Raw genomic sequence first — 57671 nt, forward strand, 5'->3', positions numbered from 1 at the left:
CTCCGACCATTCGTATTGACCAGGAAATTATCAGAGGATTTGACCTTCAAGCACTTGAGAAGCTTCTTAACATCGGGTAACAGAAACACTCAAAATAAGCTTTCCTCGGCTATTTTGAGTGTTACTTACTATATATAAACTTTTGCACTTTCCATTTCCCTTGTTTTTTTACTAACGTGATCATTTCGTAATGATCTTGGTATTTTACCCGTTCATTATGCACAGCCGGAAAAAATTGATAGACATAAGCTTTGTTTTGGTCGGAATGAAGAGCTACCTTCGTTTGTTCATCAAAAGAAAAGAAAGGGATGTAGTGTGTTAAATATTCAGGTCCCTCTCCGACATACCCTTGAGCTTTTTGTAAGAGAGCCTCATTAAAAAACACAGATGCATACTCATCATCTAAAAACAATTTCAGCTCACGAACAGCGTCTTGATTAGTATGAGCAGACGCAGCTCTTAGCTGAGCCTGATAAGCGTCCTGCAAATTTATAAAGATTTCATGCCTAGTCTCTCCTGATACTTCTGCATGAACAGATTTTCCTGAGTACAAGACAATCAGCAAAAAGACAAGTAAGCATATTTTATTCAAATTAAATCAGCTCCTTAACTTCTTTTTTATTAGAATTCCGAAAATTCCCCTGCCTATGCATATCCCTACAACCGACTGTCGTTCTCCTCTAAAAAAACATAAAAAACCGGCAACCACTTTTGCTGGTTGCCGGTTTAACTTTAACTTATTTATTCTCTACAAAACGTCTCTTTCGTATAAAAAAGAATATGAAATATCAAGGAATATATAGTGCATATTATCAATCGGATACGAAAAAGTCCGGATATTCTCACCTGTTTCAATATCATTATACAAATCTGATAATATGCCTTTTTTTTCATAGCTCATTCGAATAATATTCTCAAGAAAATATGGGCGCCAGCTCCAATTTTTCTTTACATATTCAGGTTCAAGAATCCAATCCTCGTTTTTCTTTACATAGTTAGAAGACTTTTGAAATCCGTTTTCATCGCAGATGTAAAGGCGAAAACACACGTTGGATAGTTCTTCTGCAATAACAGGCAGCATATCGTCATACGTTTCTAGCTTTCTGCACTTTGTCATTACCTGCTGCATTTTATCTTGAAAGCGTTCTGTCAGCTGGTAAACAGCAAGCAGCTTTTTCTTTTCGTGAGCGATATACATTTCAAAACGTTCCTTTAGTTTATCCTTTAAGATGTTCGGATCGACAAGTTCAGCAGCCGGCTTATGTAAATAATAACCTTGAAAATACCTGCCTCCGTTTCTCCATGCATATTGCAGCTGATAGGAGGCTTCTATATCTTCGTATAGAAGCGTAGCACCCATTTTTCTTGCTAACAGAGATAAAGAATACAATACGTCTTGATACGACTGCGCCATGTCCGTTTGTCTCAGAATATGTAAATCTACTTTTAAGATATCTGGTGAAAGCAACCCAATCCTGTCTAGATTACTACTTTCTTTTCCTATATTATCAATTGCAATCTTAATACCATATGTTTGATAATACTTTAGTAAGTGTTGAAGTGATTCCAAATCTCCACTAAAATTGTGTTCTGTAATTTCGAGAACAATTCGATCAAGCGATAATCCTTTATTTTCGAAAAGTTGCAATAATTCTAGCAAGGATTCTCCATGATCGTTCATTAATAAATTAGGGTTCTGATTAATAAAAATTAAAAATTGTTCTTCCTGGGTCAACATATGCTCGAGCGCTTGTGTTAAAACAGCATAATCAACTTCTATGCGATATTCATCCGGAATCGCATCATCATGAAAGAATGGGCCGAGACTTTCAATTTCCCCTTCATTTTGAAACCTCGCCAACACTTCATAGCCAATTACTCTATGTCCATCTGCACTAAAAATTGCTTGATAATACGGAAGAGTTTTCTCTATGTTTGTTAATACATCTAACGGGTCCACTCAACTCTCCCCTCTCCTTGTTCACTTTACGTTAGTATAATACGAATAGCATAATTTTGCTAGCCCTTCTCGGTTTGCTTTGTACTTTTTAGTGCGTATCCAACCTTAAAAAGGATGCTGATTTAGCCACTGTCCCCCGTCCATTGTGATGCATTCCCCATTGATATAAGATGCTTCATCGGAGAATAAGAAACTGGCTAATCCTGCTATTTCCTCAGGAGTTCCAAGGCGTCCTAGTGGTACAGAATTCAATGTACGCGCTTTCATTTTTTCTGACTCAAATAATTTATCGGCTCCTCCTGTTCGCTCGATCGGCCCCGGTGCAATCGCATTTACCCGTATACCATATTTCTTTCCCCACTCTACCGCGAGCGTGCGCGTCATGGTTAAAACTCCTGACTTGGCACAAGCTGAATGAATAACACCTGCTCCTGCATTCCAGGCATATGTAGCCACAATGTTTGTAATGGCCCCTTTTGTGCCTTTATTGATCCAATATTTCCCTACTGCGGAACTGCAATAAAATGTACCATTTAATACGATATTAATTACGCTGTTCCATCCGTTAATGGATAAGTCTTCAGCTGCACATATAAAATTGCCTGCAGCATTATTAACTAAAAAATCAATTTGGCCAAATGCCTTGTCCGTTTCTTGAACCATTCGTTCCACATCTTCTGGATTGCGTACATCCATCACCACTGAAAGTACCTGTCCATCAAACGTTTTAATTTCATTTTCTGTCTCTTGTAATCGATCAGCTGATCTACCTGTGATTACCACATGAGCACCTTGTTCTGCAAATCGCTTTGCCATATGTTTTCCCATTCCACTTGAACCGCCAGTAACAATTACGACCTTGTTCTTCAATGTATCTTCCTCCCCAAAACATAAGTGTTTTACAACTATCATTTTACTATTTTTTCTGAATAAAGTGAAATTTTTATCCATTTAACTTAAAAGCAGGCTTCTCGTTGTGATGATAAAAAAAACAATGCTATAATGAAAACTTGAAAACTATAAGGAATAGGTTGATTTTGCATGAAAAAGACGTATACAAGACGATCTTTTTTGAAAGGACTAGCGTCTATTTCGTTAGGGTCTTTGCTCACCACGTCTTTTGGGTATACATATGCCAAATATATTGAGCCTAGACGTCTGCAAATTGTTCGTCATACAATTACTTCTAAAAATATTCCGAAAAGCTTTAACGGAATAAAAATTTTACAATTTAGTGATGTTCATCTTGGACTCTCTTATGATTTATTACAACTAGAACAGCTTATGGTGACCATAAATAATTTGAAGCCTACTATTATATTATTTACCGGAGATTTAATGGATGTACCTAATGAATACCCGCATCCAGAAAGAATTCCCCCGATTTTACAGAGGCTTCAGGCTCCTCTTGGAAAATATGCTATATATGGTAACCATGATCACGGAGGATATGGAACAAATATCTATAAACAAGCCATTGAAGACGCAGGATTTAGACTTTTAGTAAATGAAGTTGACACGGTATCCATGCCTGATAAAAGCTACATTCATATTTGTGGACTCGATGATATTATGCTTGGGAATCCACAATATGAAGGAACGCTAGGGCAATTACAGCCGGATATTTTTTCTATTGCTATGATTCATGAACCGGACGTTGCTGTCAAAGCAGCTCCTTTTCCAGTAGATCTTCAGCTCTCCGGCCATAGTCATGGAGGCCAAATTCAAATTCCTTTTTACGGTCCTTTGATTACACCGCCCTTTGGGACGGTTTACCCTGAAGGAATGTACGAAGTTGGAGATTCCAAAATGAAGCTTTATGTGAATAGAGGCTTAGGAACCACTCGCATTCCTTTTCGTTTTTTAGCTACGCCTGAAATTACGCTTTTCACCCTGCAATCAACATAAAAACGCCCTTACAGGGCGTTTTTATGTTGATTGTCTTTTTTTAGCTGATTATGACCGCCTAATTCTAGTCTTAAAGAAATAAACCAGGCTCAAAAACTTCCGTTCAGCCATACACTACAAAGACAACTGACAAGGAGGTTAAATTATGTACTATCAATATCCCTATACAGGATATCGTAATATTCCAAATGGTGACGAGCGCTTTTTTGGATTTCCTTTTGTTGCTGGCTTAGCTGGTGGGCTGCTTGGCGGACTAGCTGTTGGCGGTTTTGGAGGCAGACCTGGGTGCTGTCCACCACCTTATCCTTATCCAGTTCCGTTTTACGGCGGTGGATTTCCTGGAGGAGGCTTCCCTGGTGCCGGCTATGGAGGCGGTGCTCCTGTTTATAACACATACTACGGACCTGGATACGGTCCTGTTGGTCCCATTCCTAGATAATAACATGACTAAAAAGCCGAGCACTCGGCTTTTTTTATGTTATTCTTGATTGTCGCAAAGAGCATATTGACAAAAAATCTCTTGACTATTAATAGAGAGCTCATGGTCTTTTTTTATGACGTAATGATAATTCCCTTCTTGGTCTTGTTCTCGTGCTTTTACATTATCAGCAAGCATAACTTCAAGCCACTTCCACACTTTTTTTTTCAAATATGTATCCAGGATAGGAAATAAAATTTCTACTCGTTTCACCATATTTCTTGTCATCATATCTGCAGATGAAAAGAAAAACTTTTCCTGTTTATTATGATGAAAATAATAGATTCGGCTATGCTCTAAAAATCGTCCGACAATGCTTCTTACTCTTATATTCTCGCTAACGCCTTGAATTTGAGGGCGCAAGCAGCACGCTCCTCTAACAATGAGTTCGATTGTCACACCAGCTATAGAAGCTTCATATAGCTTCATAATTAAAATTTTATCCGTCAATGAGTTCATTTTCCCAATGATTCTTCCATTGCCATACCGTCTATGATAATGGATTTCCTGATCAATGAGATGCAAAAAATCATTTCTTATATCAAATGGTGCAACGGATAAATGATGATATACTGGTTTTTGCGTATAGCCACTTAAGTAATTAAAAAAATTGGCCGCATCTATCCCGATGTTTCGGTTGACAGTAAAAAGACTTATATCCGTATAGATCTTTGCTGTGGCATCGTTGTAATTCCCAGTACCAAGATGAACAAACCGTTTAATATGCTCTCCTTCTCTTCTCACCACGAGCGTAATTTTACCATGCGTTTTTAAATGCGTCATTCCATATATCACGTGACACCCTGCCCGCTCTAGCTCTTTAGCCCATTGCACATTATTCTCTTCATCAAACCTCGCTTTTAGTTCAACTAGTACCGTCACTTGTTTACCTTTTGCAGCCGCTCGTTTTAATGCTTTAATAACGGGAGAATCTCCGCTTACCCTGTATAACGTTTGCTTAATAGCAAGCACATTTTCATCGTCTGCTGCACCGTTAACAAAATCGAGTACCGGCTTAAACGATTCATAAGGATGGTGAAGCAAAATATCTCTTTGAATCATTTGATCGAAAATATTTTGATCCGGGTGTAACTCTATTGTAAGCTTAGGAATAAAGGCTTTTTCAGCCAACTCTTCATGCGTAGATTTAAGTAATCTATAAAACGAAAATAAACTGGTTAAATCCAGCTGTCCTTCGATCTCATACACATCTTCATCATCAATTTCAAGTACTGACTCTAAATACGCTAGTACACCCTGATCATATGGACTCTTAATCTCAAGACGAACAGCCGCTCCCCATTTTCGCTTCTGTAACTCTTCTTCAATTTCTTTTAGTAAATCTTGAGCGTCTTCTTCGTGAATAGTCATATCTGCGTTGCGGGTAATTCGAAATTGAGAAACGGAAGAAACGCGATATCCCTTAAACAACTTCTTAATAAAATAGGCAATCACATCCTCTAGCAATACAAATAGACGGGTAGAATCTGATGTGGCTATTTCAATGTAGCGCGTTAGCATCGAAGGTACTTGAACGATAGCTAGCCTTCCTTTTATTTCAGCAATTTGCTGCTCATCATTTAAATTTTCTGAAAGGACGACTGCTAAGTTCAAGCTTTTATTCATCAACATAGGAAACGGCCGGTAGGTATCAATAGCCATAGGAGTTAATACGGGAAAGATTTGCTCGTCAAAATACTGTTCAAGCGTATCTAGATTTGATTTTTCCAACTTTTCAACCGCAATGATTTCCACGCCGTATTTCTGTAATTCGGGAAGAAGTGTATGAATATACGTATCATACTGCTGCTCGACTAGATCGTGGTTTTGTTTAGAGATAGAAAATAGCTGCTGTTTAGGAGTTAAGCCTGCTTTGTTTTCAGGTTTGCTAAATCCAGCTTTCACTTGATCTTTTAATCCGGCTACCCGAATCATAAAAAACTCATCTAAATTTGAACTGAAAATTCCTAGAAATTTAAACCGCTCAAGCAAAGGGTTTTTCGTATCTACTGCTTCTTCCAGCACCCGCTTGTTAAAAGCCAGCCAGCTCAATTCACGATTATTGTAATAAGCTGAATCAGCCACTTGTATGGTTTGCCTATAAGTGCGATTACTTTCTAACATTAGCCTCACCTTCCAGGATAATGGATTTAATCTAGTTAGCTATACTGAATATTCTAACCGATTCAGCGTTATTCTAAAGCTTAGCAAATTCAAGAACAATATTTTTTTTCACTACTTTTTCTAGATGCTTTTTCTGTGTTTCAGCCTGATATTGTTCAGGACGAAAGTTTTTTGTACATAATAGTTTAATCGTAACTGTGTTTTCATCGCTTTTCATGTCAATATGTTGAATAACATTTCGCTTTGTTGCATGTAAACCGTCAGCTATTTTTAAAACCGCACCGAGCAGCTGGACTTTTTTTTGTTCTTCTTTTGTTAACCACTTTTTAAAAGGAGCAACATATTGCCTAAAAGAAGACTTCCCTTTATATGAAGAAACAAGTGCCAGCTTTAAACGTTCTCTATGTAAAATTCCATCGATTGTACGATTAGCAAGCACATAAAACGTATGCTGGCTGCTTGATTCGGCATCAATATACTCTCCTATATCATACACTTGCGCAGCTTTTATAAGAAGCGCTAAGTCATCCTCTTTTAAATCAACCGGTCCCTGCTCCTTAAAATGCTGAAACATCATAATAGCTGTGCGGGTAAGCTGTTTGACATAATCTTTATTTACTTCAAACTCTTCCATTATTTCTTGAAAACTTTGCTGTATGACATCGGGGTACATTGGCTGGATATTAGCATCAGATGCTTCCTTAAATAACACCCCTTCTCTTAAGCCTTTGCGGCTTAAGATGAAGCGAGTCGCGTTGACTGTTTCATATAATGATTGAAATACTTCAATCGCTGGCAAAATTGTATCCGCACGATCTTTTGACAAGCGGTCTAGCTTTTGAAGATTGTGATAAGACAATGAGCCTATAGCAGATTTCACATGCAATATATCAGCTAAGTTCATTTCATATTGATGCAGCCCGGCGAGAGGATAGTGGATAAAACCTTGATGCACTTGCACCATACTTCTTGCACTTCCTCCAATTGCTACAATCGGAACTTGGCGATTTAAAAGCCACGGGACAGTATGGAAATACCGGATCACGAAATCGCGGATTTTTACTTTTTCTTCTGCAGTGGGAATATTGCCTTTGACGAACTGCAGACGCAGAGATAAGGCACCGAACGGAAAGCTGTGGTACTGCACTAACTCCCGATTGCGAAAATACGTAACTTCCGTACTTCCCCCGCCAATGTCAATTGTAATGGCTTCTTCGATCGAAGTGGAATGAATAACGGCAACAAAGCCGTAATACGCTTCTTCATATTCAGACAATAGTTGAATAGAAAAGCCCGTTTCTTTTTTTACATGCTCTAGAACTTCTTTTGCATTAGCCGCTTGACGGATGGTAGCTGTGGCCACACAGGTAACGTTCGGTAGCTGCTGATGCTTGATAATAACTCCAAACGTTTTAAGCGTATCAAGCAACGTATATATTCCTTTAGCCGTTAACACTCCTTCTTTACTTAAATAATTTCGAAGCCGTGCAGCTACTTTCACGTTTTCAATTTGCTTAAATCCTCTGCCTTTTTTGTATTCATAAATAACAAGGCGTATCGTATTTGAACCTATATCAATCAGTCCATGTTTATAAGTCAATGTAATTTCAACACCTTTTTCAAAATAACTTTATGCTCACAAAAGTCACTTTTACTTTTTTCAACCGTATACTGTTACAACATAGTCATATATCAAAGGAGCGAAGTTAATGAGATATATAGTAAAGCGCGGTGAAACCTGGCAAAGCGTTTCAGGTGACTACCGGACTCCGGTTGAAGATCTGTGGATGGCTAATCCTTTTGTAAGCCATAGTACGCTGAAGCCTGGGCAAGTAATCATCATTCCAAACCTCCCTGATAAAGAGCTCATTCCTTACACGATCCACGTGTTTATTGCTGAAAAGCAGCTTGAATTACGAAGAAATAATATCATACAAAAAGTCTATCCCATTGCAGCAGGAAAAATGCTGAGTGCAACCCCTACTGGAGACTTTGTTATCGTTAACCGGGAGCCAAACCCCGGGGGGCCTTTTGGCACAATGTGGCTAAGCTTGTCTAAAAAGTCATATGGCATTCACGGAACAAATGATCCAAGTTCTATTGGAAAAGCCGTATCCAAAGGATGCATTCGCATGTATAATGCCCAAGTAAATGAGCTAGCTCAAATTGTGCCAAATGGGACTGGTGTTTATATTCGACCTTCTCGACGAATGGCTCAATAGTTCGGGATTTACTAATCAATGATGGTTTAACTGTGGGAGCAGCATTTTTTTAAAAATAAAAAGTATGGCGTGCTGTTCCACTTTACTTGTATAAGGAAGCGTAACAAAACAAACCCTATACATAGGAAATTTCATTAATTACCAAAATACTTCTTCGTGTAATTATTTTCAAATGGGACAAGACACGCTATAATGAACGTATCAGCTTTCACCTTATAGGTTGAACAGCTGATATGATAGAAAGGGAGTGAACGTATGTCTCAAGCAAATGGACAAGGCTCTTTGACCCCGTCTGTATCTGAGATTGCACAAGCTATTTTCACTGTAAATCGTCACGCAAAAGCTGCTCCTGATCCTAAGCAGTTATATACGTTAAAGAAAATTGCATTAGATCAACTAATTTTAGAAGGAAAAGCCAAAAAAGAAGGACTTCACTTTTCGCCAAACCCTGGTAAAAGTCAACAAAAATCAGATGTACTTGTATCAGTTGGAGACTACTTTTTCCATATGCCTCCAAAGAAAGAAGACTTCAAAGAGTTATCACACCTCGGCCATTTAAACCATCAGTATCGAAATCCCAAAACGACTATGTCATTATCTTATGCGAAGCGCTTATTATCTAAATATACGGGTCATCTCGTACAGCCGGCTAAAAGCCCTGTTTCGACTCCAAGAAAACGGCAAGCACCTGTGTTTAAACCGCTGGGTAAAAGTTATTTTTAAAAAAGTGCCTGAAGTGGAGCAATCTGCTTTCAGGCACTTTTTTGTGATCCTACAAAATATAGAGATCGATCAACTCAACAAGCTCTCCGATTTCCGGCTTACTTACTTGTCCTTCCGCTCCTACCATCTTTCCCTTGTGACGTAAATCTTCTGTGATAAGAGAAGAGAAGATAATGACTGGAAGTATAGAAAGCTGAGGATTTTCTTTCACTTTTTTAGTTAAATGATGCCCATCCATTTGCGGCATTTCTATATCTGTAATAAGCAGCTGGACTTGATCACTGATTTCCACACCTTCATCGATCACTGAGCTTAGATAGTTCCACGCTTCCTCACCGTTCTCAAAAAATTCCGTGTTCTCATAACCTGCTTGTGCAAGAGTATCTTCAATCATTCGGCGCAGCAGCGGAGAGTCTTCAGCCACGACAATCTTTTTATTAGAGCGTTCCCTAGCCCCTAGCTTTTTGATTTTCGACTGATTAATACCCGCATCAGGGTTCACGTCAGAAATCAGCTTTTCAAAGTCTAACAGCAGAATTATTTGACCGTTTAATTTTACCACTCCAGTAATCTGCGTTTCCAAACCTTGATACAAATCTGAAGGCTTCTCAATTTCTTTCCAAGAAATACGGTGAATTTGCGTCACTGCATGGGTATGAAAGACAATTTTTTGCTGATTGAACTCTGTAACAATTAACTTATCTTTTTCAGGCGTATTTGAAGGTTCCATTTTTAACGCTTTTGCTATGTCAACAACAGGAAGTACTTCCCCTCTTAGCTCTATAATACCTTCTATGTAAGAATGCGCATTGGGAACAGGTGTAATAGATACGGGATTAATAATCTCTCTAACTTTTACTACATTAATGCCAAACCAAACATTTCCTATCTCAAATTCGACAATTTCCAGTTCGTTTGTACCACTTTCCAACAGTATTCCTTTATCTGGATTCATATACTTACTCCTCTCATCTCACCTGCTTATCTAATAGTCCATATTTCCCATTATAGTGACCGCCTCTTATATCCGTAAAGAAAAATTTTCTTATTTTGTTATCCTTTTTCCCTAAAACATATACATAAAATATTGTTTTACGAATTAACAGAATATTATATACTATATAAAAACATGAGCGTCGATCCCTTTCGTCTCATCCTCTGCTCAGTTTTTTAATTGCTCTACTTTACTTCTCTATACTAGCTTATGAACTTGAGTCAAACGACTACTCCTATTCGAACGAGGTGTAATTTATGAACAGAGGATTACAAAAAGAAGAAACAAAAAAACGCATCCAAAAAGCCGCTATCTCTTTATTCCAACAGCAGGGATATCAAAAAACGACTGTGTCTCAAATTACCCATGAAGCGGGTGTAGCAAAGGGAACATTTTTTAATTACTTCAAAACAAAAGAAGAAGTTCTTCACTACCTTGGAATTAATTTTACAAACCGTATCTCCTACAAATTAGAACAGCTCCTTCAAACAGAAGAACCAACTGCTGCCATTGTTAAACAACTGTTTTTATTACTAGCACAATCAAACGAAGAAGCGAACCCTCACCTAATCCGTTCTTGGTTTCATATTGCTATTACCAACAGTTCCTTTCAACAATCCGAAATTCTTCAAATTGAAAAAATGCGTGCTCATTTTACAAAAGTTTTTCAAACAGGACAAGACCGAGGTGAACTTATAGTCGATATCCCTGCCGAAGAAATGGCTTCTATTGCTATACTTAATTTTTTTGGCACACTTCTTTACTGGTGTACCAACCAACCCGACTCTGCTACCCTTCAAGAAAGAATAGACAAGTCGGTTACTCTTCTATTTAGAGGGTTTCTTATTCATTCCTAAAAGCCTGTTCACAAATTTTTAATAAGAAATCGAAGATAGCTGTGGACTCTACAGCCAAAACGGTTTATACTACACAAAGTGAATGAATAATCTTAAAAGAAGGTGTTCGTAATATGAAAGGCTCCGTCATTCTTTTTAATGACGATAATGAAATGACCATTATTGAAAACGTAGAAGAAGCTGTATATCAAGATATTAAAGAACAAGAAGGCTCTGATCACTGCGTTGTAACATTGGACGATCATGAAGTTGATTTTGGCTACGTTTCCCCCGTTTATTGGCGTGAAGGCCAAATACACACTGACTAATATACAAGACCTGCATATATATGCAGGTCTTTTTATGCGCTTATTATTTTGAATCTAGAATTGAACGTGAAGCGAGGAATCTCTGATTTCCTAACACATACCTCAGCACATTCGCAGCTAAAAACAGGGTTAACAACTATATAGAAAGGGTACATTTCAAGTAATAGAAGCTGCGTTTTATTTTAAAAAAGGAGGTTTATGTTATGAGTTCTTATCGAAAAAATATGAATCACTATCCTCACTCATCTCAGTACACACCTTACCAACACTATTACGCGAAAGAAGCTGATCGTATTTTAACGACTATGAGTACAAACTTTAATAAACAGCATTTGAAATCTCTTATCGACGATGCGTTAGATAACAGAGACGAAGAACAATTTTATGAACTAACAACTGCTTATAATAAGCTATATAACGCCTAACTTAAAACCACTATTTGCAAAATGCGCAAATAGTGGTTTTTTACCTATTTTCATTGTGATAAAATGAGTTGAAAATACGCGGAAGGATTTGAAACCATGGAGCACTTAATCAATAAACGTGTCAAAGAAATTGAACTATCAGGAATACGTACATTTTATAATATGGTCTCACAATACCAAGATGTTTTATCCCTCACAATTGGACAACCTGACTTCTTAACACCACAGCATGTAAAAGAAGCGGCAAAATCTGCAATTGATGGTAACCAAACTTCTTATACCCACAATGCTGGAACAATAGAACTGCGCGAGGCAGCAGCTCAATTTGTCAAAGAAAAATATGACTTGCACTATAACCCAGCGGATGAAGTGATTGTGACCATTGGAGCTAGTCAAGCAATTGACATTGCTCTTCGCACCATTTTAGAAGAAGATTCTGAAGTTATTTTACCTGGACCTGTTTACCCAGGATACGAACCGCTTATCCGGTTAAACGGCGCTAAACCTGTACATATTGATACAACCGCAACAGGATTTCGACTAACAGCGGATTTAATCCAACAACATCTGACGTCTAAAACAAGATGCGTCATCTTACCTTATCCGTCTAACCCTACAGGCGTGACGTTGTCACAGCAAGAATTAGAAGAAATTGCCGCTCTTTTAAGCGATAAAAATATTTTTGTACTATCCGATGAAATATACAGCGAGCTCGTTTTTGATAAAAAACATCAGTCCATTGCCTCCATTTCCTCTATGAGAGAGAAAACAATTGTTATTAACGGAGTATCAAAGTCTCATTCTATGACAGGCTGGCGAATTGGCCTTTTATTTGCTCCTTCTTATTTAGCCAAACATATTTTAAAAGTTCATCAATACAACGTGAGCTGTGCTTCTTCTGTCTCTCAAGCAGCTGCACTCGAGGCACTGACAGCAGGTAAAAACGATGCGGTGGATATGAAAAAAGAATACGAACAAAGGCTGAATTATGTGTATGACCGATTAGTAAACATGGGATTTGACGTAGAAAAGCCGACGGGTGCTTTTTATATCTTCCCTTCTATTCAGAACTTCCACAGCAATTCATTTGATTTTGCCCTGGAGTTAGTAAAAGAAGCAGGTGTTGCACTAGTACCCGGCAGCGCTTTTTCTTCCCACGGTGAAGGATATGTACGCCTGTCGTATGCGTATTCCATGAACACGCTGCGTGAAGCCTGTGATCGAATTGAAGCTTATCTTACATCTCGTCAATCACGCTAAGCCGATGGTAAGAAGTGTATGCATTTTTTTGTGAGTGACAGCACATAAGAGCGGGTATACTAGAAGCATATAAATTGACTTCAATAGTGTATCATTATAAAATGTGCATCGATTCACTAAAGAAATACATACTTTTAACGGAGGTTTTTATTATGACAAAAGATTTTTTTGATGTGGTAAATGAACGTACATCGATTCGAGAATATGACTCTTCAGCTAAATTAAGCAAAGAAGAATTAACGGAACTTTTAGAAGCAACAGTGAAGTCACCATCAGCTTGGAACTTACAGCACTGGCATTTCGTTGTTATTACAGACCAAGATGCGAAAGAACGTCTACTTCCAATTGCTTACAACCAAAAACAAATTACAGAAGCAGGCGCTGTAGTAGCTGTCTTAGGTGATTTAGAAGCCAATAAAAATGTAGATGACGTGTACAACCCACTAGTCGAAGCAGGTCACATGACAGAAGACGTAAAAAATATTTTGTCAGGACAAATTAACGGCGCTTATAAAAACGGTGCTTTCGCCCGCGATGCAGCGTTTACGAATGCTTCTCTTGCATCTATGACATTCATGCTTGCAGCAAAAGCAAAAGGATTAGACACTTGCTCAATGGGCGGATTTAACGCTCAAAAATTTGTAGAAGAATTTAAAATTGAGGATCGATACATTCCGGTTATGCTTATCTCAGTTGGAAAAGCGGCTAAAGAAGCACACGCTAGCGACCGTTTACCATTGGATCAAGTTACAACTTGGATTTAACAAAAAACCCTGCGGCTGCAGGGTTTTTCTATGTAACTAAATGGATTTCACCATGCCTCCGTCGATTAGAAACGACTGGCCTGTCATATATGAATTCGCTCCCGAGACAAAGAAAGCAACGGCTTTTGCAAACTCTTCAGGCTGACCGTAGCGTTTAAGAGGAATTTGGTTTCTCATCTCTTCTTCAATTTCTGAAACGTCTACTCCCAGTTTTTCAGCACGAGTAGTATCTAGCTCTTTCACTCGGTCTGTTGCAATTCTTCCTGGCGCAACCGTGTTAATTAAGATACCGTCCTCTGCTAGTTCTGAAGCAAGTGTTTTGGTAAGCCCCACGATTCCTGTACGGAAGGTATTTGACAGAATAAGTCCAGCAATTGGCTCTTTAATGGAAGAAGAAGCAATATTGACAATACGTCCTCCGCTCTTTTTCATAACGGGCACTACCTCACGAATGATACGAATATAACTGAGGAGATTTAACTCAAATGCATGCTTCCAATCATCATCTGTTAACGAAAGGAAGTTCCCTGCTTTAGGACCTCCTGTATTATTAATTAAAATATCAATGGTTCCAAACGTATCTACTGTATATTGAATAACATCTTGAATATCTTGAGTTTTCGTGACATCTGCCGTTTTATGTAACACTTGTCCGCTTCCAAGGTATGAAATCTCTTCCGCTACTTGGATTAGTTTCTCTTCTGAACGACTTGCAATCATAACGTTTGCGCCTTCTTCTGCGAGCCTGGCAGCAATCGCTTTGCCAAGCCCTTGGCTCGCCGCAAATACAAGCGCTGTTTTTCCTTTTAATTCAACATCCATTTCTTTCACCTCGTCTAATAGTTCGAATCTTTTTAACTTTATCACGTTCTCGTCAAATTCTTCAATAAATATGAAATAATTTCTTTTTTCCATATGGTATACTTAATTATCTGAAAATTATTACTTAAAGGAGGCAAAAAAGCAGTGTATAAAAAGCAATGCTTTGTCTTTCATCAAAATAAGCCTGTAACATGTACGGTACGATCCTATACATCAAATGACTTCGATGAATTGATTCGGATTCAAGAAGAAAGCTTTCCCCCTCCTTTCCCTTCTGAATTATTATGGAGCAAAGATCAGTTAAATAACCATGTGTCCCTTTTTCCGGATGGAGCGCTATGCGTGGAGATAGACGGGACAATATGCGGATCTATCACAAGCGCGATTGTTTCAGTGGAAGGAAATGAGGCTCACACATGGGATGAAGTAACAGGAAGCGGATATATTCATACGCACGACCCTTCTGGTAATACGCTTTATGTAGTGGACGTATGCGTCACTCCTTCGCATCGATCGATGGGGCTTGGGAAGCTGCTTTTGCAGTCTTTATATGAAGTTGTGATTCATTACAAGTTAGAAAGGCTGCTTGGCGGGTGCCGCATCCCTGGATACGTATCAGTGTCTTCCTTGTACACGCCCGTTGAATACATGAACCTTGTATCAGCCGGAACTCTCTACGACCCGGTTATGACCTTTTTAATGCGCTGTGGCAGATCGCCTATTGGTCTCGCAGCAAACTATATTGAAGATGAAGATTCACACAACTACGCTGTACTAATGGAATGGAAAAATCCATTTTATACGGCTATTCAAAAAGAGGCTGGGACAAAAATATTTTAACCCAAGTGAAAAACGAACCATTAATCAACACGTTTGATTAGTGGTTCGTTTTTTTGTGATGGTGAATATAGTTTTATCTGTTTCGTTCCTTTTAGCAGTCCAGCTCATCTATCTTATGTGTTCGTCTTTAGGTTGAATTCATTTAGTTATGTCTCAACCTCTTTTTAGATTATTGAACTTCTTCAATGCTCCACTCTAGCTCTTTATGAGTGAGAACAAGATGCGCCTGCAATTTACTCATCTCTTTGTGCTCAAACCGATCATTATACATTTCATTCATGTCGTCAAAGTCACCGATTGTATACAAAGGAATTTTAATATCTCTACGCGATTGCACCATGTGTTCAAAATCAATAAACAAACCGTCATTCGTTAAAGTAAGAAGCGTATTTGCTAACACGAGCGGCAATATTGGATATTCTAACTTCTTCCTTCTAAATACAAATCTTTTTTGCTTAATTTCTGACATTTTCAACGGAATGATTCGGCTTAAAATATGCTTCATATCATATACGTCTCGAAAATAGATTTTGTTATAAAATCCATCATCATGAGCTAAATAAACAAATTGATTACCGAGTTTATTATTAAATGGCGAATTGAGCGGTTTTTTTAAATGACCTAAATACAGCAGCGCTGCAATATCTTGAGGTTCTAACAAATCTAACGAAGATACATCCTCAAAATCAATCCAACAAAAATCACCATAATTATAAACGTCATCTTCTGCTAAAAGATGAATTTGTTCTTCTTCTACGTAGTCCATATGGGTTTGGTAATGGTAATCACTGTCTTCAAAACCGTGCTTTAACAACAATATATTTGCAAGCGGCGTAGGAAGGGAATGATAAAACTCTTTAAATTCAATTCCATATGTAATAAAGCATTTTTTATTTACATGGCCATTAATATAAACGATATCTCTTATTTCATCTGCTTTACTCAACCGTTCTAACCACCTTATTGATTGATTCTGTGATCGATATGTAACCGTTCTACTGATTTATATATTATACTTCTAAAATAAACAATGTGTAAATATATATTGTTGGCAATTTCTTTTGTATTCACTGCCTCTTCTACTGATCATTTTATTTGATAGGAAAGAAAGGTATAGAGCTGATTGTGAATGTGGTAGAATGTGTGTATCTTATTAATTAGCATGTATGAACACGGAGGTATACAAAATGGATGTTCGCCATTTGCATTACTTAACAGAAGTGGCTAAACATAAAAATTTCACAAGAGCTTCTGAAGCGCTGCATATTTCGCAACCTTCTCTCAGTAAAATGGTTAAATCATTAGAAGAAGAGCTCGGCACACCTTTGTTTGATCGTGCTGGCAAACAAGTTCAGCTTACCGATGCAGGAATAATTGTGTACGAGCAAGCAGAAAGTATTTTATCTTCTCTCCGAGATTTATCGGATTCCCTCTATGATTTAATGCATTTAAAAAGAGGAACCATCAAAATAGGCATTCCCCCTATTGTTGGTACATTGTTTTTTCCTACTATTATTAAAGCATTTCGAGAGCAATACCCTGAGATTCATATTCAATTAGTGGAATATGGCGCTAAAAGAATGCAAAAATTTGTGGAACAAGGAGAAGTGGATGTGGGCGTAGTTTTACTTCCAGTTGATGAAAACATGTTTTTTACGACTCCTTTAGCCCGAGAAACACTACAGCTTGTTGTTCATAAATCTCATCCGTTGGCTCAGCATTCTACGATTTCATTAAAAGAGTTAAAAGACGAAACGCTTATTTCCTTTCATGAAGACTTCACCATGCATGAAATGGTCTATAACGAATGTTTAAAAAATGGATTTACACCTAATATTGCTTTTAAAAGCTCTCAGTGGGACTTCATTGGAGAGCTGGTAGCTGCTAATCTCGGCATTGCTCTTTTCCCTTATTCATTATGTGAAAAGCTTGATTTGGAGCATGTGAAAGTAATTAATCTCGAGAATGCTATTCCGTGGGAAATTGCTTTAATCGTAAAAAAAGATCGCTATATCTCTTATGCTACACAGGCTTTTATTGATTATATTAAAAGTACAGTTTAACAAAGCGGAGACCAAAAGTAGTTTAATTAAAAATCCGAACGAGTTTGATTCTTGATAGAAAATCCAACTCGTTCGGATTTTTTTCATGGCGGTGTAACATGTCATTCATACTAAATCATTTATCCCATTGGTTCGTCTTTAAATTGAATTGATTTAGGCATGTCTCCATCTCTTTTATTAAATAATTAGACCTTATATTTCACAAACTCTTTTTTGAAAAGGTTACCAACGCATTTGTAAAGAGATTTCTTTCAACTATAACTAAAAAGAATAGTTATCATAGTTATTATATATTTCATATTATAGTCGATTTTTTGTAAGATAAGTGTGTAGCATTCATTTACTGAAGTTGTATCCCCATTTGCAAAATCCAAATAGTTTCTCTTTTCCCATGATGGAGTCGTCTTTTCAGCATAGACGACTCCATTATTGTCTCAACAAACTAGGAATGAATGAATAAAAACATAAATAAAGGAGGCTAATCATGAAACTGATTATGGTGATTTTACAGATTTTATTACTAACGGCTCTGTTTTTAATAGGAGAAAGTATTTCACAATGGTTTGACCTCCCAGTGCCAGGTAGTATCATCGGATTTTTCTTACTGTTTTTCTTACTGTACTTTAAAGTAATTAAATTAAGCTGGGTTGAACAAGGTGGAACACTGTTAGTGGGAGAACTATTACTATTTTTCATACCAGCCGTCGTTGGACTCATCAATTATGGAGATGTATTGATGCATTTTGGAATCCAGATTGTGATTATTATCACAATCAGTACGATTATTGTGATGTCTATAACGGGAATCATTGCAGAACATATTTCAAGAAGAAAGGAAGGTTCGCTAAAATGACATTACTCACATGGATTGCTCTTCCGCTTACACTGCTCGTTTATGTCGGTACAAAAGTGCTCTATAAAAAATATAAGTCTATGCTAGTTTCCCCTATTTTACTAGCCCCCATTCTTTTAATTGGCATCTTATTAGTGACGAATGGCTCTTATGATCATTATAAGCAAGGTGCCAGTGCTATTAGCTTTATGCTTGGACCAGCAACCGTTGCTTTTGCTGTTCCTATGTTTAAGTATTTTGATTTACTCAAAAAACACCGTGTTGAAATCAGCTTAAGCGTAGGGCTCGGCACGTTTGCTGCCATGATATCTTCCATGCTGTTAGCATTAGTGTTTCATTTACAATCAACGCTGGTTCATAGCTTGATTCCAAGATCGGTTACGATTCCTATTGCTGTTAATGTATCTCAGACGCTAGGAGGAGATCCAAATATTACCATTATGTTTGTGATTATAACCGGTGTAGTAGGATGTATGGTCGCTCCAAAACTGATTAAGCTCCTCGCACTGCACTCTTCTCTAGCAAGAGGTCTTCTTTTAGGAGTAGCTTCTCATGGGACAGGTACAGCAAGAGCTTTTGAATTCGGAAAAATTGAAGGTACTTTTTCTAGCCTTGGCATGATCGTAGCAGCACTTCTTACAATGCTATTTGCGAATATGCTTCTGCCTACTATTTTCGCTTAAAAGATAAAAAAGGTGTGATCATATATGATCACACCTTTTTATTATCCAATATGAAAAGTTGATTTTACGAACTCAATAACTTCTTCCGTAGAAGACATTGATAGAATTGTATCTAAATGAGGTTCGATATCAGCTTTTGATAATTGACGGATTTGAGAACGAGCTTTCAGAATAGATGTTGCACTCATTGAGAATTCATCTAAGCCTAAACCTAAAAGAATTGGAATTGCAATCTCATCTCCTGCCATCTCTCCACACATGCCTACCCACTTACCTTCTTTGTGAGCCGCTTTGATTACCATATTCACCAAGCGAAGAATCGCTGGGTTATACGGTTGATATAAATAAGACACGCGCTCATTCATGCGGTCAGCAGCAAGCGTGTATTGAATTAAATCATTTGTTCCGATAGAGAAGAAATCTACTTCTTTAGCAAATAAATCTGCGATTACCGCTGAGGAAGGAATCTCTACCATCATCCCTACTTCGATGCCTTCCGAAACTTGTACGCCTTCTTGTTGAAGTTTAGCTTTTTCTTCTAAAAGAATAGCTTTTGCTTGACGGAACTCATCAACAGTAGCAATCATAGGAAACATAATTTTCAGATTACCGTATACGCTTGCACGTAGAAGCGCACGAAGCTGTGTACGGAACATGTCTTGCATCTCTAGACATAAGCGAATGGCACGGAATCCTAAGAATGGGTTCATTTCTTTTGGTAGATTTAAATAAGGAAGCTCCTTGTCTCCACCAATATCAAGAGTACGAACAACCACTGGTTTGCCTTCCATACGTTCAAGAACTGTTTTATAAGAAGTAAACTGCTCTTCTTCCGTCGGAAGATCTTCGCGGCCCATATATAAGAATTCTGTACGATAAAGGCCAACGCCTTCGCCGCCGTTTTCTAATACGCCTTTTACATCTTCTGGTGTACCAATGTTAGCTGCAAGTTCAACGTGATGATCATCAGCTGAAACCGTTTTTTCATTTACAAGCTTAGCCCACTCAGCTTTTTGTTCTGCATACTCAGCGGCTTTTTTCTCGTAAGCTTTTACCGTTTCTTCGCTTGGATCAACGATAACTTCGCCATCTAAACCATCAACAATTACTAATACGCCGTTTTGAATGTCTTCCATAACTGTTTTTGTACCTACAACAGCTGGGATCTCCATGGAACGCGCCATAATTGCTGAGTGAGAAGTACGTCCGCCAATATCTGTTGTAAATCCTTTTACGAACTTACGATTTAACTGTGCTGTATCAGACGGCGTTAAATCTTCTGCGATAATGACAACTTCTTCTGAGATTAAGCTTGGATTTGAAACGTTTACACCTAAAAGATGAGCTAATACACGTTTTGTTACATCACGGATATCAGCAGCACGTTCTTTCATATATTCGTTGTCCATTGACTCAAACATATTAATGAACATTGCCGCTACTTCATCAAGTGCATGTTCAGCGTTTACATTTTCATTTGTAATTTTATCTTTAATTGGATTAATAAGTTCAGGATCGCTTAGAACTAATAAGTGAGCTTCAAAGATTTCTGCTTTGTCATCTCCAAGTTCTTTACGAGCATGCTCTCTAATAATTTCAAGTTCTGATTTTGACTTTTCTAGCGCAGCTTCTAGACGTGCTACTTCTGCTTCAACTTCAGTTACTGATTTTTTTTCAACGGTTAATTCTGGATTTTCTAGACGAAATGCTTTAGCAATAGCAATGCCGCTAGAAGCGGCAATGCCTTGAATTTCCTTTGTCATTATTCGCCTAATCCTTCTTTGCTCATTGTATCTTCAAGAGCAGCAAGTGCATCTGCTTCGTCAGAACCTTCTGCAGAGATAGTGATTGTAGCGCCTTTTTGAATACCTAAAGACATAACGCCCATGATTGATTTTAAGTTTACAGTTTTACCGTTGAATTCTAAGTTGATATCAGAATCAAATTTGCTTGCTGCTTGTACTAAAGTTGTTGCTGGACGTGCGTGAATTCCTGAGTCTGCTGTTACTGTAAATGTTTTTTGTGCCATGTTAAATCAATCTCCTTTTTACTTTGAAATGTTAATAATATTTGCTTCTTGTTGAGAAACTTGGCCCTGCTTTAAGATATCAATTTTTTCATCAGCTTGTAAATTCGTGAAAATGATCGGCGTAATTGTCGATGGCGCATTTTCTTTTACAAAGTCTAAATCAATTTTCAATAGAGGCTGTCCTTTTTTCACTTCATCGCCTTGGGCAACTAAAGCTTCAAAACCTTCGCCTTTTAAATTAACTGTATCAATACCAACGTGAATTAAAATTTCACGTCCAGTCGTTGATTCAATACCTAAAGCATGTTTCGTCGGGAATAAGTTTACTATTTTTCCGTCCACTGGTGCAACTACTGTGCCTGTTTTCGGAATAATCGCAAAACCGTCACCCATTAATTTTTGTGAAAATACCTGATCTGGTACTTCCGATAAAGGTACCAATTCTCCCTCAATCGGTGAAACAATATCATTACCATTATCGCTTCCTACTTCAGATGTTGCAACAGGTTTTTCAATTGTTTTTGTCTCTTCTTTTGTGACAACCGGTGTTTTGCCATTCATAATGTCTTGAATTTGACCTTTTAACGTGTCAGATTTCGGACCGAAAATAGCTTGAATATTGTTACCAACTTCAAGAACACCAGCTGCTCCAAGTTTTTTCAAGCGGTTTTTATCAACATTACCCACATCATCTACTGATACACGCAAACGCGTAATACAAGCATCTAAATGTGTAATGTTTTCTTTACCGCCAAGTGCTGCTAAAACATTTGTTGGAAGCTCTGCTGCTTCTACTTTTACATCTTCTTCTCCTTCTTCTTTATCTTCACGACCCGGTGTTTTTAAGTTAAATTTACGGATTGCAAAGCGGAAACCGAAGTAGTAAATAACTGCTAGAACTAAACCTACTGGAATAACTAGCCACCATGCTGTACGGTTTTGCATGACTCCAAATAGAACGTAATCGATAACCCCACCTGAGAATGTCATACCGATTTTAACATTTAATAATTGCATAACCATAAATGATAAACCCGCAAATACTGCGTGAATTGCAAATAGTACTGGTGCTACAAATAAGAATGAGAACTCAAGCGGCTCTGTAATACCCGTTAAGAAAGATGTTAAAGCAGCTGAACCCATGATACCAGCTACATATTTTTTGTTTTCAGGACGAGCTTCATGATAAATCGCAAGAGCTGCTGCTGGCAATCCGAACATCATGAACGGGAATTTACCAACTTGGAATGTTCCTGCTGTTAAAGGCACGCCATCTGCTAATTGAGCAAAGAAAATCTTTTGGTCACCGTGAATATGTTGACCTGCTTTATTAACGTAATCACCAAACTCAAACCAGAACGGAGAGTAGAATATGTGATGAAGTCCAAATGGAATTAATGAACGTTCAATCAATCCAAATACAAAAGCTGATAAAGTTGGGTTTGCATCAATCATGTTAGTAGAGAAAGCATTTAATCCGCTTTGAATTGGCGGCCAAATGAAAATCATAATAACACCTAAAACAATTGAAAATACCCCAGTAATGATTGGTACAAATCGTTTTCCCGCAAAGAACCCTAAATAAGATGGTAATTCAATATTGAAATAACGATTATACATGGATGAAGCTAAAATACCTACTATGATACCCCCGAATACACCTGTAGCTAACGTAGGAATTCCTAAGATGCTAGTGTAAGCTGGATTGGCACCCATTTTGTCAGGATCTAGTTGTCCTGTAGCAACTAAGATTGTGCTCATCGTTTTGTTCATAATTAAGTAGCCTACGATTGCAGCAATACCTGCTACACCGTCACCACCAGCTAAACCAACGGCAACACCAACGGCAAACAATAGCGATAAGTTGTCAAATACAATTTGACCCGCTTGCGACAAAACATTTGAAACCAATTGAACCCAGTCTGCACCAAGTGCCGGTACTGCATCCAACAATGTAGGGTTTTGAAGCGCTGTCCCTACTCCAAGTAAAATCCCTGCTGCCGGTAAAATCGCAACCGGTAACATAAGCGCTTTTCCGACTTTTTGTAATACTCCAAAAAGTTTTTTAAACATGGCGCTTACCTCCTTTTATATATTTAGTGTGCAACAAGCTATTTATTTGATACGTGAATCATTAACGCGCTTTCATAAAACGCTTTCTTTAACTAGAAAACTCCTTACATCTCCTGGTGTCCTGAAGCCTAAACTTTAAATGATTGCGCTTTCTTATAACAAAAAAAGGCATGAGGAAAAAGAAACGATAAATGGATACACTCATCCAATTACACATCGCTTCATTTCTCACTCATGCCTGATCGTATCAGTAACACGTATTGAAATGATTTTATAAATCCGTTTTTGTTATAAGTCGCTGCAGATGCATCGTTAAGTAAACTGCTTCTGCTTCATACACAGGTAAATGTAACGCTTGCTGCATTACTTTTATCACTTTCCAAGACACATTGTAACACAGAGGATATTCTTCTTTCAATAGCAAAGCAATTTTTTTTGGCTCTTCTATTTTTTCTCCTGTTTTTACTCGATCAATCGCAAAATGCAAATGACGAATCAATCTCATATAGTGCACAGATTCTTTGTCTACCTGCAGATGAAGCGATTCTTCAATCACATTAATAATCGTTTGAATAAGCTGCGAGTCTTGATTCACTTCCAGCAGGTTTTTTTCAGTCAGCGCACTGTGGATATGAAGTGCAATAAAACCAATTTCTCCTACTGGAAGCTGCACGCCTATTTTGCGACTAATAATTTCTACCACTTCAGATGCGATCGTATATTCCTCTGGATATAAAGCTTTGGTTTCAAGTAAAAATGGATTTTTAAGCCCCATTCCCTGCTGAAAACGTTTTATCGCAAACGCGATATGGTCCGTCAATGAAATGTGTATATGCTCATTCAAAGGAATGTTAACACGCTTTTGAATGTGCGTTACAATATCATTCATCATTTCAATCACGTCTTCATCCACTTGCGCTAAAAGCTGCTTGTACTGTTCTTGTTCTTCTTCACTCTTTAACAAAAACATTTTCTCCACGGCTTTTGCATCGATTTCATCGCCTTTTTTCTTATTGAACCCTATTCCTTTCCCAATTAGCACAACTTCATCATAGGTAAGGTGTTTAGCAATTAATACATTATTATTAAGTACCTTTTCTACAAAAAAGGACTCTTTCACGAATCCTTCACTCCCCTGTTTCGGCTTTCTATTATTTGCTTTCCTATCTTACAAATAATACGCATAACCGTCAATTCATTTTTCTTTGTTTCAAATATTATTGAACTAAACTATTTGAGTTACGTATTATCTTAGTAGTTCTTTACTGGAAACGCAACGTCTTTTTTGCTCGTCCCATAACAATTTTTCATAATAAAGTTTTGAAGCATAACGCTCAGAATGAATACACCCGCTTGTAAAAGCGTAAAAAGAACAAGTGAAGTGGTAATAGATACCAGCAACACCCCATAGTGAATCAGCAAAATATCTACTATACGCAGCCCCGCTATAATCATTCCAGCTCCAACAAAAAATTCTTTGGCTACACTCCAAACGAGGAGAATTGTAACAATACAAACGTAAATCATCGTTGCATTTACGGAATCATGAGTAGCGGACCCAAACCATCCCGTATAAAACCAATTATTATGAAAATATGCTAACAGCATAAACATAATAGTAGAAGTAATGGCGAGCGTTCCGAGAAAAAATGTAGCGTAATGCACAAATGTCATATACCGTTCTGTTAGCCATACATACCAAATCTTTGAAATGCTAAAGCCTATAGTCATTAAAACGCCTGTATAAACTGTTTTCCACCAGTGATGTGTATAAATATCCCAGTGTAAAAATAATTCTTCAATCCCCATAAACATAGCTGAAATGAATAAAATATAGCGAAATTTTAATTGATAAGCAGCTACCACCATAGCCATGATGGGAAAAGCAAACGCTTGAGAAGTTAAGGACCCAAACAAATTATCAAAATATTCATTGGTCATAAAATCAGGATCGTAATCGTAACTTTCAAATAACACAAATACAATATATTCTAGTACATAAGCCATTCCAATGATAAAAAAAAGCAAAACGACTAGCTTTTTATCTTTTTTACGTATGAATACTGTAAGCAAAACGGCTGTGCTGATAATAATCAATGCAAAAAAAGCAGTATAATGAGGCATAGACGTCTCCCTTTTACGACCTAATTATTACTTAGAGTAAGACGTTTTAGCCAAATTATACATAGCTAGCTTCTATTCAAAAGAGCTTGAGACAAAACTACATCAATCCAATCTAAAGGCGAACAAACGGGATACATGAGACAGTATAGATCGCTTTCTACACTGCTGTTGATTTCCGTGCAAGACTTTGCTTTCCGCGGGCGGCCGCTGAGCCTCCTCGTTGCCTACGCTTCTGCGGGGGCACACTTCTTCCGCTTTCCCGCAGAAGTCTTCGCCTGACCTTTTAATCTACATCTAGAAGCCACTACATACCTGAAACCTGCGTTCACCCTACCAATGAAAAAATCCGAACGACTCATCGTTCGGATCTTCCTTCAACTAACATACTTTTGTTTCAGCCTCTTTTAACTCTTCAGCTTACAAAAAACGGAATGGTATCTATTATCCTTCAATCATTTTTGAAAGGTTAGCCATTTCGATAGCTGATGCTGCAGCTTCCCATCCTTTATTTCCTGCTTTTGTTCCTGCACGTTCAATTGCTTGCTCAATTGTTTCAGTTGTTAATACACCAAAGATAATTGGCACGCCTGTTTGCAAGCTTTGAGATGCAACGCCTTTTGCTACTTCATTACATACAAAATCAAAGTGTGGAGTAGCTCCTCGAATAACGGTTCCTAGCGTAATCACTGCATCATATTTTTTAGATTCAGCTAATTTTTTGGCGATTAATGGGATTTCATAAGCGCCCGGCACCCAAGCCACGTCTACGTCTTCATCAGCTACGCCGTGACGTTTGAGCGCATCTTCTGCTCCACTAAGTAAACGGCCTGTAATAAATTCATTAAAACGCCCTACCACGATTCCGATTTTTAATCCTGTGCCTACTAAATTTCCTTCATATAAATGATTCATCTTTTGTTCCTCCTGCTAGTATTAATATATAGTTATTTACATTTCTTTTCATGAATTAGCTTCATTTGTTATAACGAAAAAAAGTGTAAAATTATAAATGTAATAAATGACCTAATTTTTTAGCTTTTGTATCTAAGTATTTTTTATTGGCATCCACTGCCGGCATTTGAAGAGGCACTCGCTCGATCACTTCAAGGTCGTAGCCTTTTAGCCCAGTAATTTTACGAGGGTTATTCGTTAAAAGCTTCATTTGTTTGACTCCAAGGTCTTTTAAGATTTGAGCACCGATTCCATACTCTCGTAAATCTGCAGCAAACCCGAGTTTTTCATTCGCTTCTACGGTATCGTATCCTTCTTCCTGCAGCTTATATGCTCTTAGCTTATTTAGTAAGCCAATACCTCTGCCCTCTTGACGCATATACAGCAGAATGCCGCGTCCTTCTTCTTCAATTTGCATAAGAGCTGCGTGAAGCTGAGGACCGCAGTCGCAGCGTTCAGAACCAAACACATCTCCAGTCAAACACTCAGAGTGAACACGAACAAGAACGGGGCTATTATGATCAATATCACCTTTGATAAGAGCCACATGTTCTTTATTATCAAGTTTATTTGTATATCCTACAGCTTTAAACTCACCAAATGCCGTAGGTAAGCTCACTTCTACTTCACGGCTAATAAGCTGGTCATGTTTGCGGCGGTAGGCAATCAAATCTTTTATTGTAATCATTTTTAAATCAAATTGCTCTGCAATTTTTGTTAAATCCGGTACACGTGCCATTGTTCCATCTTCATTCATAATTTCACAAATAACACCCGCAGGCTTTCCTCCTGCTAATACTGCTAAATCAACAGCAGCCTCTGTATGACCTGCACGCTGCAGAACGCCCCCGTCTTTTGCAATCAATGGGAAAATATGTCCTGGGCGTTGAAAATCACTTGCTACCGTCGCTTCATTTACAAGAGCCATAACGGTAGCAGAACGTTCATATGCACTGATACCTGTTGTACTTGAAATATGATCAATACTTACTGTAAATGCTGTGCCATGTACATCCGTATTGTTCGCTACCATCGGGTGAAGATTCAATTTATGCGCAATTTCTTCATTAACAGGTGTACAAATTAATCCTCTTCCATGAGTAGCCATAAAGTTAATAACCTCAGGCGTCGTTTTTTCGGCTAATGCAATAAAATCTCCTTCGTTTTCTCGATCTTCATCATCGCATACAATAACCACTTTTCCCTTTTTTAACTCTTCAATGGCTTCTTCTACTTTATGAAACATCTCTTTCACCTCACTGTTAATTTGTAAAACCATGCTGCTGCAATAAATCCTTCATGTTACCTGAACGATTCGAGGCGCCAGGAGTTGACTTATTTGTCATCATCTGATGCATATATTTAGCTAACATATCGCATTCAATATTCACCTTGTCTCCTCGCTGTTTGTCTCCAACGACTGTGTGAAGCACCGTATGAGGAATAAGAGAAATAGTAAATGATTGGTTGCTGACATCAAAAATAGTAAGACTTGTTCCGTCTACGGAAACAGATCCTTTTAACATCATAAATTCACGAAGTTCAGGATCGACTTGAATTTCATAATAAAAAGCATTTCCTTTACGTGTTTTGCTTACAATAGTTCCAATTCCATCAACGTGTCCGCTAACGAAATGCCCTCCAAACCGGCCATTTGCAGCCATCGCCCGCTCTAAGTTAACACGTGATCCAACGGTTAGAAGCTGAAGGGTACTTGCTTTAATCGTCTCCGGCATGACGTCGACCGTAAATTCATTTTGAGAGTAAGCCGTTACGGTTAAACAAACGCCGTTAACTGAAATACTGTCTCCTAAGTTCACATCTTCTAACACGGTCTTCGCATCAATCGTAAGAACAATTGCTTCTGTAGCCTTTTGAATACGTTTTATTTTTCCAATTTCTTCAATAATACCTGTGAACATTTTCTTCACCTGCTTTGGCGCTATTCCAACTTCTTATACCGTTTTGAAATAGCAGCTGCTTTTTTTTCATATTTATCTTTCCCCCAACCACTGAAAATAAAAAAGCCCCTTGAACAAATGTCCAAGGGGTCGGCTGAGCTGAATCAGTTTTATCTATGCAAAATTCCGCTAATTGTATACGAAATAAACAGTTATATTTTGTGTACAAAAACAAGGGTAGCTTTAAAAAAGGCAAGCGTGCCCCTTATTAATTCAACACAAAAAAAACAACTGTGCTTCCTGATCCTTCTCCCATCCAGACTTTTACTGTCGGCTCTAGATTTTAACTAGATCCACCGCTAACATACATCGTATGAAAACGGGTCACGGGCTTAAAAGCATACGCTTTATCACCGCCGGTTGGGACTTACACCCGACCCCGAAGGATAATATATTCGACTGCTATAGTCTTATTTGTTTTACATTATAGCAAAGTAAAATCGACTTGTCACATCATTTAACTTCGTTTTTTCACATCTATTTTTTAAAATCCAGCTTTTAGCTTATTTTTTCTTTTTTAATACATAGCATCCATACAAAAGCTAGTCCAATATAGCCAAATATCGGATACAAAAACTCAAGAAGCTGGGCATATCCGAATTGCCCAATAATAAAGCAAGCCAAGATAATAAACGCAAAAGCTTGTTTGTCATTGAGGGGAAGAAATGACTGAAGCTGCTTAGCGATGCCAAATACATTTCCAATCAATGTAGTAAAAATCTCGCCCAACACAACTACCGTAAATAAAACATTCACCCACGCTGAGATATTTTTAACAACGGCACTCATCGGAATATCAAGTTGAAATGAATAAGGCAAATTGGAAAGGGCAAGATGAGTAGAAACAAGCATAAACGTAAGTACACAACCTCCTATTAAGGCCCCTTTTGTAATCACGCTCCTATCTTTCACCGAGCTTCCTAATGGGACCAAAACGGCCTGAGCCAAAGCTAGATTCAGGGAAATATATAAAAAGGGACTAACCGCCCACTTCCACTGCGTGACGAGCGTTAAATCCGGCTTCGTTTGAATCAGTGAGAAATAGCTGATATTCGGCATAAATATGATAAAAGCAAATGAAAGCATCATCGGCACAACAAGAGAATTAACCATTAAAATACCGTTAATTCCTTTTGCGATAAATATATAAGTTAAAACAATTGTAAAAATCATCCCAACAGGAGGCCACAGCCCAAACTGTTCTTTTCCTATTGCTCCCGTACTCGCTAGCATGACTGAAGTTACTCCAAATAAAATGACAATCATTACACCGTTTACCACTTTTCCAAGCACATCACCAAATAAATATGTATTAAGCTGCTGATAAGAAGAAGCCCCAATTGCGTGCGAAAGCAGCATCATTTTTGAACCTAGCCAAATAAAAAACAAGCCGCTGACCAAAATTCCGACCATTCCAAGTTCCCCGTACTGTGTAAAAAATTGAACGATTTCCTTGCCTGTTGCAAAACCGGCTCCTACAACGGTGCCTACATACGTAGCAGCAACCTGCAGCGTGAGTTTCCACCTTTTCATGCCCATCACCCTTCTATCCTTCATAGTTCACTATATGTAGAAACGATAAAAAAAAGACGAGCCTTTTCACGTGTAAATCTACGCACATCCCAGTGCTTGTGCCTTTTGGTTTATTTTTTTCATTTTCTTTTTGTATTTCTCACAAAAAACTCTTTAACCCCTAACATAACAGTCATTTTCAAACAAAATATACGGATATTTTCCCTTTAGCTTTTAAATTTTCCTCAATATTTGCTGGAAATTCACAATTTACTGTTGTATAATTTCTAAAAATCAGATAAATTATTAAATAAGTATTCTTTCTATTTAAAAAAATATGTTTCAATTATATACAATTGATTCTTATCATGAGAGGTGGAGGGACTGGCCCTTTGAAACCTCAGCAACCAGTCGTTAGAGACATGGTGCTAAATCCAGCAAGCAATTTATTGCTTGGAAGATAAGAAGGCGAAAAAAGTCTTCTTCTTAAGAAGACTTTTTCTATTTTATCGGCATATTGCATAAAACGAATCACTCGTGAAATAGAAGCGGAACAATTTAAGGAGGTTTTGACATGGGGTTACTTGAAGATTTAAAGTCTAAAATTTTAATTGGGGATGGTGCCACTGGTACCCTCCTTTACTCACACGGTATTGACAGCTGTTTTGAAGAACTAAACATCACCAAACCAGAAGAGGTTGCTCGTATTCACAGAGCCTATGTAGAAGCTGGTGCAAACGTTATTCAAACAAATACGTACGCTGCTAATTATCAAAAACTTGCCCGTTATGGATTAGAAGATTCAGTCAAAGACATCAATGTTGCTGGTGTAAAATTAGCGAAACAAGCTGCAAAAGATCAGGCTTACGTGGTTGGTACACTCGGCGGAATTCGTTCTTTCCAAAAAAACGCTATTAGTTTAGAAGAGGTTAAGCGAAGCATTCGTGAACAGATGTTTTGGCTTTTAAATGAAGGCGTGGATGGCCTTTTGTTTGAAACATACTATGATTTCGAAGAATTAAAAACCGTTCTTACACTGGCAAGAAAAGAAACGGATAAGCCTATTATTACTCACGTTTCCCTGCATGATATTGGCGTACTGCAAGATGGCCGCCCTTTAGCAGATGCATTAAAAGAATTAGAGGCGCTGGGAGCAGATGTTGTCGGGCTAAACTGCCGTTTAGGTCCTTATCATATGATTCAGTCTCTTGAAGAAGTACCGCTTCCTGATCGTGCTTTCTTATCTGCTTACCCTAATGCCAGCCTTCCGGCGTATGTGGAAGGAAAGCTGGAATATGAAACAAATGAAGACTACTTTGTAGAAAGCGCGCGTTTATTCCGCGAACAAGGGGTTCGCTTAATTGGAGGATGCTGCGGTACAACACCAGCTCACGTACGCGCAATGTCATCTGCCTTAAAAGAGCTGCCTCCGATTACAAGCAAAGTTGTTAAAATGAGACCTGCCGTTACGGTTCAAGAGCGTGAGCAGCAGGATAAACCTCATATGCATGAAATTGTGAAGAAGCGCCGCTCGGTTATCGTCGAGCTAGATCCGCCTAAACAGCTTGGTCCGACGAAATTTTTAGAAGGCGCAAAAGCACTTGATAAAGTCGGCGTAGATGCTATTACATTAGCTGATAATTCTCTTGCCTCACCTCGCATCAGCAACTTGGCAATGGCAACACTGATGCAGCAAGAAACAAAAGCACGACCGCTTATTCATATTACCTGTCGCGACCGAAATTTAATTGGACTTCAATCTCATTTAATGGGACTTCATACGCTAGGAATGAATCAAGTACTTGCAATTACGGGTGATCCGTCAAAAGTTGGCGATTTCCCTGGCGCCACTTCGGTCTACGATTTATCTTCATTTGACTTGATTAGTTTAATCGCTCAGTTTAATGAAGGACTATCTTATTCCGGCAAACCACTTGGTCAAAAAACCAATTTTTCCATTGCAGCTGCCTTTAACCCAAACGTGCGTCACTTAGACCGAGCCGTTCAGCGTTTGGAAAAGAAAATCGACTGCGGGGCTCACTATTTCATTACTCAGCCTCTCTATTCAACTAAGCAAATTGAAGAGGTATATGAAGCAACCAAACATTTAACAACACCGGTATATATCGGTATCATGCCGTTAACAAGCGCAAGAAATGCTCGATTTATTCACCATGAAGTACCTGGAATTAAATTATCAGAAGATATTCTAGAACGCATGGATGCAACGGGAAATGACCGAATCCGCGGTGAAGTCGAAGGTCTTGCGATTGCAAAAAGCTTAATTGATACAGCATATGAGTTATTTGACGGTATTTACTTAATTACGCCGTTTATGCGCTATGAAATGACCGAAATTCTAACACGCTATATTCATGACAAGCAACTTGTTACATCAGAAAGGAAGATATAAATGAGCTCACTTATCGAACAACAACTAAAGAAGCGAATACTCATCATCGATGGAGCAATGGGAACGATGATTCAAGATGCTGATTTAACCGCTGAAGATTTTGGCGGCGAAGAATATGAAGGCTGCAACGAATATTTGACTCGAACAGCGCCTCATGTGATTCAGCGCATTCATGAAGAGTACTTTGCAGCAGGTGCTGACATCATTGAAACCAATACGTTTGGCTCAACATCTACCGTACTTGATGAATACGATTTAGGTCACTTGGCGTATGAATTGAATATCGAAGCTGTGAAGCTTGCTTGTGCAGCCCGCGATAAATATTCAACTCCCGAATGGCCTAGGTTCGTAGCTGGAGCTATCGGTCCTACCACTAAAACTCTCTCTGTTACCGGAGGTATTACATTCCCTGAGTTAGTAGAATCGTATGAAGAGCAAGCTCGAGGTTTGTTAGACGGCGGCGTTGACTTGCTTTTAGTCGAAACCTGTCAAGATATGCTGAACGTAAAAGCCGCATTTTTAGGTATTACAGCGGCGTTTGAAAAACTAAAAACCGAAGTTCCTATTATGATTTCAGGAACAATTGAGCCGATGGGAACAACTCTCGCTGGTCAAGATATCGAATCTTTTTACTTATCACTGGAACACATGAAGCCTCTTTCAGTCGGACTTAACTGCGCGACAGGCCCTGAATTTATGACGGATCATATTCGCTCTCTTTCAGACCTAGCCACTTCAGCAGTTAGCTGTTATCCAAACGCTGGACTTCCGGATGAAGAAGGCAATTATCATGAATCCCCTGAGCTGCTTGCTCAAAAAATTAAAGGGTTTGCTGATAAAGGCTGGCTGAACTTTGTAGGCGGATGCTGCGGTACAACGCCTGCTCATATTAAAGCACTGGCGGAAGCGGTAAAAGAGGTTGCGCCCCGTTCGCTTGATCGCTCCGAGCATAACCATGCTGTAACCGGTATTGAACCGCTTGTATATGACGATTCTATGCGCCCTCTTTTTGTGGGAGAACGTACGAATGTAATCGGTTCTCGCAAGTTCAAGCGTCTGATTGCGGAAGGAAAAATTGAAGAAGCATCTGAAATTGCGCGTGCTCAAGTTAAAAATGGTGCTCACGTTATTGATATTTGCTTGGCAGATCCGGACCGTGAAGAAATGGAAGACATGGAGGAATTTATTCAAGAAGTTGTAAAAAAAGTGAAGGTTCCTCTTGTAATCGATTCAACGGACGAGAAAGTTATTGAAAAAGCTTTAACGTACTCGCAAGGTAAGGTCATTATTAACTCCATTAACTTAGAAGATGGTGAAGAGCGTTTTGATGCAATCTTACCGCTAGCAAAAAAATTCGGTGCAGCTCTGGTTGTCGGTACAATCGATGAAACAGGCATGGCCGTTACTGCAGAACGAAAAGTAGAGATTGCTAAACGCTCACATGATTTGCTTGTTGAAAAACATGGCTTTAATCCAAAAGATATTATTTTTGACCCTCTTGTGTTTCCTGTAGGGACTGGTGATGAACAATACATTGGTTCTGCTGAAGAAACAGTTAAGGGGATTAAAATGATTAAAGAAGCCCTGCCTGATTGCCTGACCATTCTCGGCGTAAGTAACGTGTCATTCGGTCTTCCTCCAGTCGGACGTGAAGTACTAAATGCGGTTTACCTTTATCACTGTACGCAGGCTGGACTCGATTATGCCATTGTTAATACCGAAAAGTTAGAGCGCTATGCTTCTATTCCAGAAGCTGAAATTGAGCTTGCTAATGCGTTATTATTTAACACAACTGATGAAACGTTAAGCACGTTTACCGACTTTTATCGTGATAAAAAGAAAGAAGCAAAAGTAGAAATTTCTACGTTAACACTCGAAGAACGATTGGCAATGTATATTGTCGAAGGTACAAAAGAAGGATTGCTTCCTGATTTAGAACAGGCTTTAGCTCAATATGATGATCCGTTAGATATTATTAACGGACCGCTTATGAAGGGGATGGCGGAAGTTGGACGTTTGTTTAATGACAACCAGCTGATTGTAGCAGAAGTGCTTCAAAGTGCGGAAGTGATGAAAGCATCCGTTGCCTTTTTAGAACCTCATATGGAAGCAACTGAAAATGATTCTGGAAAAGGCAAAGTTATTCTTGCAACGGTTAAAGGCGACGTGCATGATATCGGTAAAAACTTAGTAGACATCATTTTAAGCAACAATGGTTTTAAAGTAATAGATTTAGGAATTAAAGTAACGCCCCAGCAGCTGATTGAAGCAGTAAAAGAAGAAAAGCCAGACATCATTGGCCTGTCAGGTCTTCTAGTAAAGTCAGCTCAGCAAATGGTTTTGACTGCCCAAGATTTAACACAATCAAGCATTGATGTTCCAATTATGGTAGGAGGCGCTGCCCTTTCCCGTAAATTTACTGACTTTAAAATTGCCCCGGAATATGAAGGTGCGGTCCTCTACGCCAAAGATGCGATGGACGGATTAGCGTTAGCAAATAAGCTGCAGAACAAAGAAGAAGTTATTCAGCTTTTAGCAGATTTAAAAACGCGGCAAGAAAAGAAAGTAACGGTTCGAGAACGCCAGCCTCAAACCGCTCAAGCAGCTACGGCTGTTTTAGAAAGATCCGCCATTTCAACGGACTCTCCTGTTTTTGTACCTGCTGATTTAAAGCGCCACGTTGTTAAACACTACGATTTGGCACAGGTTCTTCCGTATATTAACTGGCAGATGCTTTTAGGCCATCACTTAGGACTAAAAGGAAAAGTGAATAAGCTGCTTGCTGAAAAAGATGAGCGTGCTGTTCAATTAAAAGAAACCGTTGATGACCTGCTCGAACTGGCACTAAAAGAAAACTTAATTAAGCCAGCGGTTATTTATCAGTTCTTCCCTGCTCAAGCAGACGGAAATGATTTAATTATTTATGATCCTGCTGATGAAAAAACAGAAATTGAACGCTTTACCTTCCCTCGACAAGCAAAAGGACAGTTCTTGTGCTTATCTGATTTTGCAAAGCCTAAAGAAAAAGAGATGGACTATGTATGTTTCTTCTCTGTAACAGCAGGAACAGGCATTCGCGAACGCGCGGCGAAATTCAAAGAAAACGGCGAGTTTTTAAAGAGTCACGTGTTCCAAGCTCTTGCGCTTGAACTAGCTGAAGGATTAGCAGAACGTGTTCATCAGCAAATTCGTGACCGCTGGGGATTCCCCGATTCGCCTGACTTTACAATGGCGGAGCGTTTTTCAGCCAAATACCAAGGTCAGCGTTTTTCATTCGGATATCCTGCATGTCCAGACCTTGAGGACCAAGCAAAACTGTTTAAATTACTTAAACCTGAAGACATCGGCATTCAGTTAACAGACGGTTTCATGATGGAACCAGAAGCTTCTGTTACAGCCCTTGTTTTTGCACATCCTGAAGCGAAATATTTTAACGTATTGTAAAATATGGCCGCGGTCTTTTAGACCGCGGCTGTTTTTTTACAGTGAACAAACCTGAAAAAAAGGCTGCGACAAATGGATTTTAGCTGAAGAAAGATCCGAACCGTAAATCCAGATTCTTAATTGAGAATCAACTGCGTTCGGATTTTTTTCATTGTGATCGTGAACTGGATTTCATGTAGCTGTTTCTAGCTGTTGACTGAAGGGCAAGGCGAAGACTCCTGCGGAAAAAATTGATGCAGTTATGTCTTAATCTCTTTGAATTCACCGCCGGTCTGAGCTTTTTTTATGAGTTTCTTAGGAAACACTGATAGAATAAGGAATGTAATAAATTTGTAACGCTCTTGTCACAGCAAATTTTTCAGGGAAAGGAATTTTCAAGCAATGATTAAATTATTTGTAAGCGACTTAGATGGCACTCTTTTACACGAAGAAAAATACGTAGAACAGCATAATGCAGACGCACTTAGTGAACTTCAGCGCCAAGGAGTAGAGGTTTGTCTTGCGTCTGGACGAATGGATACGGAAATTTTAAAGATTTCTACTGATATTAATAATACATTTCATCGCATTAGCCAAAACGGAGGATTTGTGTGGACCAAAGAAAATCAAGAACTTCATGGAAAAGTGTTTGAAGATGATTTAGCAGTTCAACTTTATAAAAAAACGATAGATCCTAACCGTATTACGCTTGTCTGTTCAAACGACACGAATTACGTAGAGCAGCGAAATGAAATTATTGAAGCGATTGAAACTCACATGTTTTTCCCTATCGAAGAACAAATGGAAATGACGGATTCATTTGGTCACGCTCTTTCTCCATCTAAAATCACGGTTCTTGGAGATCATGATGAAATGGTAGCTCTGCAAAAAGAAGTGAACGAAGAGTTTGGTGATTATATTGATACATATATTTCTGCCAAGCAGTGTTTGGATATTATGCCTAAACATATCAGCAAAGGAAATGCCATTGAAATTTTATTAAATCATCTTCAGCTAAAACCAGAGGAAATTGCATGTGTGGGGGATTCATTTAATGATATTCCTATGTTTCAATTAACGCCGAACAGTTTCGCTATGGCTACAGCTCCTGAAGCTGTGCAGCGCCACGCCTCTGCTGTTGTGTCATCTGTTAGTGAAGCAGCGGGTATTGTTTTAGAAAAAAATAAGCAAACCATCTAAAAAAAGCGGTCAACGTTTAAATTGACCGCTTTTATCTATTTAATAAGAAAACGGTAGTTATTTTTTCCGTAAAGAACGAAAAAATTCACCTAAGCTTTTTTGCTTTCCATCTGCATGCTCTCCGTGATTAACCAAGCTGCTGATTCTTTCTCGTCGAACAACAACCATAATAAGAGTGGCAAAAAAGATAATGGAAACGGCAATGACAACCAGTGCAAGAACGGATGCTACAATAGCTTCAGAAGTCGTTAGTGACGATAGCATCTGCCTCGTACACCTCCATTTCGTTTGTGGCGAAAAGGAGCCTAGCAATTAGAAATGCAAATAATCTTTTTTCTCAGCTTGATGCATATTATTATACACCATTTTCATTTTAGAAGCTGTAGCTTTTAAAGACGTAGACGAATCCACATCTTCGGCTAACATAATGTTTACTAAGTCAACCACAGAACGAGACAACAACTCTACATTATTTTGCAACTCTAATTCGTCATAAGTCGTACGGTCTCGAAGACGAAGTCGAATAATTTCATTTGCTAGCTCCCTAACACGCACTAATTGTTGATGTTCTCCCATAGTATCTCCGCCGCAAGAAACTTATAATCAGCCCTTTTATTGGCTTTTATAAGAGCTAGAAATCCCTGCAGCTTACCCCTCCTTATAAAGATGCCTAGCACACCTTTATGTAAATCACACTTTCACCTTGTTTACATGTATATTCGCTATAGCTGGTTCTTTTTCCTTTTGAAATTAGGAGTCATCGTCAACGACCTTCTTCGTTTATCGTTCAGATTTCAAATTTTTAAGGATGTGATATACGAAAATTAAAACGCCAATAGCCGTAAGTGTTGCGCCTGCTGCCACTACGGGTGTAAAAGCTTGGTTTTCTAGTACGATCATGAAAAATAAACCAATCATCATGACCGGTAATCCTATATTATGCAACCATACGTGCAGTTTGGCTAATTTACTTTCGCTAAACGCAGGAAACAAATAATAAATAAGTCCCGCTAACGTAAGCGACGTCCATCCTAATAAATTGATGTGCACGTGAACAGGGGTCAAAGCGTAGCTGTGAACAATTGACATATAATACCCCAATATGATGCCAAGTCCAAAATAAACGGCTGATATTTTAATTAATTTAATTCCCATCATTTTCTCCCCCTTATATCCCCCTCCGACTTCTGTACTACTTTACGCAGGAAACGTCATTTTAGAAGCGGAAGTTAGCCAAAGGACACGAAATACGGAGTATGATATCTAAAAAGTGGATTCTTTACCGCAAACACAAAAAACAGCTGAGCAAAAGTACTCAGCTGTCTATTTTAAGCAATATAATGCAGCACAAAATTCAAGAAAAACAACAGCGCGCTTACATACATAAACATCGATACTTCACGCATTTTACCAAGGAATAATTTAAGCAGTGGATACGCAATGAAACCAAATGCAATTCCATCAGCAATGCTGTACGTAAGAGGAATAAGCGCAATAATTAAAAATGCAGGGAAACCTTCTGTTAAGTCCTGTAAATTGATGTTTTTGATATTTTGAATCATCAATGCTCCAATAACAATAAGAATAGGTGCAATAGCACTATCTGGAACCAGCTTGATAAATGGAATAAACAGAAGTGAACTTAAAAATAAAACTCCTGTAATCAGCGATGTTAAACCCGTTCGCCCTCCAGCTGCAATACCAGATGCTCCTTCTACAGAAGACACCGTTGGACTTGTTCCAAACACGCCGCTTAGCAAAGCTGAGGCGGCTGTTGCTTGAAAGGCCCGCGGAAATTTGCTATCTTGATTCATCATACCTAGCTGACCATGCAGCAAACCGATATTTTCAAAAATCAATACCATTGTTAATGAAAAGACAGCTGCCCAAAACGCAACGTCTCCAATAGCTCCAAAAGACAATGTGCCAAAGCTGCTAAAGAAGTCGTTCACGCTCCCAGCGGACTGTCCTTTTTCTGCACCGCTTCTTACACCAAGTAAGAAGGCAAGGACTGATCCAGCAATCATGCTTAACAAAAAGTTACCTTTCACATTTCGGATAAACAGTACGATTGTGATAATTAACGTCAACAGCGTACTGATCACAAACGGATCTGACAAGTCTCCAAGTGCTACAAAAGTGTTTTCGCTTGGAACTACAAGCTTCCCTTTTTGCAAACCAATAAATGTTAAAAATAAGCCAACACCGACTGTTATCGCTTCTTTTAGCGAATGCGGAATCGAAGAGACAATTTTGGCAGACAGTCGTGAGAAAGCTAATGCTATAAAAAGAAAGCCGGATATCACTACTGCTAATAACCCTTCTTGCCAAGATAACCCCATTGATTGAACCATCGTATACGTAAACAATGCATTAATCCCCATACCTGGCACCAAAATAAGAGGCGCGTTTGCCCAAAAAGCCATAATAACACAGCCTACAAAAGCCGAAGCTACTGTTGCGAATATTCCTGCTTCAAGCGGAATACCAGCATCAGACAAAATGGTTGAATTAACAGCAATAATATACACGATGGAAAGAAATGAAATGACCCCAGCTAAACTTTCTTTTCCAACAGTTGTTTGGTGGTCGTTTAAACGAAACAACTTTTCAAATAATGCGTTCAATCTAATTTCCTTCTTTTCATCTATCCCTCGCCCACCCAGTGACCAAAAATGCCACCGAAGTTATTATAGCAAAATCAACAATTGTTGCAAGGAAAACTTGTCTCCTTTAGCTTAAGCGTTCATTCCTTATTTAAAACTGTTATCATTTTCTAAACGTAACGTCTTGCATTCATTCTATATATATCTTGGACTGGACATAATAAAAGAGCGCTTTATCAGCGCTCATTGTTTTAATAATAATAAGGATAATATGGTGGGTACGGCGGATAATATGGTGCTGGATAACCGTAATAACCTGGACCTCCTAATGCACTTCCAAGAACTAATCCTCCAAGAAATGGAGCTCCAAATCCCCAACCCCAAGGGCGACCAAAGCCAAAGCCAAAACCAGGACGACCGAAACCAAAACCTGGGCGACCGAAACCGAATCCTGGACGACCAAAGCCTCCGAAACCGAATCCTGGACGACCAAAGCCTCCAAAACCACCGAATGGTCTTCTTATGTCATTAATATCAAATTCTTGCATGATACATGCCTCCTCAAATTATATTTCATTCTCTTTATTACATATGTTATTCACCTACTTCTTGCATAGGCAATCGCCTCTTTTTTTGTGATTTCTTAAAAAATATTCCTTTTCTACCACCTCGTTAGGATTAAACAAGCGTAGAGACATATATTTTTTAAGGCTTTGAAACATACTACATGTAACTTATGTAAAATAAGAGAGATGAAACGAGGAATGGACCTTTACGATTTTCAGCACCTGCTGCAATGAGGAATAAACATAATATGAACGCATAAAAAGAACGCTCAACAAAAATGTTGACCGTTCTTCTTATGAAAATACATAACGATTTTTTATTAATTTATCTGACCCTTTGCTTGACCGTATATGCCCTAAAGCTATATAATCCCCTTTTTATACAATGCGCTTTGAACATAAAATCATAGGAGCGTCTCCCCAAACGCTGCTATGTATGTATATCTGTAATCGCTTACAAACCTTTAATAAAAAACCGATATGATTTTCTATCTATTTACATTAAACAATATTTTAGGCTAAATTTCAACACATTTTTTGTTTTTCTTTATACTCAGCAAAAAAACAGGTGATATAGCACAGTGATTTTCCTTTTTTCCTGTCCCTTTTACTTATAGCCATAATCGTTTATAGTTTATAACGAAAGGAAGTGATGCAATGTCTGATCAACTAGAAGAATACTTAGAACGAGGAATGTACGGAGCAAAGGAAACAAAAAGAGACGAAAGAAGATATTTCTTAACTGCTCTACGTGAGAATATTGAACTTGCGCTAAAAAAAGGGCAAGTCATGAAAAAGGATGCAGCAAAAATAAAGCCTCTTTTAAAAAAAGTGAAAGACGGTCATTTGTTTTTAAATGGCTCCTTGTCTTATTCATACCTCTCCCCCTATATTCAAGCGGCTAACCAACATAAAGTGCCTTTTACTATCGTTCAGAACTTAGAAGCTGATACCGATATTGGTCTGGTTTTAACAGGTTCTGAAGGCAGTTTGGAACGAGATATTTTTTTAGACTAAAAAAAAAGAGCCAGAACGGCTCTTTTTTATTTGGCAAATACATGATGATCAATTGTTTTAATTACAGCACGTGAACGAATCCAGTTATCGGTAGCTGTTTTTGGATTATAAAAGTAAATGGAATCGTCTAAACGATCTTTTCTAGTCAATGCTTGCTCTACTGCTTTTTTCGAATCTTCTGAAGCAGGTTTGTTAATTGATCCGTTTTGGACCGGTGAAAAAGCGTATGCTTTTCCGACAACTTGTTTAATAACTCCTGTTACCGTATCTGGAAACTTCGGAGAATCTACACGGTTTAACACCACTGTTGCTACCCCTACTTTTCCTTCATATGATTCGCCTTTTGCTTCAGCTTCTACTAAGCGAGCTAATAAATCTTTTTCACTTGCTGAAATCGAAACTGCAGGTGTTTCCTGCTCCGGGGGTTTTGCTTCTGGTTTTGCTTCTGGCTTAGCTGGGGCTGCCGTTGAAGGTTCCGTTGTTTCAGCAGCCAGCACTTTTGTCTTACTCGGAATCGCTAATGTTTCACCAATATAAATCATATCTCCTTGACGATTGTTTAATTTTTTAATATCGTCAATTGTTACACTATATCTTTTACCTAACTTCCAAAGACTATCGCCTTTGACTACTTTATAATTAGTTGCAGCCGTAGCTGTTGCATTAAAACCTATAAATGAAAGAGTAGCTAAACAAGCTACTACCATTGATTTCATATAACTATGTTTCATAGGTAATACCTCCTGAAATTTCGTATGGTATTACTCTATCATAGCAATATAGGGGTTTCACCGAACGATTCAATTACATTTCTTTAAGTTTGATGAACAAAATTACGTTCGGAACACAATTATGACATTGTACCTTGTTTTTTGTCATAATCACGGTAATTTTTCTAAAATACAGGTATATTTTCCCGGTTTATTTCAGTTTAATCAGAAATTTCTTCATTCATTTTTCCCTTATAATTCTTATGATAAACATTTAAATTCATCTACTTTTACACAAAAAAGCTGAATGTTGTAATCAACATTCAGCTCTTTTTAATCTTCGATCTCAATTTCTACAACATCATAGAAATCAATCACTAGCTTAGCACCCGTATCATCCATAAACGTAAAGACGTCTTGATCATCTGATAAATGTATCACGTATCCGGTCAACTGCTGTTCACTGTTGTCGTAAACAGTAGTAATTAGAATTTTTTTATGATCTACATATGCTTCTTCTAATAACGAATGGAGGTCATAGTCCCCGTCATCTTCGGGCCGGTTCGTTAACAGCATCCCATAAGTCGTCATTCCATTTTTATCTTTCCATATATGATCTGCAAAATAAAAAGGTGCTGTACTTTTTCGAAACTCATCCATAATATCCCTCCTATAACTAAACACGTTTATTCGCTCTTACCGTACGTTACTAAATAAACGCACAAGCACTTGTAACAGTATATTCTCTACTGTACAGGCTCATACATCCATTATATAAGGCATAATCAAATAATGCCATCATTTCGTTTAGCTCCTAGGAATTTCTAGATACGTATAGGTGAAATCTCCACCGCGTCCAGCTATTCCACGAAAATGTTTGAAATCAGGGCGATTTACTAAAAAAGGGCGAAAAGCAAGAAAGTCTTCTTTTTTAACTTTAATTTCGGTTACTTTTCCTTCACTTAACTCATTCAACATGTTTATTGCTGTTTGTTCATCCATTCAGTTTCACCTCGCTTTTAACTGTTCAGCCAATTTTGCAGAGATGCAAATTGAGCTTCTGCTTCTTTATATCCTTGGTTGTAAAGAGCGTCGAGACGCTCACGATTCTTCTCAATTCGCCCTACTACAAGAGGGGTTTGCGGACGAATCACAAAGATATTCCCCTGTCTTTCCTGTTCTTCAATATATGACAATGTTTCATTATACAATTTATAGCGGTTCTCAAGCGCACGAGTCAGCCCATCATAATGACGATATTTGCGCTTCAATAACCAAAGCATATTTGATTTCTTTTTTCGATATCCTTCGTTTCGCGTTAGCACAACAATATTTTTTCTATATCCATCCTGCACTGCTTTTTTGATTGGAATCGGATCACTGATTCCTCCATCTAACAGCTCTTTTCCTTTATATGTAACGACAGGTGCTAAAAATGGAAGGGAACTAGAAGCGCGAACCGCTGTCAAAATGTCCCGGTCATATTCATCAAAATAAACGGGTTCTCCCGTCAAGCAGTCCGTTGCTCCTACTACAAGCTTCTCTGTACGCTCAGCAAATGCCTCAAAGTCAAATGGAAGAAGCTGATTAGGAATTTCATCAAAAACGAAATCCATTCCAAATATCTCTTTTGTTTTAAAATAATTTTTCCACGACAAGTAGCGAGGATCCTCTAAAAAATCTAAATTAGCTTTGCGACTTCTTCCTATTTGTCTAGATAAATAAGAAGTGGCATGACAAGCGCCGGCTGAAACGCCAATTACATACGGAAGGTACAGATTTCTTTCCATAAAGTAATCTAAAACTCCAGTTGTATAAAGGCCTCTCATACCGCCTCCTTCGAGCACGAGTCCAGTATCTTTCAATTTCTACACCTTCTAATTCTTATAATTTATGACAAGATTATACCTCGTTTATTATAACGAAAGATGAACAAAGATGGAACTGTCCTGCTTCTCTCTTTCGTTAAAGCTACCAATTCCTTTTATTTCTCAGCATATTTTACTTATTTTTTCAATTTTATTTTATATTTTCTCAAAAAACCCTTTACTAATTCCCAGTTTTAAGGCAAAATTGTAAAAAAGAAAACGCTAACTAGTTTTACTATTTTTAAAATTAAAATTATTTAAAAAATTTATAATGAACTAATTTAAAACAAAGGAGCGATGAATCATGAAAATAGCAGAGGTAGGAAACTTGATAGAATTTAAAAATGGCTTACAGGGCATTGTCGAAAAAGTAAATGAAAACTCCGTGATTGTAGATTTGACTTACATGACAAACTACCGCGATTTAGACTTAGAGCAGCGAACTGTTGTCAACCACAAAAACTACATCATCATTAATCCAGCTATGTAAAGGAAAAAAGCAGCCGCACAGCAAAAGCGGTTGCTTTTTTATTGATTTTGAAAGAATTGATTCTTTTGTTCTTCTGTAATAATCCCTAGCTTATACATGAGGTAAATATACTGTTGCACCTTAACATCCTTCGAACTTTTTTTCACTGTACTCCCTCTTTTCTAAAATGTTTCTTTATACAATAATATATGGCTGAGATAAAAAAAGTTTCCTTAAAGAAACAAAAACAGGCCCCATTTTTTCTTGAAAGGGGCTTATTTTCGTGTGACAATAAGAACAAGCTACTACTATCTTCTTACCGAAAGGAATTACTAGCATGTTTGATACTGTATTGTTTATCGTTGCTCTTATTGTCATTCTTTTTTTCATCGTGCAGTTCGTTTTTAAACGCAAACAAACTTCAAATAAAAAAACATCCGTTGAACCCATGAATTATGCCGAAGAAGATTCTAACTCCTACACAAGCTGGAGTGAAACTGCTTCTAACCACGATCATGATGGCGATGGAGATAGCGGTGGAGATGGAGATGCGGATGGTGACGGAAAATAGAAAAAAAGCCTCTTCTTATGAAGAGGCTTTTCTTTATTTTGATAATACTCGCTTGCCGTTGGTAAACGAATAATAGCATTCACCTGTATAAATGTCTTGGCTTTCATGTACATGAACCCCACATTTATCTTCAAGAGCAGCTTTCATCATCGATTTGGCTACGTTATAAGCTTTAATTGGACGATACTTTCTCCACTTTCCTACAAGGCAAAATGAACACGACTTTAACGTGTATCCCCCAATCGTTTCAAATAGGCGAAACTCTTGGCGCTTGCCTAATAATAACGATGGGCGGAAAAAGTGAGTAGAACGGATATACAAACTTGCGATATCTTCTTCTACTTGCCCCTTTACTTTACTGTAAAAGAATGGCGAACGAAGATCAGCACCAATTGCTGTAATCGTTAAAAAGTTTTTGCAGCGATATTTTTCTGCACATTTAGCCGCTTTTAAAGGAAATTCGTAGTCCACTTTAATGAATTTCGCTTTTGTTTTTGCTTTTTTCATTGTCGTGCCTAAACAGCAATATACATCATCAACTGCAAAGCATTCTTCGTGCTTATCAAGCTCTGAAAAATCAATTTCAAGCTGACGTAGCTTTGTGTGTTCGATTGGTAGCTTTTTTCGAACAAACACTGTCACATGGTTATATAAGCTGTTGCTTAATAACATTTTTAAAAGTTCTTGACCAACAAGTCCGCTTGCACCTAATACTAATGCTGATCTCTGTGACATTCTTTCACCTTCTCACCTGTTGTTTTTGCAATGGAAAACAGGTTGCATACACAACCTGTTTGTTCGAATTAACGATTATCAATTGTTTCTGGGTATAAATCATGATTCATCAGGCGATAATTAGCCATTTCTTCATACTTCGTACCGGGACGGCCATAGTTTGTATATGGATCAATTGAGATTCCGCCACGTGGTGTGAATTTCCCCCATACTTCAATATATCTTGGATTCATCAGTTTAATTAAGTCATTCATAATAATGTTCATACAGTCTTCATGGAAATCTCCATGGTTACGGAAGCTGAATAAATAAAGCTTTAACGACTTGCTTTCTACCATTTTTTCATCTGGAATGTAACTAATATAAATGGTTGCGAAATCCGGCTGACCTGTTTTTGGACATAAGCTCGTAAATTCCGGACAGTTGAATTTCACAAAATAATCACGATTTGGGTGTTTGTTATCAAATGCTTCTAGAATCTCTGGTGCATATTCAAACAAATAGTTTGTTCCTTGATTTCCAAGGAGTGATACACCTTCTAATTCTTCATCTTTTCGACCGCTCATTTGCATTTCCTCTCTTTCTACGATTGTCATTCTAACAGCGTTTTTTTATTTTGTATATATCTGTTTTTATTTTTCTTTGTAAATTTTTTGCTATGCGCTTACACGCCTCGTTTATTTCCCCAAACAAGGGCGTGAACCTGCGGCAGAACTCTTACATCGTTCATGTTTTTTGCTGCCACTGCCTTATCGATTAACCACTCATACTTTTTAAGCAATTCTTGTGTTAACGACGCATTATCGATTGTCGTTAAGTCCTCGTTTCCTACTTGAACAAAAAATGGAACCTCAGGATAACGTTCATGAACAGACGCTGCATACTCAAAGTCCTCATCATTAAATACAACGACTTTTATGCTTATGTGCGCCAGGCGTTTTTCCTTTATTAATGTCTCTATAATATCGTCTAATACGGGGAAATTTGTTTTCATTAATGAACTTGGAGGCTTAGGAGAAATCGTTAAATCATCGATCTTTAGGAACCAATCCTGATAACGGCTCCCCTGTGTTTCAAGAGCTGCTTTTACCCCTTGACTGTGCAAAAGCTCTACAAGTGAACCAATCGCCTTGATAAGCGCAGGGTTTCCTCCAGAAATGGTGACGTGATCAAAGCACTCTCCTCCAATTTCTTTTAGCTCCGTCCAAATTTGTTCTGCTGTTAGCTGACGAATATCGTTTTTAGCCGATCCATCCCATGTAAAAGCTGAATCACACCAGCTGCAGGAATAATCACAGCCCGCGGTACGAACAAACATCGTCTTACGTCCTACAACCATTCCTTCCCCTTGAATCGTTGGTCCGAATATTTCAAGTACTGGAATTGTATTAGCCACGTTTTTTCACCTTCTTTGGGCGGTAAACTACGTAACTTGTCGGCGTTTCCCGCACGAATACTTGTACGCAAGAAGGCTTATTTGGTAGTGTGTCTAGATATTCTTGAACCAACTCATAAATTTTACGGGCAACAACTTCAGTTGTAGGAAAATCATTTGGATTTTCTTCGTTAAAGATAGAATGATCGTTCAATAATGTATGATCAAATTGACCAGAAACAATTTTTTTCAATAGCGCAAAGTTTACTAAAAAGCCCGCTTCGTCTAATGTATCTCCGGCAACAGTTAGATTTACGAAATACGTATGTCCATGGACTTGACGGCATTTTCCTGCTTCTGTGTGAGGAACAAAATGTGCCGCAGCAAACTGCATATCTTTGTTCAGTTCATATTCATAGTCATGAAATACTTGAGGATACATTTGTTGCAGCATTATTTCTCTCCTCCTTCTTTCGTTTGCATGTATTGATCTAACCCGCGTTTTCGCAATTGACATGCGGGACATTCGCCGCATCCATCAGCAACAATACCGTTGTAGCACGTTAATGTTTTTTCACGCACATATTCAAGCGCTCCTAGCTCATCCGCTAACGCCCACGTTTCTGCTTTATCAATCCACATAAGCGGCGTATGAATCACAAACTCGAAGTCCATTGATAAATTAAGCGTGACGTTTAACGATTTCACAAATACGTCTCGACAGTCTGGATATCCTGAAAAATCAGTTTCACAAACGCCTGTTACGATATGACGGCCTCCGCTGTTTTTAGCCAGTACGGCTGCAAATGATAAAAATAACAGATTGCGGCCGTCAACAAACGTTGTAGGCAACTCTCCTTCTTTTTGCTCGATCTCAATATCATCTCGCGTTAAGGCATTTGGTGCTAATTGATTTAAAAGTGACATATCTAGTACGGTGTGCTTCACACCTAAATCAGCTGCGATAGCCTTTGCTACCTCTATCTCTTGACTATGGCGCTGACCGTATTGAAAAGTAACCGTTTCTACTTCTTTAAAGTTTTTCAAAGCCCAAAATAGACATGTTGTACTATCTTGACCTCCGCTAAATACAACAATAGCTTTTTCATTTTTCATCATTATTGTTCGTCTCCTTTTTGATTGAAATCAAAAGAAGAAGAAACTTTATTGAACCGTTCGTTCCCTTTGTGACTAATTTTATAACACAAAAAAGAGACTGCTCTTTTCCAGCAATCTCCCTAAAAAGCAACTAAGATACACGTCCTCGCCAGCATACACGTCAAAAAGACGCGTTGATAGAAAAGCACGTGAAAGAAGACACGTTAAAACCGTGTCTTTTGTCATCAACGATGATCTTAGTTTTTTATAGAGGGAGTTTTCGAACCTCTCCCGTACGTATCCAAACGTGTACGGCGTTTCTTCTTGAATTGTCATCGTATTATACCACATGCGTATAGATAATGCTATGTTTGTTGACTTCTATCGCCTTTAGCTGCCTTATTTTTCTTTATATAAGAAAGCGCAATAAATAACAACGGAAAACAGACGCTTAATACAAATAAATAAAACGGCCAGTAATATTTTTCAAAATAATTGAAGTACGCTGTGTTAGGAATAATGTAATATGCCACGCCTGTAATAATTAGACCTAAAGGAAAGCTTAAAAAATTGCGCACCCGTAAATTACACAATTGGACGATACTTAACTGAATAGCATAGAACACAATGACAACTTTAAAAAAGATAGATAACATCCAAATAATAGCTACTAATACTTCAACATGCTGAATCGTTGCACCTAACGAAATCATTTTTCCTAATAAATAAACTGGGTAGCTGTGCATCGATGCAATATTCGCGCCAAGAGCTAATATACAAGCCGCAACTGCAATCGTAATCGTCAAGCCCGATGCGACAGTGCCGATAACAAACATTCTTTTTACCTTTTTTCCATCTTTTATATGAGGCGTAATCATCAGAATAAAAACCAATTCCATAAACGGGTTTCCTAAAAAATAAGTGGTCCCTAATACTAAATCACCCATGCTGAATTCAAAAAAAGGATAAAGACGATCAATTTTCATCTGAGGAATATTTAAAACAATTAACAATAAAAAGGGGACCACAATCCAAGGCAAAAAGATTTCCGCGGTTCTTGCTACCACTTCAATACCTAGATACCCTCCGTATATAACAGCTAAAAGAACAAGAGCATGAATCCATGTAGGCAGCGTTTCAGGGACAATTTGAGTCGTCATGAATGTACTGATATCTCGAAGCGAAAACGTAGACTGAATGAACATAAAGAAAATGTAAATAAGAGAAATACACGTTCCTGCATAAGGACCTAGCGCCTTTTTAGCTATTTGAATGAATGTTTGCTGAGGGTAACGCTGAATCAGCCATAAAAGCACCGCAACGATTAAAAGTGCAAAGCCAATAGCAAGCACACCGCAAAACCACGCATTTTGTCTATTTGTCTCTAATAATGTAGCCGGAACTGCCAAGATGGCGCTTCCGATACAAAAAACATAAATGAGAAAAAGAAATTGTTTTGGACTAATAAATTCTTTTATTTGCATCATACACACCTTCTCTCCTACATGCGTGCTCACGTGAATAACAAATGATGAACGGTTCTAGTAAGAGGCTTAACGAGTGCCTCTAAAAAGTACAGAGGCGTAGGAACTTCTTTACGGAGTGTAATCGCTCCCCAAAAGAATAGACCCAAACCTATAAGACAAAGGTAGACGATTATCTCACGATAATACTTTTCCTTTCGGAAGTTGATCATTATTTTTTTAGTCAAATAAGCAAGCAGTACAAGTAAGGCGATAAATCCCTCCATTTTCTTTCTCCTTAATGCTTCATTTGCTTCATATATGAGTTATTTAACGTGCCTAAGCGACGGATTTGAACTTTTGCATCTAAATCGACGGTTAAATCCTCTGCGTAAATTCTGTTCCAGTCTCTTTTCATTTTGTACCATCTCTTTACATCTTGTCTGTAAAACGCTTCGCCAAAACCAAAGATATCGCTTTTATAGGTTTTTTGAGCTTTTTCTACTGCATCATTCATCTTTTCTTTTACGTCGGCTGCTGTTTTTCGTTCGAGCATATTGATTACAGCTGGGTCCTGTAAATTCACTTGACACTCTACATCAGCTACGTTCGCTTCTCCTTTTAAATCAACGTGAATATGAGGTTTATGATTTTTCATAGTAGCTGTCACCTTGACATTCGTTCGAAGCATTTCGACTCCGATGATATCATGCTGTTTTTCTTTTTTTTCGCATGGAATAACAATTAACGTACTTTTTACATGTCCGGTAATATAGTTATATCCTTTACTTTCGTCTTCATTGAACCAGCCGAGAAGCTTATCATTTTGAAAGACACCTAATCCTTTGAAATTGAGCAGGGTGGAAAGATTGGTGCGAGAAATACTAGACATGTCTCCTGCCTTTTTCACGTCGCCTTTCACTAACACTCCTGATAACACCGCCTGCTTTCCTTCACTGGTTAAGTTACTGATCAGTTCATTTAACTTCACTCCTCTAGTAGGTGCCCAAATACGCTGTGACACGTCTAATGAAGCAAACATATGGTTAGCAGGTATTTTTTCGATGGTTGTTAATACATTCAAAACGCTCGATGCTTTCGTGTTTTTAGCCACAACAACAAAATAATCGGTACGCACTTCATGATCCCGAGCAAAGAAATCAAGCACTTCAGCAATACCGTCTTCCGCCATGCTTTCGCTAATAACTAGCATTCGTAAATGAGAAAGATAAATTTTACGCGGAGATTTTGTCGTTATTTTTCTTAATCCTTCCATTACAGACGAAGCCTTAATAGAAAATGTGGTAACAGAAGGCCCGTTTGTAGGCGTTTTCGCCTGAATATCACCCGGATTAATTAGCTGAACTGTCACAATAATGCCATCTTCTACTTTATCAATTCCGACAGCAACCGTAATGGCTAGCTCGTTCAACTCTCGACTGCTCCAGCAGCCGCTTAATAGCACTGAACAGATACATAACATTAGAAATGCTTTCATAGTAAACGGCCACCTTTACACAGTTTAGTTTTTTTGCGTCTTTTGACGTGAAATATTCTTCTCATTAATAAGCTTTGGCCTTGTTTTCATTTTTTTGATCGAACGTCTAATCAGCACATCCTTTTGATCACGCTTCACAAATGGAGCCATAGGTGTCATATAAGGGACTCCAAATGACCTTAAGCTGCATAAATGTAAAATCATTAAAATTAGCCCCAGGATAATACCGAACAGGCCAAAAGTAGCTGCTAAAACCATTAAAACAAAGCGTAGCATCCTTACTGCAATAGCCATATCATACACAGGTGACACAAAGTTACTAATAGCGGTGATGGATACAACGATAACCATTGCAGGTGAAACTAATCCCGCTTGTACGGCGGCTTCTCCTAAAACGAGTGCTCCCACAATCGAAATAGCTGAACCTACTGCTCGAGGCAATCGGACTCCCGCTTCTCGCAAAATTTCAAACGTGATTTCCATAATAAACGCTTCAATAATAGCAGGAAAAGGAACACCTTCCCTTTGAGCTGCAATACTAATTAACAAAGCAAAAGGAAGCATTTCTTGATGAAAAGTAGTTAAAGCAATATAAGCAGAAGGTGTTAAAAGAGCTAAGAAAAATGCCATGTAGCGCATTAAGCGAATCAATGTACTAATATCTGCGCGCTGGTAATAATCTTCGGCTGCTTGAAAAAATTGAATAAATAAGGCAGGAACCATTAATACAAAAGGTGTACCGTCTACTAAAATGGCTATCCGCCCCTCTAAAAGACCTGCTGCCACCGAGTCTGGACGCTCCGTGTTATGCATAGTAGGAAAAGGTGTATAATCTTCATCTTGAATCAACTCTTCGATATATCCGCTCTCCAAAATACCGTCTATATCAATTTTGGAAAGACGCTCCTTTACCTCTTGAATGACCTGTTCATCCGCAATGCCGTCTATATAAACGAGCGCAATATCCGTTTTTGTAAACTCTCCTATTTGCTGAGATTCAATCCAAAGTTTTGGAGATTTTATTCGGCGCCGAATCAATGCGGTATTCGTTCGCAGTGTTTCTGTGAAACTGTCTCGAGGCCCTCTTACAACGGTCTGAGATTGTGGTTCAGAAACAGCCCTGTCTCTCCATCCTCTGGTACTTGCCACAATACACGTTTGATACCCTTCTAAAAACAGTACGGTATCTCCTGATAAAACATGAAGAAGAGCATCATCCAATGTCTTTGCTTCCATGATTTCACCCGCTGCCAAACTATAGCTTTTAATCAATTCGTACATATTAACGATGCCATCATCATGTGTTAAATGTTCATCGTGATAGTGCATAATGGAGTCCAGCGCATAGTGTTCAACTTCGTCTTTATTTACTAATCCGTCGATGTAAGCAACACCTAAAGTAAATTTTTCTTCAATCGAAATTCGAAACTCTCGCACAACTAAATCCGTGCTCTGTCCCAATGCTTTTTTCATGCGGGATAAATTATCTCCCACCCTCTCAGATAATTTCTGCTCTTCCTGTGTAGAAGAAGCACTAGTGTCCTTAGAGTCCTTCGATTCATCAGCTTTTTCTTTCCGCTGTTTGGATTTATTCGTTAACTCAGATAGTTTTTTTATACGCATTGTTCATCCTCCACTACATTGAACGAAAAGAAACGGAATTTCTTCTTTTTAGTCTCTATAGTTTTTGTATGAAAAGGAAATTTATACTTGAAGCCATTTTAATAATCTTTATTTTTGACATCATTTGTGCATTTCTATAGGATAGTAATGGATAATTCTTTGTTATTATGAAGAATGTTTATGCGGAACATTGAAAGGAGTCTATACATGGCACAATCACTTAAAGGCAAAGTAGCTCTTATTACAGGAGCAGGAAAAGGCATCGGTCGTTCAACTGCGATTGAATTAGCAAAGGAAGGCGTAAATATCGGTTTAATTGCTCGTACAGAGGCAGATTTAAAGGCTGTTGCTTCTGAACTAGAAGCATTTGATGTACAAATTGCTTATGCAACAGCAGATGTTTCTTCTATGGAAGAAGTAAATGCAGCAGTTGAGCATCTACATACAAAATTAGGGGCAACAGATATCTTAATCAACAACGCAGGAATCGGTAAATTCGGAAGCTTTTTAGAGCTAGACCCAGCTGAGTGGAAACAAATCATTGATGTGAATTTAATGGGGGTTTACTACGTAACGCGCGCCGTTCTACCTCAATTAATCGAAAAAAATGGTGGAGACATTATCAATATTTCATCCACTGCTGGTCAAAAAGGCGCTCCCGTTACAAGTGCTTACAGCGCTTCAAAATTTGGCGTGCTCGGCTTAACTGAATCTCTAGCGTTAGAAGTACGCAAACACAATATTCGTGTAACAGCTCTAACACCAAGTACAGTAGCAACGGAATTAGCGTATAAAGAAAACTTAACGGATGGCAATCCTGATAAAGTGATGCAGCCTGAAGACCTAGCAGAAATTATGGTCGCACAATTAAAATTGCATCCTCGTATTTTTATCAAATCTGCGGGCATGTGGTCCACAAATCCATAAACAAACATAGAAAAAGGAGAGCTTCAGCTCTCCTTTTTTGTGTCTTCCTTTATATGGTGGTTACCTTATTTACGTTTAGGCGTGATTTCTTCTGATAGTTCTTCAAAAGATTTCACTTTTCCATGCGATGGGTTTTGTGATTGTTTTCGCACATTCCACTGACGCTCTTTTTGACTTTTAGACTGAGTCATTTTGCTTCATCCCCTTTTTATATGCTTACATGTAGTAGGATAAAACAAGCTGCTCTTTTCCATTCATCAAAACTGCTTCCAATTTCTTTACTGCTTAGCTAAATGTATTTTAAACCACTTATCAATTTCCGCGTTATATTGATCATAATAAGCAGTTAGCGGATGGTCTCCGTTTTTGTACAGTACATATTTGTATTCTTTTCCCTGCTCATCTAATTGTTTCACAAGCTTTTCAGCCTGCGTGTGGTGAACTTTACGATCATGATCACCCTGTAAAATCAAAAGAGGTGAATTTACTTTATCACTCCAATAGACAACAGAACGACTTTTATACCTCTCCGGATACTGCGCCGGATCTCCTACAATCGTCCGCAGCACTTGTTTCATTTCAGGCCCTCTTTGATCATAGAATTGAAACATGTCTGTAATACCTGATTGTACGACAACTGCATCAAATTTAACGCCGTTTTTCATCGTTAAATACGTCATCATGCCGCCGCGTGAATATCCTAGCGCTACCTTTTGCTGGTGATTTACATAAGGAAGCTGTTCTCCCCACTTAATAAGATTTAACACGTCGTCAATATCTTTACCGCCGTACGTCTCTGTACCTTCACTTCCGCCATTTCCCCTGTATTGAGTCGCAACCACGACGTAGCCTTTACTTGCCCAATATGATAAGTACTGCAGTGTTTTTGCGCGAATCATGCCATGTTCGCGATTTCCTCCGCGATTATATACTAAAAGCGGATAATGTTTGTCTGCAATGTCTTTAGGCTGTACTAAAAACCCTTTTATCTTTAAATTATCACTAGGATACGTAATGCTATATACATCTACTTTATTTGAATAAGGCGATAATAAATTCAATTTTTCTTTATTTACATCATCACTTTCAGCTCGGTTGAAAACCGCTGTCACACCGAGCACAGCTACAGTGATTAATGCAATGATGCCCCATTTTTTCAACAGAAACCCTCTCCTCAATAAATATCTTTTCTCTTTTATAATGAGTGTTTTCATTTGGCTTTACCCTTCTTAAATGTTTGCTAAAAAGGGCATTCATCCCATCGCCAATACAGCTTATTTATCATACCGCAAAACTCAAATTTCTTCATCAATAAAGAAATAAGAATTCATCCAAATACATTAACAAGAAAGACGTATAGTAAATTGTATTATTAAATTATAGATTTGAAAAGTGGAATGATACTTTTTTTGTCGTTTTTTACCTGTCCTTTTTCCAAAAAAAAAGCCCAGTTAAGACTGAGCTTTTTTCTTGGCAATGCCAATGCCTGTATATGCTAAAATAATTGAAAAAATAGGACATAAAATACTAAAGAATGTAAATGGAATATAGTCAGCTGCGGGAATATTTAATGCAGTTGAAATAAAAGCACCGCTGACACCCCACGGAATAATAGCATTAATAACCGTTCCGCCGTCTTCAAGCGTTCGTGATAAGTTTTTTGGATCTAAATTCCATTTTTCATACAGCGGCTTAAACGTCTGTCCAGGCAAGAGAATCGATAAATACTGTTCGCCTGTAATAACGTTCACTCCAATTGAAGATAGAAGCGTAGCAAAAATAACGTCTCCGCTGCGGCGAATTTGTTTTGCTAATCCTTCTAACAAAGCATCAATAATTCCAACAGCTCTCATCAAGCCACCTAGCGACAAGGCAATCATGATAAGGGAAATAGAAAACATCATGGACTGCAGTCCGCCTTTATTCACAATCGCATCCACTACTTTATTTCCTGACTCTACTGCCGGCCCGCTTTGAAGAACGCCTAGCAATTGACTCAGCGTAAATTCATGCTGTGTAATCATTCCTGTAATGATGGCCGTTACAATACCTAAAACTAACGTTGGCAGTACATCGACTCTTCTCATCGAAAAAATAAGAACTAAAAGTGGAGAAAGCAACGTTAACACATGTAAATTAAACGTATGTTTTAATGCGTCTTGAATTCCTTGAATTTCCCCGTAATTGACGCTTTCCTGATTTCCGTTGATTCCGATTACCAGTGCAATGATTGCTGTAATAACAATACTTGGAACCGTCGTCCACGTAATGTGCTGAATATGTTTAGGAAGCGGGACTTCAACGATACCAGAAGCAAAATTTGTTGTATCAGACAAGGGAGACATCTTATCTCCAAACACAGCTCCTGAAACAATCATCCCCGCTGCTAGCCCTGGATGTACACCAATAGCAGTTCCTACGCCAAATAAAGCGACCCCTACCGTACTGACGGTTGTTAATGAACTTCCCGTGAATGTTGAAACTAATACGGGAATAACCAGAGCACTAATTAAAAAGTACTGCGGTGAAATCCAGTGAAAGCCGTAGGATAAAATCGTCGGTATCGTTCCTCCTACCATCCAAATCGCAATAAGCATCCCGATCAGCATTAAAATAAGGATAGGCTTAATGCCCAGTCTGACACCGTCTAAAATCCCTTTCTCCATTTCTGTCCACTTATATTTCAACAAAAAGCCAATCACACTAATAAATGCTACACCAAATATCAGCGGAATATGAGGCGGCAGCTTTAACGTAAATAATGAAACAAAAATAATAGCTAATAGCACCAAAACCACCGCTATTGATTGTATAAATGAAATTTCTTTTTTCATGAGGTATTCCCTTTCTATCTTTCTTTTTCACTTAAACGCTTTTATGCTTTTACGCAGTTAAGTGCAAACCTTCTTGAGTATAATTTTTATCCTTCTTGCTGTCAATAACTTATTTTATCCAACGGTAGGCTCTGCGCTCATTTTTCCACTTTTCTTCTTATTAATATTAATTCCCTCTCCAAGCAGATCATTGTACAAAATGCCTCTTATGTTTTTACATGTATAGAACGGGTACACATAAAACACATCTTTTTTTAATGTACTACCTTTTGTACATAAGCAAGGAACTTCCTTCAAAAATTTTTTAAGCAAAAGACTTGAAAGTCAAAAAAGGTCAAAGTATAATGAAATTACGAAAGGTCAAAAAAGGTCAAACACCTGCTGATCTTCGATTAAAATCATTTAGGGAGGCTAATTAAATGATTTGTCAAAACTGTAATAAACGTGAAGCATCTATTCAATTAAATGTACAAACAAATAACCAAAAATCTCAATATCGTTTATGTCATACATGTTATCAAGCACTAATGAAAGAACATAAAATCCCATCAGGTTTTGGAGGTGGCGGCTTTATGAACATCGATGATTTATTCAAGCAAATGGCGCACGAACAAGCTGCACCGGAACAGCCACAGCAAGGAAATGGCGGCGGAGGCTTTTTAGACCAGTTCGGTCGAAACTTAACTCAAATTGCGAAAACGGGATTAATTGACCCTGTTATTGGCCGAGAAGAAGAAGTAGAGCGTGTCATTGAAATTTTAAATAGAAGAAACAAAAACAACCCGGTACTAATCGGAGAACCCGGTGTTGGTAAAACAGCTGTTGTTGAAGGGTTAGCTTTAAAAATCGCGGAAGGAAAAGTTCCTGCCAAGCTGTTAAATAAAGATGTATATCTTTTAGATGTAGCATCTCTCGTAGCTAATACCGGCGTTCGCGGTCAATTTGAAGAGCGCATGAAGCAGTTAATTTCTGAGCTTCAACAGCGAAAAAACGTGATTTTATTTATCGATGAAATTCACCTTCTTGTAGGAGCTGGTTCAGCGGAAGGTTCAATGGACGCAAGCAATATTTTAAAGCCTGCTCTTGCACGAGGTGAACTTCAAGTTGTCGGAGCTACAACTTTAAAAGAGTACCGTTCCATTGAAAAAGATGCGGCTCTTGAACGACGCTTCCAGCCGGTTATGGTTCACGAACCGTCTGTAGAAGAAGCTGTTGAAATTCTAAAAGGAATCCAAAGTAAATATGAAGATTATCACGGCGTTAGCTATACAGATGAAGCGATCCGCGCTTGTGTAAATTTATCACACCGCTACATTCAAGATCGCTTCTTGCCTGATAAAG

60 protein-coding genes and 3 riboswitches (2 of these 63 only partly in view) are annotated in these 57671 nt (G+C 38.2%); of the genes, 22 read left to right on the forward strand and 38 right to left on the reverse strand.

The window, feature by feature from the left end; translation table 11 throughout:
• Positions 1-80, forward strand: the final stretch of a protein-coding gene (locus tag AC0KUU_RS13670) for a glutaredoxin domain-containing protein (RefSeq protein WP_013082278.1). Its footprint begins 157 nt before the window's first position; 80 of the gene's 237 nt are visible here — the last part of the coding sequence; the start codon falls outside the window, past its left edge; its stop codon occupies positions 78-80.
• A gap of 41 nt (positions 81-121) precedes the next feature.
• Here AC0KUU_RS13670 and AC0KUU_RS13675 read toward each other — a convergent pair whose 3' ends face one another.
• From AC0KUU_RS13675 to fadH, 3 genes are all read right to left on the reverse strand, one after another.
• Entirely contained in the window at positions 122-592 is a 471-nt protein-coding gene (locus tag AC0KUU_RS13675; RefSeq protein ID WP_043979571.1) for a DUF3993 domain-containing protein, read from the reverse strand.
• A gap of 156 nt (positions 593-748) precedes the next feature.
• Positions 749-1960 carry an EAL domain-containing protein gene (locus AC0KUU_RS13680; RefSeq protein WP_013056032.1) on the reverse strand — a complete coding sequence of 404 codons (1212 nt, stop codon included), beginning with the start codon at positions 1958-1960 and terminating at the stop codon, positions 749-751.
• 105 nt (positions 1961-2065) lie between these two features.
• Positions 2066-2830 carry a 2,4-dienoyl-CoA reductase gene (fadH, locus tag AC0KUU_RS13685; RefSeq protein ID WP_043979573.1) on the reverse strand — a complete coding sequence of 255 codons (765 nt, stop codon included), beginning with the start codon at positions 2828-2830 and terminating at the stop codon, positions 2066-2068.
• A gap of 171 nt (positions 2831-3001) precedes the next feature.
• On the opposite strand from fadH, the gene AC0KUU_RS13690 reads away from it, so the two are divergent.
• Together AC0KUU_RS13690 and AC0KUU_RS13695 are read left to right on the forward strand one after the other, a co-directional pair.
• Complete coding sequence (locus AC0KUU_RS13690; RefSeq protein ID WP_043979575.1) at positions 3002-3868, forward strand: metallophosphoesterase; 867 nt, start codon at positions 3002-3004, stop codon at positions 3866-3868.
• A gap of 145 nt (positions 3869-4013) precedes the next feature.
• Positions 4014-4307 carry a hypothetical protein gene (locus AC0KUU_RS13695; RefSeq protein ID WP_043979576.1) on the forward strand — a complete coding sequence of 98 codons (294 nt, stop codon included), beginning with the start codon at positions 4014-4016 and terminating at the stop codon, positions 4305-4307.
• A gap of 39 nt (positions 4308-4346) precedes the next feature.
• Here the strand turns inward: AC0KUU_RS13695 and AC0KUU_RS13700 are convergent, their stop codons facing one another.
• Both AC0KUU_RS13700 and AC0KUU_RS13705 read right to left on the reverse strand, forming a co-directional pair.
• Complete coding sequence (locus AC0KUU_RS13700; protein ID WP_165575396.1) at positions 4347-6470, reverse strand: RNA degradosome polyphosphate kinase; 2124 nt, start codon at positions 6468-6470, stop codon at positions 4347-4349.
• Between the two features lie 73 nt (positions 6471-6543).
• Positions 6544-8070 carry a Ppx/GppA phosphatase family protein gene (locus tag AC0KUU_RS13705; RefSeq protein WP_280559292.1) on the reverse strand — a complete coding sequence of 509 codons (1527 nt, stop codon included), beginning with the start codon at positions 8068-8070 and terminating at the stop codon, positions 6544-6546.
• 109 nt (positions 8071-8179) lie between these two features.
• Between AC0KUU_RS13705 and AC0KUU_RS13710 the strand changes: the two genes are divergently transcribed.
• Positions 8180-8692, forward strand: a complete 513-nt coding sequence (locus AC0KUU_RS13710) for a L,D-transpeptidase family protein (RefSeq protein ID WP_016763420.1) — start codon at positions 8180-8182, stop codon at positions 8690-8692.
• 255 nt (positions 8693-8947) lie between these two features.
• Complete coding sequence (locus AC0KUU_RS13715; protein WP_013056025.1) at positions 8948-9415, forward strand: YkyB family protein; 468 nt, start codon at positions 8948-8950, stop codon at positions 9413-9415.
• A gap of 49 nt (positions 9416-9464) precedes the next feature.
• Here the strand turns inward: AC0KUU_RS13715 and AC0KUU_RS13720 are convergent, their stop codons facing one another.
• Entirely contained in the window at positions 9465-10370 is a 906-nt protein-coding gene (locus AC0KUU_RS13720) for a chemotaxis protein (protein WP_162213852.1), read from the reverse strand.
• A 296-nt stretch (positions 10371-10666) separates the two neighbouring features.
• Here AC0KUU_RS13720 and AC0KUU_RS13725 point away from each other — a divergent pair, with 296 nt between their 5' ends.
• The 5 genes from AC0KUU_RS13725 (at position 10667) to AC0KUU_RS13745 (ending at position 14023) form a co-directional block, all read left to right on the forward strand.
• Positions 10667-11266, forward strand: coding sequence for a TetR/AcrR family transcriptional regulator (locus AC0KUU_RS13725; protein WP_043979581.1), 600 nt, complete (start codon positions 10667-10669; stop codon positions 11264-11266).
• Positions 11267-11379: 113 nt separating this feature from the next.
• On the forward strand, positions 11380-11574 hold the full coding sequence (locus AC0KUU_RS13730) for a hypothetical protein (RefSeq protein ID WP_013056022.1): 195 nt from the start codon (positions 11380-11382) through the stop codon (positions 11572-11574).
• Between the two features lie 203 nt (positions 11575-11777).
• A complete protein-coding gene (locus AC0KUU_RS13735; protein ID WP_013082268.1) occupies positions 11778-11999 on the forward strand; it encodes an IDEAL domain-containing protein in 222 nt (73 codons plus the stop codon).
• Between the two features lie 96 nt (positions 12000-12095).
• Complete coding sequence (locus AC0KUU_RS13740) at positions 12096-13259, forward strand: aminotransferase A (protein ID WP_043979583.1); 1164 nt, start codon at positions 12096-12098, stop codon at positions 13257-13259.
• A gap of 152 nt (positions 13260-13411) precedes the next feature.
• Positions 13412-14023, forward strand: a complete 612-nt coding sequence (locus tag AC0KUU_RS13745; RefSeq protein ID WP_025749407.1) for a nitroreductase family protein — start codon at positions 13412-13414, stop codon at positions 14021-14023.
• Positions 14024-14059: 36 nt separating this feature from the next.
• Here AC0KUU_RS13745 and AC0KUU_RS13750 read toward each other — a convergent pair whose 3' ends face one another.
• A complete protein-coding gene (locus tag AC0KUU_RS13750; protein WP_043979586.1) occupies positions 14060-14845 on the reverse strand; it encodes an SDR family oxidoreductase in 786 nt (261 codons plus the stop codon).
• Positions 14846-14989: 144 nt separating this feature from the next.
• Here AC0KUU_RS13750 and AC0KUU_RS13755 point away from each other — a divergent pair, with 144 nt between their 5' ends.
• Positions 14990-15685 (forward strand): GNAT family N-acetyltransferase, encoded by a 696-nt coding sequence (locus AC0KUU_RS13755; RefSeq protein WP_043979589.1) that lies wholly within the window; start codon positions 14990-14992, stop codon positions 15683-15685.
• A 169-nt stretch (positions 15686-15854) separates the two neighbouring features.
• On the opposite strand, the gene AC0KUU_RS13760 is transcribed toward AC0KUU_RS13755, so the two are convergent.
• The gene (locus AC0KUU_RS13760) at positions 15855-16631 is read right to left on the reverse strand and encodes a hypothetical protein (protein WP_013056016.1); all 777 of its coding nucleotides are present in this window, start codon (positions 16629-16631) and stop codon (positions 15855-15857) included.
• 241 nt (positions 16632-16872) lie between these two features.
• Between AC0KUU_RS13760 and AC0KUU_RS13765 the strand changes: the two genes are divergently transcribed.
• From AC0KUU_RS13765 to AC0KUU_RS13775, 3 genes are all read left to right on the forward strand, one after another.
• Entirely contained in the window at positions 16873-17748 is an 876-nt protein-coding gene (locus AC0KUU_RS13765; protein WP_043979592.1) for a LysR family transcriptional regulator, read from the forward strand.
• A 484-nt stretch (positions 17749-18232) separates the two neighbouring features.
• Positions 18233-18601 (forward strand): CidA/LrgA family holin-like protein, encoded by a 369-nt coding sequence (locus AC0KUU_RS13770; RefSeq protein WP_013082263.1) that lies wholly within the window; start codon positions 18233-18235, stop codon positions 18599-18601.
• Positions 18598-19284 (forward strand): LrgB family protein, encoded by a 687-nt coding sequence (locus AC0KUU_RS13775; RefSeq protein WP_013056013.1) that lies wholly within the window; start codon positions 18598-18600, stop codon positions 19282-19284. The genes AC0KUU_RS13770 and AC0KUU_RS13775 overlap by 4 nt, the downstream gene beginning before the upstream one ends.
• Positions 19285-19325: 41 nt before the next feature.
• Here AC0KUU_RS13775 and ptsP read toward each other — a convergent pair whose 3' ends face one another.
• The 9 genes from ptsP to AC0KUU_RS13820 form a co-directional block, all read right to left on the reverse strand.
• On the reverse strand, positions 19326-21047 hold the full coding sequence (gene ptsP / locus AC0KUU_RS13780) for a phosphoenolpyruvate--protein phosphotransferase (protein ID WP_322551876.1): 1722 nt from the start codon (positions 21045-21047) through the stop codon (positions 19326-19328).
• Complete coding sequence (locus AC0KUU_RS13785) at positions 21047-21313, reverse strand: phosphocarrier protein HPr (RefSeq protein WP_013056011.1); 267 nt, start codon at positions 21311-21313, stop codon at positions 21047-21049. The genes ptsP and AC0KUU_RS13785 overlap by 1 nt, the downstream gene beginning before the upstream one ends.
• Positions 21314-21331: 18 nt before the next feature.
• Positions 21332-23386: a glucose-specific PTS transporter subunit IIBC gene (ptsG, locus tag AC0KUU_RS13790; RefSeq protein WP_013056010.1), complete on the reverse strand. Its 2055-nt coding sequence runs from the start codon at positions 23384-23386 to the stop codon at positions 21332-21334.
• 271 nt (positions 23387-23657) lie between these two features.
• Positions 23658-24506, reverse strand: coding sequence for a glucose PTS transporter transcription antiterminator GlcT (gene glcT, locus AC0KUU_RS13795; RefSeq protein ID WP_013056009.1), 849 nt, complete (start codon positions 24504-24506; stop codon positions 23658-23660).
• 131 nt (positions 24507-24637) lie between these two features.
• Positions 24638-25510 carry a hypothetical protein gene (locus AC0KUU_RS13800; RefSeq protein WP_322551875.1) on the reverse strand — a complete coding sequence of 291 codons (873 nt, stop codon included), beginning with the start codon at positions 25508-25510 and terminating at the stop codon, positions 24638-24640.
• Positions 25511-25951: 441 nt separating this feature from the next.
• Positions 25952-26422, reverse strand: coding sequence for a 6,7-dimethyl-8-ribityllumazine synthase (gene ribH, locus AC0KUU_RS13805; RefSeq protein ID WP_013056007.1), 471 nt, complete (start codon positions 26420-26422; stop codon positions 25952-25954).
• Positions 26423-26513: 91 nt separating this feature from the next.
• The gene (locus AC0KUU_RS13810) at positions 26514-27707 is read right to left on the reverse strand and encodes a bifunctional 3,4-dihydroxy-2-butanone-4-phosphate synthase/GTP cyclohydrolase II (protein WP_043980584.1); all 1194 of its coding nucleotides are present in this window, start codon (positions 27705-27707) and stop codon (positions 26514-26516) included.
• A 16-nt stretch (positions 27708-27723) separates the two neighbouring features.
• A complete protein-coding gene (gene ribE / locus AC0KUU_RS13815) occupies positions 27724-28383 on the reverse strand; it encodes a riboflavin synthase (protein WP_013056005.1) in 660 nt (219 codons plus the stop codon).
• A 279-nt stretch (positions 28384-28662) separates the two neighbouring features.
• A riboswitch (FMN riboswitch) is annotated at positions 28663-28813 on the reverse strand.
• Positions 28814-28920: 107 nt separating this feature from the next.
• Positions 28921-29955: a YkvI family membrane protein gene (locus tag AC0KUU_RS13820; RefSeq protein ID WP_237074669.1), complete on the reverse strand. Its 1035-nt coding sequence runs from the start codon at positions 29953-29955 to the stop codon at positions 28921-28923.
• Positions 29956-30294: 339 nt separating this feature from the next.
• Positions 30295-30401: riboswitch (SAM riboswitch) on the forward strand.
• Between the two features lie 107 nt (positions 30402-30508).
• Between AC0KUU_RS13820 and AC0KUU_RS13825 the strand changes: the two genes are divergently transcribed.
• From AC0KUU_RS13825 to AC0KUU_RS13835, 3 genes are all read left to right on the forward strand, one after another.
• Positions 30509-32347: a bifunctional homocysteine S-methyltransferase/methylenetetrahydrofolate reductase gene (locus tag AC0KUU_RS13825; RefSeq protein WP_043979601.1), complete on the forward strand. Its 1839-nt coding sequence runs from the start codon at positions 30509-30511 to the stop codon at positions 32345-32347.
• Positions 32348-35791: a methionine synthase gene (gene metH / locus AC0KUU_RS13830; RefSeq protein WP_043979603.1), complete on the forward strand. Its 3444-nt coding sequence runs from the start codon at positions 32348-32350 to the stop codon at positions 35789-35791.
• A 381-nt stretch (positions 35792-36172) separates the two neighbouring features.
• The gene (locus AC0KUU_RS13835) at positions 36173-36970 is read left to right on the forward strand and encodes an HAD family hydrolase (protein WP_322551874.1); all 798 of its coding nucleotides are present in this window, start codon (positions 36173-36175) and stop codon (positions 36968-36970) included.
• Between the two features lie 57 nt (positions 36971-37027).
• On the opposite strand, the gene AC0KUU_RS13840 is transcribed toward AC0KUU_RS13835, so the two are convergent.
• From AC0KUU_RS13840 to AC0KUU_RS13860, 5 genes are all read right to left on the reverse strand, one after another.
• Entirely contained in the window at positions 37028-37234 is a 207-nt protein-coding gene (locus tag AC0KUU_RS13840) for a hypothetical protein (RefSeq protein WP_013055999.1), read from the reverse strand.
• Positions 37235-37282: 48 nt separating this feature from the next.
• The gene (locus AC0KUU_RS13845) at positions 37283-37546 is read right to left on the reverse strand and encodes a hypothetical protein (RefSeq protein ID WP_322551873.1); all 264 of its coding nucleotides are present in this window, start codon (positions 37544-37546) and stop codon (positions 37283-37285) included.
• A 204-nt stretch (positions 37547-37750) separates the two neighbouring features.
• Entirely contained in the window at positions 37751-38125 is a 375-nt protein-coding gene (locus AC0KUU_RS13850; RefSeq protein ID WP_043979607.1) for a cbb3-type cytochrome c oxidase subunit I, read from the reverse strand.
• Positions 38126-38298: 173 nt separating this feature from the next.
• Complete coding sequence (locus tag AC0KUU_RS13855; RefSeq protein ID WP_013055996.1) at positions 38299-39597, reverse strand: NCS2 family permease; 1299 nt, start codon at positions 39595-39597, stop codon at positions 38299-38301.
• Positions 39598-39827: 230 nt separating this feature from the next.
• Positions 39828-40124: a hypothetical protein gene (locus AC0KUU_RS13860; RefSeq protein ID WP_043979610.1), complete on the reverse strand. Its 297-nt coding sequence runs from the start codon at positions 40122-40124 to the stop codon at positions 39828-39830.
• Positions 40125-40799: 675 nt separating this feature from the next.
• Between AC0KUU_RS13860 and AC0KUU_RS13865 the strand changes: the two genes are divergently transcribed.
• On the forward strand, positions 40800-41159 hold the full coding sequence (locus tag AC0KUU_RS13865) for a YueI family protein (protein WP_013082250.1): 360 nt from the start codon (positions 40800-40802) through the stop codon (positions 41157-41159).
• 26 nt (positions 41160-41185) lie between these two features.
• Here AC0KUU_RS13865 and AC0KUU_RS13870 read toward each other — a convergent pair whose 3' ends face one another.
• From AC0KUU_RS13870 to AC0KUU_RS13885, 4 genes are all read right to left on the reverse strand, one after another.
• The gene (locus tag AC0KUU_RS13870; protein WP_322551872.1) at positions 41186-41890 is read right to left on the reverse strand and encodes a cell wall hydrolase; all 705 of its coding nucleotides are present in this window, start codon (positions 41888-41890) and stop codon (positions 41186-41188) included.
• Between the two features lie 312 nt (positions 41891-42202).
• Positions 42203-42529, reverse strand: coding sequence for a hypothetical protein (locus AC0KUU_RS13875; protein WP_013082248.1), 327 nt, complete (start codon positions 42527-42529; stop codon positions 42203-42205).
• 147 nt (positions 42530-42676) lie between these two features.
• Positions 42677-42871 carry a hypothetical protein gene (locus AC0KUU_RS13880; RefSeq protein WP_013055990.1) on the reverse strand — a complete coding sequence of 65 codons (195 nt, stop codon included), beginning with the start codon at positions 42869-42871 and terminating at the stop codon, positions 42677-42679.
• A gap of 17 nt (positions 42872-42888) precedes the next feature.
• Complete coding sequence (locus AC0KUU_RS13885) at positions 42889-43734, reverse strand: patatin-like phospholipase family protein (protein ID WP_097824012.1); 846 nt, start codon at positions 43732-43734, stop codon at positions 42889-42891.
• Between the two features lie 307 nt (positions 43735-44041).
• On the opposite strand from AC0KUU_RS13885, the gene AC0KUU_RS13890 reads away from it, so the two are divergent.
• Positions 44042-44227, forward strand: coding sequence for a YkvS family protein (locus tag AC0KUU_RS13890; protein ID WP_013082245.1), 186 nt, complete (start codon positions 44042-44044; stop codon positions 44225-44227).
• A gap of 316 nt (positions 44228-44543) precedes the next feature.
• Positions 44544-44777, forward strand: a complete 234-nt coding sequence (locus AC0KUU_RS13895; protein WP_162213846.1) for a hypothetical protein — start codon at positions 44544-44546, stop codon at positions 44775-44777.
• A 33-nt stretch (positions 44778-44810) separates the two neighbouring features.
• Here AC0KUU_RS13895 and AC0KUU_RS13900 read toward each other — a convergent pair whose 3' ends face one another.
• The 9 genes from AC0KUU_RS13900 to AC0KUU_RS13940 all read right to left on the reverse strand — a co-directional run bounded on the left by AC0KUU_RS13900 (position 44811) and on the right by AC0KUU_RS13940 (position 52569).
• On the reverse strand, positions 44811-45512 hold the full coding sequence (locus AC0KUU_RS13900; RefSeq protein WP_322551871.1) for an NAD(P)H-binding protein: 702 nt from the start codon (positions 45510-45512) through the stop codon (positions 44811-44813).
• A gap of 68 nt (positions 45513-45580) precedes the next feature.
• A complete protein-coding gene (queF, locus tag AC0KUU_RS13905) occupies positions 45581-46078 on the reverse strand; it encodes a preQ(1) synthase (protein ID WP_013082243.1) in 498 nt (165 codons plus the stop codon).
• Between the two features lie 98 nt (positions 46079-46176).
• Positions 46177-46908, reverse strand: a complete 732-nt coding sequence (gene queE / locus AC0KUU_RS13910) for a 7-carboxy-7-deazaguanine synthase QueE (RefSeq protein WP_080781617.1) — start codon at positions 46906-46908, stop codon at positions 46177-46179.
• Positions 46901-47341 (reverse strand): 6-carboxytetrahydropterin synthase QueD, encoded by a 441-nt coding sequence (gene queD / locus AC0KUU_RS13915; protein WP_013055983.1) that lies wholly within the window; start codon positions 47339-47341, stop codon positions 46901-46903. Before queD ends, queE begins: the two co-directional genes overlap by 8 nt.
• Positions 47341-48006 carry a 7-cyano-7-deazaguanine synthase QueC gene (gene queC / locus AC0KUU_RS13920; RefSeq protein ID WP_043979622.1) on the reverse strand — a complete coding sequence of 222 codons (666 nt, stop codon included), beginning with the start codon at positions 48004-48006 and terminating at the stop codon, positions 47341-47343. The genes queD and queC overlap by 1 nt, the downstream gene beginning before the upstream one ends.
• Positions 48007-48236: 230 nt before the next feature.
• A riboswitch (PreQ1 riboswitch) is annotated at positions 48237-48280 on the reverse strand.
• 70 nt (positions 48281-48350) lie between these two features.
• Positions 48351-49472, reverse strand: coding sequence for a GerAB/ArcD/ProY family transporter (locus AC0KUU_RS13925; RefSeq protein WP_116515445.1), 1122 nt, complete (start codon positions 49470-49472; stop codon positions 48351-48353).
• A gap of 26 nt (positions 49473-49498) precedes the next feature.
• Entirely contained in the window at positions 49499-49735 is a 237-nt protein-coding gene (locus AC0KUU_RS13930; RefSeq protein ID WP_043979628.1) for a hypothetical protein, read from the reverse strand.
• Positions 49736-49746: 11 nt separating this feature from the next.
• Positions 49747-50946 (reverse strand): Ger(x)C family spore germination protein, encoded by a 1200-nt coding sequence (locus tag AC0KUU_RS13935; RefSeq protein WP_043979630.1) that lies wholly within the window; start codon positions 50944-50946, stop codon positions 49747-49749.
• A 24-nt stretch (positions 50947-50970) separates the two neighbouring features.
• Positions 50971-52569 carry a spore germination protein gene (locus tag AC0KUU_RS13940; protein ID WP_043979632.1) on the reverse strand — a complete coding sequence of 533 codons (1599 nt, stop codon included), beginning with the start codon at positions 52567-52569 and terminating at the stop codon, positions 50971-50973.
• Between the two features lie 207 nt (positions 52570-52776).
• Between AC0KUU_RS13940 and AC0KUU_RS13945 the strand changes: the two genes are divergently transcribed.
• A complete protein-coding gene (locus AC0KUU_RS13945) occupies positions 52777-53496 on the forward strand; it encodes a 3-ketoacyl-ACP reductase (protein WP_216888563.1) in 720 nt (239 codons plus the stop codon).
• A 65-nt stretch (positions 53497-53561) separates the two neighbouring features.
• On the opposite strand, the gene AC0KUU_RS13950 is transcribed toward AC0KUU_RS13945, so the two are convergent.
• The 3 genes from AC0KUU_RS13950 to nhaC all read right to left on the reverse strand — a co-directional run bounded on the left by AC0KUU_RS13950 (position 53562) and on the right by nhaC (position 56330).
• On the reverse strand, positions 53562-53687 hold the full coding sequence (locus tag AC0KUU_RS13950) for a DUF6254 family protein (protein ID WP_013082238.1): 126 nt from the start codon (positions 53685-53687) through the stop codon (positions 53562-53564).
• Positions 53688-53774: 87 nt separating this feature from the next.
• The gene (locus AC0KUU_RS13955) at positions 53775-54656 is read right to left on the reverse strand and encodes an alpha/beta hydrolase family protein (protein ID WP_014461062.1); all 882 of its coding nucleotides are present in this window, start codon (positions 54654-54656) and stop codon (positions 53775-53777) included.
• A gap of 291 nt (positions 54657-54947) precedes the next feature.
• Positions 54948-56330: a Na+/H+ antiporter NhaC gene (nhaC, locus tag AC0KUU_RS13960; RefSeq protein WP_043979639.1), complete on the reverse strand. Its 1383-nt coding sequence runs from the start codon at positions 56328-56330 to the stop codon at positions 54948-54950.
• Positions 56331-56749: 419 nt separating this feature from the next.
• Here nhaC and AC0KUU_RS13965 point away from each other — a divergent pair, with 419 nt between their 5' ends.
• Positions 56750-57671 carry the beginning of an ATP-dependent Clp protease ATP-binding subunit gene (locus AC0KUU_RS13965; RefSeq protein ID WP_322551870.1) on the forward strand. 1193 nt of this gene lie beyond the right edge of the window, so 922 of the gene's 2115 nt are visible here — the first part of the coding sequence; its start codon is at positions 56750-56752; its stop codon lies beyond the right edge, outside the window.

It is taken from the genome of Priestia sp. ST2, from assembly GCF_055810735.1.

What these genes read in the sequence shown, in the direction of transcription:
- AC0KUU_RS13690 (WP_043979575.1), top strand. Translation starts at nt 3,002, where the DNA reads ATGAAAAAGACGTATACAAGACGATCTTTTTTGAAAGGACTAGCGTCT.
- AC0KUU_RS13695 (WP_043979576.1), top strand. Translation starts at nt 4,014, where the DNA reads ATGTACTATCAATATCCCTATACAGGATATCGTAATATTCCAAATGGT.
- AC0KUU_RS13700 (WP_165575396.1), bottom strand. Translation starts at nt 6,470, where the DNA reads ATGTTAGAAAGTAATCGCACTTATAGGCAAACCATACAAGTGGCTGAT.
- AC0KUU_RS13710 (WP_016763420.1), top strand. Translation starts at nt 8,180, where the DNA reads ATGAGATATATAGTAAAGCGCGGTGAAACCTGGCAAAGCGTTTCAGGT.
- AC0KUU_RS13715 (WP_013056025.1), top strand. Translation starts at nt 8,948, where the DNA reads ATGTCTCAAGCAAATGGACAAGGCTCTTTGACCCCGTCTGTATCTGAG.
- AC0KUU_RS13720 (WP_162213852.1), bottom strand. Translation starts at nt 10,370, where the DNA reads ATGAATCCAGATAAAGGAATACTGTTGGAAAGTGGTACAAACGAACTG.
- AC0KUU_RS13725 (WP_043979581.1), top strand. Translation starts at nt 10,667, where the DNA reads ATGAACAGAGGATTACAAAAAGAAGAAACAAAAAAACGCATCCAAAAA.
- AC0KUU_RS13730 (WP_013056022.1), top strand. Translation starts at nt 11,380, where the DNA reads ATGAAAGGCTCCGTCATTCTTTTTAATGACGATAATGAAATGACCATT.
- AC0KUU_RS13735 (WP_013082268.1), top strand. Translation starts at nt 11,778, where the DNA reads ATGAGTTCTTATCGAAAAAATATGAATCACTATCCTCACTCATCTCAG.
- AC0KUU_RS13740 (WP_043979583.1), top strand. Translation starts at nt 12,096, where the DNA reads ATGGAGCACTTAATCAATAAACGTGTCAAAGAAATTGAACTATCAGGA.
- AC0KUU_RS13745 (WP_025749407.1), top strand. Translation starts at nt 13,412, where the DNA reads ATGACAAAAGATTTTTTTGATGTGGTAAATGAACGTACATCGATTCGA.
- AC0KUU_RS13750 (WP_043979586.1), bottom strand. Translation starts at nt 14,845, where the DNA reads ATGGATGTTGAATTAAAAGGAAAAACAGCGCTTGTATTTGCGGCGAGC.
- AC0KUU_RS13765 (WP_043979592.1), top strand. Translation starts at nt 16,873, where the DNA reads ATGGATGTTCGCCATTTGCATTACTTAACAGAAGTGGCTAAACATAAA.
- AC0KUU_RS13770 (WP_013082263.1), top strand. Translation starts at nt 18,233, where the DNA reads ATGAAACTGATTATGGTGATTTTACAGATTTTATTACTAACGGCTCTG.
- AC0KUU_RS13775 (WP_013056013.1), top strand. Translation starts at nt 18,598, where the DNA reads ATGACATTACTCACATGGATTGCTCTTCCGCTTACACTGCTCGTTTAT.
- ptsP (WP_322551876.1), bottom strand. Translation starts at nt 21,047, where the DNA reads ATGACAAAGGAAATTCAAGGCATTGCCGCTTCTAGCGGCATTGCTATT.
- AC0KUU_RS13785 (WP_013056011.1), bottom strand. Translation starts at nt 21,313, where the DNA reads ATGGCACAAAAAACATTTACAGTAACAGCAGACTCAGGAATTCACGCA.
- ptsG (WP_013056010.1), bottom strand. Translation starts at nt 23,386, where the DNA reads ATGTTTAAAAAACTTTTTGGAGTATTACAAAAAGTCGGAAAAGCGCTT.
- AC0KUU_RS13800 (WP_322551875.1), bottom strand. Translation starts at nt 25,510, where the DNA reads ATGCCTCATTATACTGCTTTTTTTGCATTGATTATTATCAGCACAGCC.
- ribH (WP_013056007.1), bottom strand. Translation starts at nt 26,422, where the DNA reads ATGAATCATTTATATGAAGGAAATTTAGTAGGCACAGGATTAAAAATC.
- AC0KUU_RS13810 (WP_043980584.1), bottom strand. Translation starts at nt 27,707, where the DNA reads ATGTTTCATAAAGTAGAAGAAGCCATTGAAGAGTTAAAAAAGGGAAAA.
- ribE (WP_013056005.1), bottom strand. Translation starts at nt 28,383, where the DNA reads ATGTTCACAGGTATTATTGAAGAAATTGGAAAAATAAAACGTATTCAA.
- AC0KUU_RS13820 (WP_237074669.1), bottom strand. Translation starts at nt 29,955, where the DNA reads ATGAAAAGGTGGAAACTCACGCTGCAGGTTGCTGCTACGTATGTAGGC.
- AC0KUU_RS13825 (WP_043979601.1), top strand. Translation starts at nt 30,509, where the DNA reads ATGGGGTTACTTGAAGATTTAAAGTCTAAAATTTTAATTGGGGATGGT.
- metH (WP_043979603.1), top strand. Translation starts at nt 32,348, where the DNA reads ATGAGCTCACTTATCGAACAACAACTAAAGAAGCGAATACTCATCATC.
- AC0KUU_RS13835 (WP_322551874.1), top strand. Translation starts at nt 36,173, where the DNA reads ATGATTAAATTATTTGTAAGCGACTTAGATGGCACTCTTTTACACGAA.
- AC0KUU_RS13840 (WP_013055999.1), bottom strand. Translation starts at nt 37,234, where the DNA reads ATGCTATCGTCACTAACGACTTCTGAAGCTATTGTAGCATCCGTTCTT.
- AC0KUU_RS13845 (WP_322551873.1), bottom strand. Translation starts at nt 37,546, where the DNA reads ATGGGAGAACATCAACAATTAGTGCGTGTTAGGGAGCTAGCAAATGAA.
- AC0KUU_RS13850 (WP_043979607.1), bottom strand. Translation starts at nt 38,125, where the DNA reads ATGGGAATTAAATTAATTAAAATATCAGCCGTTTATTTTGGACTTGGC.
- AC0KUU_RS13860 (WP_043979610.1), bottom strand. Translation starts at nt 40,124, where the DNA reads ATGCAAGAATTTGATATTAATGACATAAGAAGACCATTCGGTGGTTTT.
- AC0KUU_RS13865 (WP_013082250.1), top strand. Translation starts at nt 40,800, where the DNA reads ATGTCTGATCAACTAGAAGAATACTTAGAACGAGGAATGTACGGAGCA.
- AC0KUU_RS13870 (WP_322551872.1), bottom strand. Translation starts at nt 41,890, where the DNA reads ATGAAACATAGTTATATGAAATCAATGGTAGTAGCTTGTTTAGCTACT.
- AC0KUU_RS13875 (WP_013082248.1), bottom strand. Translation starts at nt 42,529, where the DNA reads ATGGATGAGTTTCGAAAAAGTACAGCACCTTTTTATTTTGCAGATCAT.
- AC0KUU_RS13880 (WP_013055990.1), bottom strand. Translation starts at nt 42,871, where the DNA reads ATGGATGAACAAACAGCAATAAACATGTTGAATGAGTTAAGTGAAGGA.
- AC0KUU_RS13890 (WP_013082245.1), top strand. Translation starts at nt 44,042, where the DNA reads ATGAAAATAGCAGAGGTAGGAAACTTGATAGAATTTAAAAATGGCTTA.
- AC0KUU_RS13895 (WP_162213846.1), top strand. Translation starts at nt 44,544, where the DNA reads ATGTTTGATACTGTATTGTTTATCGTTGCTCTTATTGTCATTCTTTTT.
- AC0KUU_RS13900 (WP_322551871.1), bottom strand. Translation starts at nt 45,512, where the DNA reads ATGTCACAGAGATCAGCATTAGTATTAGGTGCAAGCGGACTTGTTGGT.
- queF (WP_013082243.1), bottom strand. Translation starts at nt 46,078, where the DNA reads ATGAGCGGTCGAAAAGATGAAGAATTAGAAGGTGTATCACTCCTTGGA.
- queD (WP_013055983.1), bottom strand. Translation starts at nt 47,341, where the DNA reads ATGCTGCAACAAATGTATCCTCAAGTATTTCATGACTATGAATATGAA.
- queC (WP_043979622.1), bottom strand. Translation starts at nt 48,006, where the DNA reads ATGATGAAAAATGAAAAAGCTATTGTTGTATTTAGCGGAGGTCAAGAT.
- AC0KUU_RS13925 (WP_116515445.1), bottom strand. Translation starts at nt 49,472, where the DNA reads ATGATGCAAATAAAAGAATTTATTAGTCCAAAACAATTTCTTTTTCTC.
- AC0KUU_RS13930 (WP_043979628.1), bottom strand. Translation starts at nt 49,735, where the DNA reads ATGGAGGGATTTATCGCCTTACTTGTACTGCTTGCTTATTTGACTAAA.
- AC0KUU_RS13935 (WP_043979630.1), bottom strand. Translation starts at nt 50,946, where the DNA reads ATGAAAGCATTTCTAATGTTATGTATCTGTTCAGTGCTATTAAGCGGC.
- AC0KUU_RS13940 (WP_043979632.1), bottom strand. Translation starts at nt 52,569, where the DNA reads ATGCGTATAAAAAAACTATCTGAGTTAACGAATAAATCCAAACAGCGG.
- AC0KUU_RS13945 (WP_216888563.1), top strand. Translation starts at nt 52,777, where the DNA reads ATGGCACAATCACTTAAAGGCAAAGTAGCTCTTATTACAGGAGCAGGA.
- AC0KUU_RS13950 (WP_013082238.1), bottom strand. Translation starts at nt 53,687, where the DNA reads ATGACTCAGTCTAAAAGTCAAAAAGAGCGTCAGTGGAATGTGCGAAAA.
- nhaC (WP_043979639.1), bottom strand. Translation starts at nt 56,330, where the DNA reads ATGAAAAAAGAAATTTCATTTATACAATCAATAGCGGTGGTTTTGGTG.